The organism is Pseudomonadota bacterium, from assembly GCA_023229365.1.
Taxonomy (GTDB): Bacteria; Myxococcota_A; Polyangia; order JAAYKL01; family JAAYKL01; genus JALNZK01.
Genome location: JALNZK010000037.1, coordinates 1 through 44,612, shown reverse-complemented (window position 1 = coordinate 44,612; position 44,612 = coordinate 1). Strand labels below are relative to the sequence as shown.

General features: G+C 70.5%; 37 protein-coding genes and 1 pseudogene. 22 read left to right on the top strand and 16 right to left on the bottom strand.

The features are described from left to right. A partial coding sequence (locus M0R80_15930) for a M48 family metallopeptidase (protein ID MCK9461122.1) occupies positions 1-922 on the top strand: 922 nt, incomplete at its 5' end. A 16-nt stretch (positions 923-938) separates the two neighbouring features. On the opposite strand, the gene M0R80_15925 is transcribed toward M0R80_15930, so the two are convergent. From M0R80_15925 to M0R80_15915, 3 genes are all read right to left on the bottom strand, one after another. After that, complete coding sequence (locus M0R80_15925; GenBank protein MCK9461121.1) at positions 939-1,784, bottom strand: class I SAM-dependent methyltransferase; 846 nt, start codon at positions 1,782-1,784, stop codon at positions 939-941. Between the two features lie 103 nt (positions 1,785-1,887). After that, positions 1,888-3,057, bottom strand: a complete 1,170-nt coding sequence (locus M0R80_15920; protein ID MCK9461120.1) for a hypothetical protein — start codon at positions 3,055-3,057, stop codon at positions 1,888-1,890. Positions 3,058-3,326: 269 nt separating this feature from the next. Beyond that, a complete protein-coding gene (locus M0R80_15915) occupies positions 3,327-3,545 on the bottom strand; it encodes a hypothetical protein (protein ID MCK9461119.1) in 219 nt (72 codons plus the stop codon). A 107-nt stretch (positions 3,546-3,652) separates the two neighbouring features. Between M0R80_15915 and M0R80_15910 the strand changes: the two genes are divergently transcribed. Further along, a complete protein-coding gene (locus tag M0R80_15910) occupies positions 3,653-4,267 on the top strand; it encodes an L-threonylcarbamoyladenylate synthase (protein ID MCK9461118.1) in 615 nt (204 codons plus the stop codon). On the opposite strand, the gene M0R80_15905 is transcribed toward M0R80_15910, so the two are convergent. After that, positions 4,264-5,157: a hypothetical protein gene (locus M0R80_15905; protein ID MCK9461117.1), complete on the bottom strand. Its 894-nt coding sequence runs from the start codon at positions 5,155-5,157 to the stop codon at positions 4,264-4,266. The two genes, M0R80_15910 and M0R80_15905, sit on opposite strands and share 4 nt — an antisense overlap. A 140-nt stretch (positions 5,158-5,297) precedes the next feature. Here M0R80_15905 and M0R80_15900 point away from each other — a divergent pair, with 140 nt between their 5' ends. The 3 genes from M0R80_15900 to M0R80_15890 are packed head-to-tail and all read left to right on the top strand — an operon-like array spanning position 5,298 to position 8,253. Continuing rightward, positions 5,298-6,554, top strand: coding sequence for a hypothetical protein (locus M0R80_15900; protein MCK9461116.1), 1,257 nt, complete (start codon positions 5,298-5,300; stop codon positions 6,552-6,554). 10 nt (positions 6,555-6,564) lie between these two features. After that, complete coding sequence (locus M0R80_15895) at positions 6,565-7,350, top strand: hypothetical protein (GenBank protein ID MCK9461115.1); 786 nt, start codon at positions 6,565-6,567, stop codon at positions 7,348-7,350. A gap of 6 nt (positions 7,351-7,356) precedes the next feature. Next, the gene (locus tag M0R80_15890) at positions 7,357-8,253 is read left to right on the top strand and encodes a YihY/virulence factor BrkB family protein (GenBank protein ID MCK9461114.1); all 897 of its coding nucleotides are present in this window, start codon (positions 7,357-7,359) and stop codon (positions 8,251-8,253) included. A 7-nt stretch (positions 8,254-8,260) separates the two neighbouring features. Here M0R80_15890 and M0R80_15885 read toward each other — a convergent pair whose 3' ends face one another. Further along, positions 8,261-8,494, bottom strand: a complete 234-nt coding sequence (locus M0R80_15885; protein ID MCK9461113.1) for a hypothetical protein — start codon at positions 8,492-8,494, stop codon at positions 8,261-8,263. 84 nt (positions 8,495-8,578) lie between these two features. Next, positions 8,579-9,127 carry a zinc ribbon domain-containing protein gene (locus M0R80_15880; GenBank protein ID MCK9461112.1) on the bottom strand — a complete coding sequence of 183 codons (549 nt, stop codon included), beginning with the start codon at positions 9,125-9,127 and terminating at the stop codon, positions 8,579-8,581. Positions 9,128-9,243: 116 nt separating this feature from the next. Between M0R80_15880 and M0R80_15875 the strand changes: the two genes are divergently transcribed. Further along, positions 9,244-9,816, top strand: coding sequence for a helix-hairpin-helix domain-containing protein (locus tag M0R80_15875; protein MCK9461111.1), 573 nt, complete (start codon positions 9,244-9,246; stop codon positions 9,814-9,816). A gap of 3 nt (positions 9,817-9,819) precedes the next feature. Here M0R80_15875 and M0R80_15870 read toward each other — a convergent pair whose 3' ends face one another. Next, a complete protein-coding gene (locus M0R80_15870; protein ID MCK9461110.1) occupies positions 9,820-10,311 on the bottom strand; it encodes a cytochrome c family protein in 492 nt (163 codons plus the stop codon). Positions 10,312-10,504: 193 nt separating this feature from the next. On the opposite strand from M0R80_15870, the gene M0R80_15865 reads away from it, so the two are divergent. Beyond that, positions 10,505-10,864 carry a hypothetical protein gene (locus tag M0R80_15865; GenBank protein ID MCK9461109.1) on the top strand — a complete coding sequence of 120 codons (360 nt, stop codon included), beginning with the start codon at positions 10,505-10,507 and terminating at the stop codon, positions 10,862-10,864. A 28-nt stretch (positions 10,865-10,892) separates the two neighbouring features. Here the strand turns inward: M0R80_15865 and M0R80_15860 are convergent, their stop codons facing one another. From M0R80_15860 to fusA, 5 genes are all read right to left on the bottom strand, one after another. After that, on the bottom strand, positions 10,893-11,888 hold the full coding sequence (locus M0R80_15860; protein ID MCK9461108.1) for a hypothetical protein: 996 nt from the start codon (positions 11,886-11,888) through the stop codon (positions 10,893-10,895). A 67-nt stretch (positions 11,889-11,955) separates the two neighbouring features. Beyond that, on the bottom strand, positions 11,956-12,822 hold the full coding sequence (locus tag M0R80_15855; GenBank protein ID MCK9461107.1) for a tetratricopeptide repeat protein: 867 nt from the start codon (positions 12,820-12,822) through the stop codon (positions 11,956-11,958). After that, positions 12,819-15,683 (bottom strand): hypothetical protein, encoded by a 2,865-nt coding sequence (locus M0R80_15850; protein MCK9461106.1) that lies wholly within the window; start codon positions 15,681-15,683, stop codon positions 12,819-12,821. Before M0R80_15850 ends, M0R80_15855 begins: the two co-directional genes overlap by 4 nt. A 105-nt stretch (positions 15,684-15,788) precedes the next feature. Further along, entirely contained in the window at positions 15,789-16,790 is a 1,002-nt protein-coding gene (locus M0R80_15845; GenBank protein ID MCK9461105.1) for a serine/threonine protein kinase, read from the bottom strand. 140 nt (positions 16,791-16,930) lie between these two features. Further along, on the bottom strand, positions 16,931-19,006 hold the full coding sequence (gene fusA, locus M0R80_15840; GenBank protein MCK9461104.1) for an elongation factor G: 2,076 nt from the start codon (positions 19,004-19,006) through the stop codon (positions 16,931-16,933). A gap of 197 nt (positions 19,007-19,203) precedes the next feature. On the opposite strand from fusA, the pseudogene M0R80_15835 reads away from it, so the two are divergent. The 7 genes and pseudogenes from M0R80_15835 to M0R80_15805 all read left to right on the top strand — a co-directional run bounded on the left by M0R80_15835 (position 19,204) and on the right by M0R80_15805 (position 29,012). Next, a pseudogene (locus M0R80_15835) lies at positions 19,204-19,611 on the top strand (FKBP-type peptidyl-prolyl cis-trans isomerase). Positions 19,612-19,726: 115 nt separating this feature from the next. After that, on the top strand, positions 19,727-20,347 hold the full coding sequence (locus tag M0R80_15830; GenBank protein MCK9461103.1) for a sigma-70 family RNA polymerase sigma factor: 621 nt from the start codon (positions 19,727-19,729) through the stop codon (positions 20,345-20,347). Continuing rightward, complete coding sequence (locus M0R80_15825) at positions 20,335-21,597, top strand: FecR domain-containing protein (GenBank protein MCK9461102.1); 1,263 nt, start codon at positions 20,335-20,337, stop codon at positions 21,595-21,597. Before M0R80_15830 ends, M0R80_15825 begins: the two co-directional genes overlap by 13 nt. A gap of 54 nt (positions 21,598-21,651) precedes the next feature. Further along, a complete protein-coding gene (locus tag M0R80_15820) occupies positions 21,652-22,677 on the top strand; it encodes a hypothetical protein (protein ID MCK9461101.1) in 1,026 nt (341 codons plus the stop codon). Positions 22,678-22,783: 106 nt separating this feature from the next. Beyond that, positions 22,784-23,896 (top strand): VWA domain-containing protein, encoded by a 1,113-nt coding sequence (locus tag M0R80_15815; GenBank protein MCK9461100.1) that lies wholly within the window; start codon positions 22,784-22,786, stop codon positions 23,894-23,896. A 52-nt stretch (positions 23,897-23,948) separates the two neighbouring features. Then, complete coding sequence (locus M0R80_15810) at positions 23,949-26,531, top strand: IPT/TIG domain-containing protein (protein ID MCK9461099.1); 2,583 nt, start codon at positions 23,949-23,951, stop codon at positions 26,529-26,531. A gap of 21 nt (positions 26,532-26,552) precedes the next feature. Then, positions 26,553-29,012 (top strand): IPT/TIG domain-containing protein, encoded by a 2,460-nt coding sequence (locus M0R80_15805; GenBank protein MCK9461098.1) that lies wholly within the window; start codon positions 26,553-26,555, stop codon positions 29,010-29,012. Between the two features lie 24 nt (positions 29,013-29,036). Here the strand turns inward: M0R80_15805 and M0R80_15800 are convergent, their stop codons facing one another. From M0R80_15800 to M0R80_15785, 4 genes are read right to left on the bottom strand one after another with little or no spacing between them, the layout of a single operon-like run. After that, entirely contained in the window at positions 29,037-31,631 is a 2,595-nt protein-coding gene (locus M0R80_15800) for a TIGR03960 family B12-binding radical SAM protein (GenBank protein MCK9461097.1), read from the bottom strand. Positions 31,632-31,643: 12 nt separating this feature from the next. Continuing rightward, positions 31,644-33,653: a FecR domain-containing protein gene (locus tag M0R80_15795; GenBank protein ID MCK9461096.1), complete on the bottom strand. Its 2,010-nt coding sequence runs from the start codon at positions 33,651-33,653 to the stop codon at positions 31,644-31,646. Continuing rightward, entirely contained in the window at positions 33,650-34,312 is a 663-nt protein-coding gene (locus M0R80_15790) for an RNA polymerase sigma factor (protein ID MCK9461095.1), read from the bottom strand. Before M0R80_15790 ends, M0R80_15795 begins: the two co-directional genes overlap by 4 nt. A 46-nt stretch (positions 34,313-34,358) precedes the next feature. After that, positions 34,359-35,450 carry a hypothetical protein gene (locus M0R80_15785; protein ID MCK9461094.1) on the bottom strand — a complete coding sequence of 364 codons (1,092 nt, stop codon included), beginning with the start codon at positions 35,448-35,450 and terminating at the stop codon, positions 34,359-34,361. Positions 35,451-35,480: 30 nt separating this feature from the next. Between M0R80_15785 and M0R80_15780 the strand changes: the two genes are divergently transcribed. The 8 genes from M0R80_15780 to M0R80_15745 form a co-directional block, all read left to right on the top strand. Further along, positions 35,481-36,284: an SDR family oxidoreductase gene (locus M0R80_15780; protein ID MCK9461093.1), complete on the top strand. Its 804-nt coding sequence runs from the start codon at positions 35,481-35,483 to the stop codon at positions 36,282-36,284. A 58-nt stretch (positions 36,285-36,342) separates the two neighbouring features. Continuing rightward, positions 36,343-37,731: a Mur ligase domain-containing protein gene (locus M0R80_15775; GenBank protein ID MCK9461092.1), complete on the top strand. Its 1,389-nt coding sequence runs from the start codon at positions 36,343-36,345 to the stop codon at positions 37,729-37,731. Next, positions 37,728-38,540, top strand: coding sequence for an inositol monophosphatase (locus tag M0R80_15770; protein ID MCK9461091.1), 813 nt, complete (start codon positions 37,728-37,730; stop codon positions 38,538-38,540). The genes M0R80_15775 and M0R80_15770 overlap by 4 nt, the downstream gene beginning before the upstream one ends. 444 nt (positions 38,541-38,984) lie before the next feature. After that, positions 38,985-39,959 (top strand): tetratricopeptide repeat protein, encoded by a 975-nt coding sequence (locus tag M0R80_15765; GenBank protein MCK9461090.1) that lies wholly within the window; start codon positions 38,985-38,987, stop codon positions 39,957-39,959. Between the two features lie 123 nt (positions 39,960-40,082). Continuing rightward, positions 40,083-40,832 carry a response regulator gene (locus tag M0R80_15760; GenBank protein MCK9461089.1) on the top strand — a complete coding sequence of 250 codons (750 nt, stop codon included), beginning with the start codon at positions 40,083-40,085 and terminating at the stop codon, positions 40,830-40,832. A gap of 142 nt (positions 40,833-40,974) precedes the next feature. Then, positions 40,975-41,739, top strand: coding sequence for a hypothetical protein (locus M0R80_15755; GenBank protein ID MCK9461088.1), 765 nt, complete (start codon positions 40,975-40,977; stop codon positions 41,737-41,739). 97 nt (positions 41,740-41,836) lie between these two features. Beyond that, positions 41,837-43,429 (top strand): hypothetical protein, encoded by a 1,593-nt coding sequence (locus M0R80_15750; protein MCK9461087.1) that lies wholly within the window; start codon positions 41,837-41,839, stop codon positions 43,427-43,429. A gap of 220 nt (positions 43,430-43,649) precedes the next feature. Continuing rightward, positions 43,650-44,612, top strand: a 963-nt coding sequence (locus M0R80_15745; protein MCK9461086.1) for a hypothetical protein, incomplete at its 3' end; no start/stop codon positions are given.

Genomic DNA, 44,612 nt, shown 5'->3' with positions numbered 1-44,612 from the left:
CGACGAAGGGCTCGCGGCCGCGCTCCCGTACCGCGACGCGGCGAACTCCTTCACCGGGACCGACGATCGCTACCTCGGCTTCTCGGGCGAGGCCGACGGCAGGGAGATCCGGATCCTCGTCGCCGACAGATCGATCCTGGCGCGCCTCGAGGCGATCGGCATGACGCGGGACGTGCTCGAGCGCTTGCGCGGCGCGCGGGCGGCGGGGGGACGGCGCAGGCTCCGCCGGCTCGCGGCGCTCGGGGTGGTAGCGGCGGTGCTCGGGCTCGCGGTGCTCGCCGCGTGGCTCGGCTTCCTTTGGGCGGTCGACCGGGCCGTCGCCTCGATCCCGGCCGGCTGGGAGCAGGAGATCGGGCGCGCGACGGCCTCGGGGGTCCTCGCGCAGGAGATGGTCTGCTCGGATCCGCGCATGAACGCCGCGGTGCAGGAGGTCGGCCGCAGGCTGGTGGCGGGCCTCGGCGCCTCGCCCTACGCCTGGAGGCTGCGCGTCCTGGACTCGCCCGACGTGAACGCGTTCGCGCTGCCGGGCGGCTACATCTTCGTGAACCGGGGGCTCGTGCAGCGCGCGGCCGACGGGCACGAGGCGGCGGGCGTCCTCGCGCACGAGATGCAGCACGTGCTGCGCCGCCACGGGATCGAGAACCTGGCGCGGGAGATCGGCCTGCGGATCGTCGTGTACGCCGCGGTCGGCGACGCGTCCGCGATCGAGCAGCTCGCCGCCGCGAACGCCGCCGGCCTCGCGTCGATGTCGTTCAGCCGCGATCAGGAGCGGGAGGCGGACGCGCTGGGGCTCGCCCTCGTGCGCCGCGCCGGGATCGATCCGTCCGGCCTCGAGCGGCTCATGGGCGCGCTCGCGGCGGACTGGGCCGCGGCCAAGAGCTCGTGCGCTCCGGTCCGCGTCTCGGATCCGGACGGCGTCTGAACCGCGCGGCTCGCCGTCAGAACGCGACGCGCGCGTACGCGCCGGCGGGCACGGCGGGGCCCTCCCCCGACAAAAGCATCTCGCCGTGCTCGATCCGGCCGCGCCTCCCGAGCGCATCGAGCGCGGCGCCGAGGACCCGGGGGGTGACCCCCGGCGAGTGCGCGGTGAGCACCGCGAACAGCGGCGCCTCGGCGAGGAGCTCGGCGCACGCCGCGACGAGGGGCCACAGATCTCGCTCGATCTTCCACACCTCGCCCTGCGCGCCGCGCCCGAAGGTCGGCGGATCGACGATGATGCCGTCGTACCTGCGGCCCCGGCGCGCCTCGCGCTTGACGAACTTCGCCGCGTCCTCGGCGATGTACCGGATCGCCCCGGCGATCGGCGCGGACAGCGACGCGTTGTCGGCCGCCCAGCCGTTGACCGACCGCGCGGAGTCGACGTGCGTCACCACGGCGCCCGCGGCCGCGCACGCCAGCGAGGCGCCGCCCGTGTAGGCGAACAGGTTCAGGACGCCCGCGCCCGGTCGCCCGCGCAGGAGCTCCTGCATCCACGGCCAGTGCGCGGCGTGCTCGGGGAAGACCCCGACGTTCCCGAACCCGGTCAGCCGCACCTCGAACCGGATCCCGCCCCACGCGGCCGGCCACGCCTCGGGCGCGCCGCGGACCCGCGTCCACTCGCCCTGCCCGCCCTCGCCGCGCTGGAACTCGGCCGCCGCGTCCCGCCAGCGCTCCGGCCGCCGCTGCGGCCAGATCGCCTGGGGGCACGGCCGGTCGAGCAGGTGCGCGCCGAACCGCTCGAGCTTGCGCTCGCCGCCCGAGTCGATCAGCTCCCAGCCTTCGAAGTTTCCGATCTCGAGATCCATCGAGCCGCAGTTTACGTGCGGCGGGCCCGACCCCGCAAGCCCGGTCGCTCACCGCAGGTATCCGGTGTACATGGCTTGCGGATCGTACCGGGCGGCGGCCGTCCTACAACGGCACGTCGCCGGCCGAGGCGGGCGTCTCGTCGTCGCCGACGTTCTCCTCGTTGCCGTAACCGAGCCTACCGTCTCCGCCGCCGCCCCAGCACCGAACGCGCCCCGTGTCGAGCAGCGCGCATGTGTGAGCTCCGCCGGCCGATATCTGCGCGACGTTTCCGCCGACGTCCACGTCGCCGGCCGAGGCCGGCGTCTCGTCGTCGCCGATGTCCTGTGTGTTCCCGTAGCCGAGCTGGCCCACGTCGTCTGCGCCCCGGCAGCGGACGTTTCCGGAGCCGAGCAGGGCGCAGGTCGTGTTCTTGCCGGGGTCCAAGGCCGTGACCGGCGCGCCCACGTCCGCGTCGCCGGCCGTGTTGGGGAGCTCGTCGTCACCGATGTTCTCGGTATTCCCGTAACCGAGCTGGCCCACGTTCTCGTCGGGGTTCTCGTTACTCCCGCCCCAGCACCTGACGGCGCCGGTGTCGAGCAGCGCGCAAGTGTGATACCCGCCAGCAGCGATCTGCGCCACCGCGCCGCCCACCTCTACGGTCCCTGCCGAGGCAGGCGTCTCGTTGTCGCCGATGTCCTCGTTGTCGCCGTACCCGAGGCGACCGAGCCATCCCCTTCCCCAGCAGGCGACGTCACCGGTGTCGAGCAGGGCGCAGGTGTGGTACCAGCCCGCCGTGATCTGCATCGCGGTCCCACCCACGTCCACGTCGCCCGCCGATGCCGGCGTTTCGTTGTCGCCGATGGCGACTGTGTTGCCGTATCCGAGCTGGCCAAAGTTGAACGGATCCTCGCTGGGCACGCCTCCGCCCCAGCAGCGCACGCGCCCGCCTTCAAGCAGCGCGCAGGTGTGCCAGAGGCCCGCGGCGATCTGCACGACGGTTCCGCCGACGTCCACGTCGCCGGCGGACGCCGGCGTCTCGTCGTTGCCGATAGCTTCGGTGTTGCCGTAGCCGAGCTGGCCATGGTGGGCGCTCCCCCAGCAGCGGACCGCGCCGTTCTCCAGCAGCGCGCAGGTGTGGTATCCGCCGGCCGCGACGTGCGCGACCACGCCGCCCACGTCCACGTCACCGGCCGACGCCGGCGTCTCGTCGTCGCCGATGTTCTCCTCGTTGCCGTAGCCGAGCTGGCCAACACCGCCGCTTCCCCAGCAGCGGACGCGCCCGCCGTCCAGCACCGCGCAGTTGTGCAGGTGACCGCACGAGATCTCGATCGCCGAGTGGGGACCGGTGTCGGTGTCGGAATCGGCGTCGGAGTCGCCGTCCGTGTCGACATCGGAGTCCGAATCCCCGTCCGTGTCGGAGTCCGCGTCCGGCCCGGAGTCGCCGATCGTCACCGGCGTCGACGAGCCGCAATCGATGGTACACATGACCGATGAGAGCACGGTGCTGGCGAGGACCAGGAGCGCCCGGCGATCTCTGCGATGGCAATACAACCAGCCCATGATCACTCCATGCTCATCTTGATGAAGAAGGAGCTCTTCGTGGTGCCGTTGGGGAGCGTGTCCCACAGCCGCACGTCGCACTCCTCCCATCCCTCGTAGGTGCCGTCGCCGTCGAGATCGCACTGCGGGTCGATCGAGTACCCTTCCGGATCCAGCGCCTGCCGGCACACGACCCGCCTGCTCGCGTCCACGATCGAGCCCAGCCCGCCGGCTTTCTCCAATCCTATTCCGCCCGTGTTGCCGGGTCTCGTCCGAAATCCGGCGGGTATCCGGTAGGCGAAACCGCCGTTCTGTGGTATTTGCCGCAGCCGCGAAGGACGGAGAGAGCATGCTGCTTCCCATCAACCCGGCGCACCCGGAGCCGCGCAAGATCCGGCAGGCGGTCGACGTGCTCGAGCGCGGCGGCGTGATCGCCTACCCGACGGGGACCGTGTTCGGGTTCGGCGCGGATCTCTTCAACAAGAAGGCCGTCGAGCGGGTGTACCAGATCAAGGGCGCCAGGACCGACAAGCCGTTCTCGTTCCTCTGCGCGGATCTCTCCGAGATCGCGCGGTACGCCCGCGTGCCCGACGCGGCGTACCGGATCATGCGCCGCCTCGTCCCGGGCCCGTACACGTTCGTGCTCGAGGCCACGAAGGAGGTCCCGAAGCTCTGCCTGAGCCGCCGAAAGACGGTCGGCATCCGCGTCCCGGAGCACCCGGTCGCGCGGGCGCTGCTCGAGGTGTTCGGGCGGCCCATCATCTCGACGTCGGCGAAGCGCGACGACGACGACGAGTGGTCGCTCAACGACCCGGCCGAGCTCGCCGTGAAGTTCAAGCAGCTCGACCTGATCCTCGACGCCGGCCTCGCGGGGTTCGTCCCCTCCACGGTGATCGCGTTCCACGAGAGCGGCGAGGTGGAGGTGCTCCGCCGCGGCGCGGGCCCGGTGGACGGGATTCTCTAGGGCTTGAGGTCGCCGACGGGCAGCTCCGCGTCGCCGGCCGCGCGCAACTCGAACACGATGACGACGGTGCCGCGCTCCCCCGAGTGGCGCCAGTAGTACGCGGCGAACCCGGAGAGCAGCCGCTGCCGCTCGGGCGCCGGGCCGCCCATGCTCGACACGTGCGCGCCGAGCGGGACCGCCGCGATCGACACCGCGACCGCGCCGTCGGTCGCCGGCTCGAGCGGGATCTCCAGCGTCCGCCTCCCCTCTCCGTCGGCGGGCGGGAGCTCGGTCTCGACGGACACCGTCGCCGCGGCGATCGCCCCGGCGGGCGCCGCCCGCTTCAACGCGACGTCCAGGGTGTCGGCGCGGCCCTTCGCGAGCTCGGCCGCGAGCACCTCCGCGGACGCGCACGCCCGCCTCGGGTCGACGCGCGTCCCGCTCGGGAACGGGAACCGCATCGCATCGATCCAGCGCGTCCCCCGCTCCCTCTTCTGGAGATGTATCCGCAGCCCGTCCGCGCGGATCTCGAACACCCGCGCCTGGTGGACGAGGGAGACCTTGTCCTCCTCGAGGGGCTCGGCGCGGCCGAGCGGGATCGGGCAGACGCCCGCCCGGGTCCACTCCTCCCCGAACGCCGGCCGCGGGCTCCAGGCCGCGCCTCGGGCGAGCTGCGCTCCCATCTGGGCGGCCCAGTCGTCGGCGTCCTCGGCGCCGATGATCGGGAGGCAGCCGCCGCGCGCGCAGACGCGGCCCGCGCCGCAGTCGACGTTCCCCGAGCAGCCGGATCCGTTTTTCGCAGGTTCTTCGTCCGCGCGCCACGCGAACAACGCCGCGCCGGCTGCGGTGGCGACGGACAGAGTGACGACGACGGCGACGAACGCGCGCCTCGATCCCTTCGCGGTTCCCATGCGGACGGTCTGTTGGGGCACGGCATCTCCGCCGGCGGCCGGGCTTCGGGCCGCTTATGCTTTTCATATTTCACGACTTTCGGTACATAGAGTCAACTCGGCAGGAGACGACGAGCACGGAGCGCGAAACGAACACGCGAATGAAGAAAAGAAAACTGATTCCGCTATTCACGGTCCTGTGTTGCGCCGCGCTTCCGGCGCTCGCGAACGGCGCACCACAAGGCGCCCCGCCGCCGACGGAGTACAAGAGCGACGCCACGAAGGCGTGGGGAGAGGCCGAGGCGACGGACGCAGGCGTGCCCGAGGCGCCGGCCGCGCAGCCCGAGGCGGACACCGAACACGCGGCGCTCCGGCAGAAGTGCGACGCGGCGATCAAGAAGGGCGAGAGCCTGCCGGAGTGCAAGGCGCTCGAGCTCGACATCGTTTTTCAGGGCGGCATGGGATCCAAGCAGGCCCCGGCGGCCGCGCTCCCACAGGAGCGCGACGCGGAGTCCTCCAAGCTCGTCGAGAAGAAGCTCGCGATCGAGGAGCAGGAGGCGGAGCAGGTCGCCGAGAAGGAGATGGACCTCTGGGCCGTGGCGCGCCGCGAACGGCCCCTCCTCGAGGCGGCCCCGTCGGGGTTCCTCGCCGTCGGCGTCCGCGTCGGCTACCCGTTCCTCGTGGCGCGCGGCTCCGGCCTGGAGCAGGGGTACCGGCCGATCATCCACGCCTCGATCGAGGGCGCCTACCAGGCGCTGCGCTTCCTCCAGATCGCCCTCGTCGTGGACTTCCAGGCGCTGCGCGGCGACAGCGCGGTCGGCGAGGAGTACCTGCCCCTCGACGTGCAGTACGAGTCAGGAACCGAAGGCGTCGAGGGTGATCCTCGCCCGCTGCGGGACATCGGTTCGCTCCTGGACGACTTCTACGGCGTGGGCGTGCGCCCCACCGTGCGGCTGGGCGGCGAGTGGCGCTCGTTCCAGGCCTCGCTGGGCCTCGGGTTCGGCTGGCACTTCATGCACGCGTCGGGGCGTTGGCGGGCCAAGCTCGGCGCGTCCGACAGGGCCGTCGACAACGATCTGTACGGTGACGCGAACTGGAAAGGGACCGACTTCGCCGTCTACTCGTTCGAGGAGAACGACAACGGCGCGTACACGGTGTTCGAGCTGACGCTCGGGTATCGGTTCCTCGACGGGCACCTCGGCGCGGGCGTGATGTTCGAGTACTCGGTCCTGCTCCACGGACGTACCAGCCCAGAGGTCACGAATGAAACTCCGTACGGTGTCGAAAGCGATCCGAGCACCCCGGCAAGCTGGCTGGGATACACGGCCGAAACCGACGACTACGAGGAGACGCTCGTCCGGCACCTCGGTGCAATGAACTTCCTCACCATCGGCGCCGTCGCCGATTACAGGTTCTAGGAGGCGCGCCATGAGGACCAAACCGACGACCTGCCTCCTCCTCTCGTGCTCCGCCGCGATCGCGATCGCGGCGCTCGCCGCGCCCGAGGCCCGCGCGGCAGAATACGGCCCCGTCCTGCGGACCGGCGATCCCGCGTTCCGCACCGACCTCGGCGCGCACATCGCGATAGGCGGCTCGAGCTGCGTGGGCGGCGGCACCGACTACGCGCGCTGCTTCGGGACCGACAACCAGTGGGACACGCGCTTCGGCGTCCAGGGCGGGCTGATCGTCCGGCCGTTCAAGCGCGTGTCGTTCGGCCTCGACGTCGGGATGATGACGCTCAAGTACCACCAGGTCACCGCGAACACCTGGACCGACTTCACGCTCGGCCCGACGATCCGGTACCATCAGCCCTGGCGGGTCCGGGGGAAGCTCTACATCGAGCCCAACATCGGCCTCCAGGCCGGGTACGTGTACGGCCTCCTGAACGAGCGGAAGGACGACTCGGGCACGGAGGAGCTCGGCTACAAGCACAAGCACTACGGCCCGTTCGTCTCGATCCTGCTCGGCCTCGACTTCTTCCCGCTCCCGCGCGTCGGCGTGGGGCTGGAGTTCCGGCTGCTGCGGACGTTCTACACGGACGTCTGCTTCGAGTCCCCGGAGTCCGTGGTGTGCCGCGGCGCCCAGGAGGAGGATCTCGTGGACAGCGACGTCCGACAGCCGAGCGGGCAGACGGCGTCGTACCTCGGCGACAAGGGCGTCGCCACCTACCCCTGGAAGCTGTTCTGGGGCGTCCACGGCCTGTACTACTTCTAGCGCGCCATGCGGTGGTGGGAACGACTGCCGCTCCTCGGCCACCTACGCGACGCCGCGCGCGCCACCGTGTTCCCCGTCGACCTCGCGACCTCGAAGCGCAGCTTCGCGCTCATCTACGCCGTCCGCCTCCTGTTCCTCGTCGGGCGGCGCCTGTGGCGCGATCGCTGCCCGCGCCAGGCCGCGTCGCTCTCGTACCAGACGTTCCTGTCGCTGGTCCCGATGCTCGCGCTCGCGATCGCGTTCGGGTCGGCGCTCGGGTTCGACGCCTACGTCGACCGCGTGATCTCGTTCCTGGAGGCCCAACTCCTCCCGGAGACCGCCGCGGACATCGGCGACAGGATCCGGAGCCTCGCGACCTCGGTCCGGCCGAAGACGCTCGGCATCGTGGGCGGCGCCACGCTCGCCTTCATCGCGATGACGCTGTTCTACACGGTGGACACGTCCGTGAACGAGATCTTCCGCTGCCCCGTGACGAAACGGGTGTTGCCGCGCATCTTCACGGGGCTCGTCATCCTCCTGCTCGCGCCGCTCGCGTTCGGCCTGTCGCTCTACTACACCGGCCGCCTGTTCTCGCTGCCGCGCTTCGCGACCGCGTTCACCCCGCTCGCCTTCACGACGACGGCCCTGTTCCTGTGCTACTGGCGCCTGCCGCGGACGAAGGTGCGCATGCGCCACTCCCTCGTCGCCGCCGCGACCGCGGGCGTGATGTTCGAGGCGATCAAGATCGTCTTCGCCGTCTACGCCCAGCACGCCGGCTTGGCCCTGTCGCCCGTGTACGGCACGCTCGTCATCCTGCCGCTGTTCATGGTGTGGATCTACATCGCCTGGCTGGTCTTCCTGTTCGGCGCGGAGCTGAGCGCGGCGCTGCACGAGGTGCGCCGGCACGATCAGTTCGAGCGGTGAGGAGCTCTCAGGCGCTCAGATAGCCGAGCCCCTGCCGGACGAGCGCCCACGAGACGAAGAACGGCTTCTTCTGGATCTTCACGCGCAGCCTGTCGCCGTCGAGCAGGTAGGTCCCGTCGAACATCCCGGTGAAGTAGCCGCGGCGCACGTCGCCGCTGACGACCAGCTTGTCCTGCGCGAGCAGGCACACCCGCTCGAGCAGCGCGTTCGGATCGCGGCGGATGGTGACGTCGAACTCCATGATCGCCCTCCTGGACTGTCTGTGCCCGAGGGTACCCGGGCGCGCCGCGAAAAGGCAAATTCGAGGCGGGAGGCGGGGCGGCGGTCACTCGGTCGGGGCCGGCTGCTCCGCGAGCTGATCGAGGAGGCGCTGGAGCTCCGCCATGTCCGCGGGCGCGGTCTCCGGCGACGGGGCCGCCGGGTCGTAGCCGCCTCCCGGCGCGTACGGTTCGCCGTAGCCGCTGGGCGGCAGGAACGCGTCGTCGTACGCCGACACGCGCCGCGACTCGGACCAGAACGTGAACACCATGACGCCCCAGATGAACCCCATGTACAGCGCGGTGCCGAGCGCGGCGTACGCCACGGCGCGGTTCCCCGGCCGCCTGCGGACGCGGTTCGCCGCGCCGATCGCGGCGAAGCTCAGGAGGAACCCCAGCGGCGGGGCGAACACGGCGAGCCACAAGGACGCCCACGACAGCCCCGAGACGCGCCACCTCTTGAGCTCCCACGGCTTCATCTCGTCTCCGAGCTCCCGTTCCCGTCCCGCGCCCAGGGACGAGGGCGGCGGCGCGTACCTGTCCGCGGCGCTCGCCCCGCAGGCCTCACAGAGCGTCGCCCCGTCCCGGTTCTCGGCACCGCAGCTCGTACAGCGCATCGTTCTCCCTCGTCGTTCCCGCTCCCCGAACACTAGCGGCCGGCGGACCGGTTGGCAATTCGGGGCGCGGCGAAAGATTTCCGGCAACTTCGACGAGAAACGGCCGATAGATATGCATGGGACTTCCGCGGATCACCCTCGGCGCGACGGCGGTCGTGGCGATCCTCGCCGCGATCACGATCTCGGCCAGGCTCGGCGGGGCGCTGGAGGACGAGCGCGAAGCCGCCCTGTTCGATCCCGCCTCCCCGCTCTTCTGCGCGGGCGTGCGGACCCCTTCCACCGAGCCGCGCCTCGTCTGCGCGGCGAGCCGGGCGTCTTTCCTCGCGGAGGCCCACGCGTCGGGGCTCGCGCCGGAAGCGTGCGCGTCCGCGAGCCTGCCCGCGCGGGCCGGAGCCGGCTGCCTGGTCGTCGTCGAGGCGCGCGGCTCCGCCTGCGCCGTCGTCGAGGTCGGACGCCTCCCGGCGGCGACCGCCCTGATCTGCGGCGCGCGCCTGGACGTCAACGCCGCTACCGAGGCCGAGCTCGCGCTCCTGCCCGGGATCGGCGAGGTCCGCGCGCGGCGGATCGTCGAGTCTCGGGCGCGGGACGGCCCGTTCCCCGACGCGGAGTCGCTCGATCGGGTCCACGGCATCGGTCCGAAGACGGTCGATCTGCTGCGGCCGTGGATCGTCGCGGGCGGCGCCGAGTGAGGATCACGACGCCCTGGGCGCGTGACAGAAGTCGCATCCCGCCTGGAACCCCTTCTTCTTGTGGCACGGCCTGCACGCCGTGTGGAAGGCATCCTTGGCCGACGGCGCGTTGACCTCCGCCGCCTTGTGGCAGTCCGCGCCCCTGCCGCACGATCTGCCGCCGCTGCCGGCGTGGTGGCAGGAAACGCACTTTATCCCCTCGCGCTGGTGCGCCCAGTGCGGGAACTCGGTCGGTCCCTGCGCCCCCTTGTCGCTCCCGAGGATCGGCCGCTCCGGGCCGTTCCCCGGTTCGGCAACCGCGGCGGGCTGCGGCGCGAGCTCCGCCGGCGGCGCCGGTTCGGGTTGCGCGGCGGCCGGCGCGATCGGCTCGGGCGGCGGTTCGGGCGCGGCGGCGGGCAGGCTCGGCGCCTCGGCCACGGGCGCGTCGCCCGCGCCGCACGCGGTGGCTGCCGCGAGCGCGAGACAAACGAAAAGGACGGGCACGCATCTCCTCATCGGCTTATTCCTCCTTTGGCTTTCGATCGCGTCATTATCCGCGAAACGTGGATCGTCGGCAAACGACCGGCCAGGGCAGCGAAGCAGGCAGCGAAGTAGTGCGAAGTAGGTTGCGCCTCCGGCCGCGGTGCGGTACGTTCCGCCCATCTTGTGAGAGGTCTCAACCTCGTCACTGCCAAGGAAAATCGGACAGATGACCACTTCGACCGACGACGTCGCACTGAGGACAACGGAGCAGCTCACGGAGGAGCTCGAGAAGACGCGCGCCGAGCTCGCGATGGAGCGGCAGAAGAACGCCCGCCTGCAACGCGAGCTCGAGGAGATCCGGCACGCGATCGCCGAGGATCCGAGCCCCGCGGCCGCGCAGCAGAAGGCCGACGCGGTCGCCTCGGGCGGCCAGGCGGCCGGGTACACGCCGATGACCCTGCACGCGCTCAACGGCTCGGCGGGCGGCAACGCGCAGAACAAGCCCGGCGGGCGGTTCTGGAACGCCAAGCCCGCGGCGCCGCACCCGGAGGGCCGCCGTCGCCGCGGCCGCGGGCGCCACAAGTAGAGAGCTCGAGCTCCGGATCGCTCCCCGCTCAGTGCAGCGTGCGCGTCGCGCGATCGACCGCGGCCTCCTCGGCCGATCCGGCCGTCTCGAGCCGCTCCGCGGCGCGCACGAGCCTGTCGATCGACTCCTCCGCCGCGCCCATCTCCTCGAGTCGACGGCGCCGCCGTTGCCGCGATCTGACGTAGGCGAGCGCGAACAGCAGCGTCGCGGCCCCCCACAGCGCGCTGGAGCCGGTCGCGACGACGACCCAGTCCGAGCCGTCGGAGAGCCGGGCGCGCCAGAGGGCGTCCAGCTCGTCCGGCGTCCGGCCGAACGCCGTCTCGAACGCCTCGTCGAGATCATCGCCGTGCCGCAACCGGTTCAGCACGACGCGGATGCCGTGCCATCCGCCCTCCCGCAACAGGAAACCGACGAAGTCCGCGGCCTGGGCGTAGGAGAGCTCGACCGCGGCGGCGCCGCTCGGGTAGTCGTGGATCGCGGCCAGGGTGGCGACGTTGCCGCCGAGCGACGCTATCAGGAGCGAGCCGCGCCTGGCCATCGACGACCTCTCGGACTGTTGCACGGCGATCCCCTCCGAGAGCCAACGCGGCACCCTCGCGCCATGCAGCGCGTCGCGCAGCGCGATGTGCGACAGCTCGTGCTCGAGCTCGACGTCGAGGCGCTCGACGGGGCTCCCGTCCCTCCGCCGGAGCGCGAGGACCACGAGCCTCGAGTCGGGGTACGCGACGGCGACCGACCACGGCGGCGGCGCGGCGCCCGGGGGGCTCACCGAGCCGATCTCCGCCGGGTCCGCCACGACGCGGACCGTCAAAGGCGCGAGCGCGGCGCCCGTGGCGCGCGGAACTCCGAGCTCCGCGAAGATCTCGTCCGCGCGCGCGGTGCAGCTCTCCTCGAGCGCCTCGGCGACCGCCTCCCGATCGGCGTCGACGTCGAACCGGCACAGCCCGAGCGAAACTTCGGCGGACGCGGCGGCCGGCAGGAGGCACGCGGCCGACCGGGCGGCGGACGCCCAAACCGCGAGCATGGGGGATCGAGCCATCTCCCCAATGTGTAGGCACGGACGCCGGCGGGTCAACCGCGCGGCGCGCGGGTCAGGGAAGATCGTCGAGGAGCCCGGGCTCCGGCGCCTCGAGCGCGCGCAGGTTCTCGGTCGCGCCGTGGTGCTCGGGATCGAGCGCGAGCGCCTTGCGGAGCTCGGCGATCGCCTCCTCGGTCCGGCCCGCGCCCGAGAGGACGACGCCGAGCTGATTGCGGGCGTCGGCGCTCTGCGGATCGAGCTCGAGCGCGCGCCGAATCGTCGCCTCCGCACCCGCGAGATCTCCGCGCCGCGACTGGACGTACCCGAGGTTGACGAGGTACGTCGCGCTCGACGGCACGAGCTCCGCGGCGCGGCGCGCCTCGCGCTCCGCGCCCTCGAGATCTCCCACGACGATCAGGACGACCGCGAGGTTGTTGCGCAAGGAGGGATCGTCGGGCGCGAGCGCCGCCGCCTCGCGATAGGTGGCCGCCGACTTCGGGATGTCCCCGCAGATCTGGTGCGCCTGGGCGAGGTTCGCGAGGAGGTCCACGTTCAAAGGAGCGATCTCGGCCCCGCGGCGGATGCGCGCGATCGCCTCGTCGCACATCCCGCACTGGAGGAACGCCGTGCCGAGATCCGCGAGCACGGCCGCGTCGTCCGGCGCTTCCTCGGCCGCGCGCGTGAGGATCGTCAAGGCGCCCTGGCCGTCCCGGGCGACGATCCGCGCCTGCCCGAGCGCGTGGAGCGACTCGACGTCGCCGCCCTCGGGGACGCCCGATGGCCACGGCGCGTCGAGCCGACACAAAGGCTCCACCACCACCTCGGTCGCCGCGGCTTCCCCTCCCACGGGACCCGAGGGGGCCTCGGCCGGAGGGGCCGACGCGCCGCCGCACGCCGCGAGCGCGAGCCCGCACAAGGCGATGCCGGCGCGCGGCGTCACTGAGGCGCCTCGGCCGCGGGAGCCGCCTGCTTCGCCGCCTTCGCCGCGCGGTACTCCTCGCGCGTGACGTCCTTGGCCGGGCCCGCCTGCCCGCCGAGCAGCTCGCGCAGCACGGGCGGGATCCTGAGCGGCCGCTCCGCCGGATAGTCGTCGGGCTCGAGGTTCTCGACGGCCTGCGCGATCGCGGCCATCGCGTGGTAGTTGTAGTCGTTGCGCAGCCGCAGGTGCCCGAGGGTGTAGCGGTACGCGCCCATCGCCTCGTCCGGGACCGGGAGGAAGAACGTCGAGTCGTAGCCGTCGTACTGGAGCTGGAGGCAGTAGCGCATGCTGTGGACGACGATCTGCCGCCGCTTCTCCACGTCGCGCCCGGTGCGCTTCGCGATGTCGTAGGCCGCGGACGCGCCCTCCGCGTACTGGCACGAGTTGACCGCGGGCAGCTCCCTATGGACCTTGAACGAGGCGCCGACGTAGTCCGGGTACTGGGAGCGCGCGGGCCACCAGAAGAACTCGTCGTCGATCCAGTCCTGCGCCTCGAACCCGAGATCCGCGTACTTCTTCTCGCCCGTGTTCTTGTAGAGATCCTGCATCGCGGTCACCAGCCAGGGCACGATGCCGATGAGGTTCACGCGGTGCTCCTCGTCGTAGATGCCCTGCGGCGTCCGCTCGGCGAGCGACTTGCGCCACTGCTTCATGTAGTACTCGATCGCGCGATCGCACGCCGACTTGAACGTCTCGTCCTTGTAGTGCGTGTAGAGCCGCGCGAGCACGAAGATGAACTCGCCGGCGTGGATCGTGCTCTCGGCGCCGTAGTACGGGTGATCCGGCGGCACGTCGTACTGCCAGAGGTGGCCGTTCTTGTCCTGCATGAAGAGGATCTCCTCGGCCATGCACCGGAGGTCGTCCTCGTACTCCGAGATGTCGGCGACGTCGCCGAGCTTGAGGATCGACAGGATCGTGACGGCCACGGCGTTCAGCTTGGCGTTGTAGTACCGGGCCGGCGGATCGCGGTGGCAGATCGTGCACCTGTCGCCCGCGTGCCGCAGGAACTTGAGCGAGAAGCCGATGCCGCGCTTCGCGCTCGCGACGTACCGGGGATCCTGCTTGATCTTGTTGACCATGAGGAGCGTGTACGGGTTCAGCGCGTGCCGCACGATGTTGCCGCCCTCCGACCAGCGCTTCCCGGGCTTGTTCGTCGGCGTGTACTTGTAGGCGTACTGCCCGTCCGGCGTCTGGTTCGTCATGAGCCATTCGGCGCCGAGCTCGAGCGACCTGACGAGCGCCGAGCGCGACACGTCCCAGATCGTCTTGAACGGCACGCCGCGGTACAGCTCGACCACGTCCCCGCCGTCGGCCTGGGGCCGCTCGATCCAGCTCGTCGTCGCGAAGCGCTGGAAGACGTGCTTGTCGTCGCGCTCCCACGCCGTCTCGTTCAGCACGCGCGCGCGCTTCACGTTCTTCTTGGGATCGCGCAGGAACGCGTCGAGCCCGCTCTTCTCGAAGAGCCGCTCGAGGAACTTCACCTCGCTGTCCATCTCCATGTGCACGGCGTAGCTCGGTTCGAGGTAGAAGACGCGCTTGTCCCCCTCCTTCTGGCGGACCATCAGCCCCTCGAAACCGAGCTCGACGTACCAGAGCAGCTCGGAAGCGGTCCTGTCCGTGAGCGTGCAGATGTCGCGCACGACGTCGATCTCGATCTCCATCTGCGACATCTCCTTGCGGATGTCGGCCGTGATCTCGGCGTCGAACTCGCGCTTCGCGCTCCTGCGGATCTCGCCCCACTCGTCGCGGATCTTCTCCGCCGCCTCGTCGAGGGCGGCGACGAGATCCCTGTCGTTCGCCATGCGGCGCGTCACCTTGCGCCCCTTGAAGTCCGGATCCACGCGCTTGCGCAGCGACACGATCACCCGGTGCGCGTCGTCGCCGACGGGCGCGAGCGGGAGCTCGAAGTCGAGCTTCTCCGGCGTCCCGCCCTCGAGCACGGCCCGCACCCGCGCGGTGAGCCGCCGCATGGCGTGCCTGGGGATGTCGACAGGCGCGGCGCGCCGGTACAGGGCGTACCCCGAGCCGAGCACCACCGGGTGGAACCAGCCCAGGCTCACGGCGTCCCGCATGCGCACGCGCACGGTGTCCATCCTCTCCTCGATCCAGGGTGCGGCCCTCGGCGTGAGCCTGTCGACGAGCACGAACTCGACGCCCTCGGCCTCGAGCTTCTTCGCGACCTGCTCGTCGTCGTCGCCCCCGAACAGCGCGGCGTCGAGCCGCACGACCTTCCCCGACAAAGGCTCGAGCTCGTCCCGGATCTCGCCGTCCGACACGAACCCCAGCTTGCCCTCGCCGCGGGAGGCGGCGTCCTGGATCGCGGCGAGCATCCCCGGGTCCTCGTGATCGCGGACGGGCTTGCGATCGAGGATCACCTTCGGCGACGGCATCGCGTACGGCGACTCCTTGAACGGGGCGAACGGGTCGGGCCCCGCGTAGTCCGGGTCGGTGCCGGGCCGCGGCGGCGCGGTCCAGCCTATCGGGATCGGCTTGTCCGGCGGCTTCGACGTGCAGAAGTACGTCTTCCCGTTTCCGCAGATCTCGCCGGGGTCGGCGTCGAAACCGGGATCGACGGGGATCGACCCCGCCTTGTCCTTGAAGTGCGCCTCGACCTCGCCGTCGGTCGGCTTCGAGCACCCCTCGGTGACGGTCTCGACCGCCTTGTCGGCGCGGACGAACAGCCGCTCGAGGCCGGTGTAGCCGTCCTCGCCGCGGTACAACCCCATGTAGGCGAGCATGCCGGCCACGACCACGAGCAGGATGATGTTGCTCGGGTTCTTGTAGAACGGCCGCTTGGCCTCCTTCTTCTTGTCCTTGACCATTGTCGGTACCCTTCTTCGTCCGCCGGTGCGGAGGTGACACAGGTTACTTCGGCAGCCCGCCGCAAACAACCCCGACGTGGACAAGGACGCGAGCGCGGGCTGATTCTAGTTGGGGAGCGCCTGCGCGGAGATCGCCCGGAGCACGCTCGCGATCTCCTCCATGGACTGCGGGCGGCGGTCCGGCACTTTCTCGAGGCAGCGCATGACGAGCGCGTCGAGCGCCTTCGGGATGGCGAGGTCGGATCTCCTGTCGATCATGCGAGGGGGGACGACGCGCACGTGCTTGCGCAGGAGGAGCTGCGGATCGCGCCCCTCGAACATCCGCTGCCCCGTGCACGCCTCGTACAGGAGCACGCCGAAGCAATAGATGTCCGCGCGCCGATCGACGGGATAGCCGAGCGCCTGCTCCGGCGAGATGTACAGCGGCGTCCCGACGACCTCGGCCGTGTTCGTGATCTTGGGGAAGCCGTCGATCCGCGCGATCCCGAAGTCGACGACCTTCGCGGGCGCCCCGACCTCCGGCAGCCGCGGGATCAGGACGTTGCCGGGCTTGAGATCGCGGTGGACGACGCCGTGCGCGTGCGCCGCGCCGAGGCCTTCGGCGACCGCTATTGCGATCGGCAGGAGCTCGGCGAGCGGGACGTTCCCGCGCTCGATGATCCGCTTGAGCGACGGGCCGGCGACGTACTCCATCACGAGGTACACGCGGCCGTCCTCGAGCTCGCCGATGTCGAACATCTGCACGATGACGGGGTGCCGGATCCTGCGGATCGCCTCGATCTCGTTCACGAACCGCTGCCGGTACGGCGACCGGTCGACGAGCTCGGGCCGCAGGAACTTGATCGCGGCGTGCCGGCCGGTCTCGAGGCACCGCGCGAGGTACACGACCGACATGCCGCCGCGGCCGATGAGGAAGCTCAGGCGGTAGCGGCCGTCGACGACGAACCCCTCGTACGAAGCCCGGCCCTTCGCGCGGTTGCGCCGGGCGATCTCCTCGATCTTGCCCGTCACCCCCGGCCTCGCCGCCGGGACCTTGACGAAGGGGATGGTGTTGTCGCACCGCGGTCGCCGGATCTCGCAGGGGGTGGTCTGACCGGTTGAATCCACGTGTCACCTCCGCCTTCGGGCATCGGCCGCCTTTAAAGAGAGGAGGGACCAACGCACTTATGTCCCTATTGAAAGCGTAGGTTCGATTTGTCGAAAAGGAAGACCCGATCAGACGAATTGAAGCGTCTAAATTGGTTATCCTAGAATTCCCCGGCCATGCGGCGCCTCGCCTCTGCGATGACGGCGACCTGGAGCGCCTCGGGGAGCGGCGAGAAGCGGCGCAGCTCCATCGAGTAGTTGGCCCTGCCGGACGACAGCGAGCGCACGGTCGTCGCGTAGCCGAACATCTCCATGAGCGGGGCCTCGGCTTCGATCTTCTGCGAGCCCTTGCGGTAGCGACGCATCGCGTGCACCTTGCCGCGCCGCCGGGCGAGATCGCCGACGAGATCTCCTATGAAGTCGTCCGGCGTCGCGATCTCGACCGACATGACGGGCTCGAGCAGCCGCGGGCTCGCCTTCGCGAACGCCTCCTTGAAGCACATCCCCGCGCACATCCTGAACGCCATCTCCGAGCTGTCCACGACGTGCGACGATCCGTCGATGAGGGTGACGCGGACGTCTACGACGTTGAAGTCGGCGAGCACGCCCCGCTCGATGACGTCGACCACCCCCTTCTTCACCGCCGACACGTACTCGAGCGGCACCGCGCCGCCGACGACCGCGTTGACGAACTCGAACCCGCCGCCCGGGTTCGGCTCGAGGCGCATCACGGTGTGCGCGTACTGGCCGTGGCCGCCGGTCTGCTTGACGTGCCGGTACGAGTGCTCGCAGGCGGCCGTGATCGTCTCCTTGTACTGCACCGACGGCTGGCCGGCCTTGGCCGCAACGCCGAACTCCGTCTTGAGCCTGTCGGCGATGATCTCGAGGTGCAGCTCGCCCATGCCCGACACCACGGTCTCGCCCGTCCTGTCGTCGACGCGCACCTGGAACGACGGATCCTCGAGCGACAGCCTGCGCAGCGACTGGTGCAGCTTCTCCACCTCGCCGCGGCTGTCGCAGCCGAGCTTCACGCTGATCACCGGCTCCGGGATGGTGAGCGTCTCGAGCAGGAGCGGCTCGTCCAGGGCGCACAACGTGTGACCGGTGAACGTGTTCTTGAGGCCGATGAACGCGACGATGTCGCCAGGCCCGACCTCGTCGATCTCGATCCGGTCCTTCGCCGCGATCCGCAGGAGCCGGCTGACGCGCTCCTTCTTGCCGGTGGTCGCGTTCAGGATCGTGTCGCCGGGCCTGAGCGTGCCCGAGTACGTGCGGACGAACGTCTGCTGACCCACGTAGGGATCGTGGATGATCTTGAACGCCAGGCCCGCGAACGGATCGCCGGCTTTCGGGCGGCGGAGGTGGCTCTTCTCCGCGTCGTCGAGATCGCGGCCCACCACGGTCCCCTTGTCCAGCGGGCTCGGCAGGTACGCGACCACCGCGTCGAGGAGCGGCTCCACGCCGATGTTCTTGTACGCCGAACCGCAGAGCACCGGCGTCACGAGCGAGCGGAGGACGCACTCGCGGATCGTCTTCCTGAGGAGCTCCTCCGGGATCGCCTCGCCGTCGAGGTACTTCGCGGCGATCGCGTCGTCGAAGTCCGCGAGGCGCTCGCACAGGGCGTCCCGCCGCGCCTTCGCGGTCTCGAGGAGCGCCTCCGGGATCGGGCCCTCCACCGCGTCGCCCTGCGGGAACGTCACGCCCCGCATCTTCACGAGATCGATCACGCCGGCGAAGCCGTCCTCGGCGCCGATCGGGATCTGGATCGGCAACGCGTGCGCCTCGAGCCGCTCGTCGGGCTGGGCGACGACGTCGAGAAAGTCCGCGCCCGGGCGATCCATCTTGTTTACGAACGCGAGGCGCGGCACCCGGTACCTGTCGGCCTGGCCCCAGACCGTCTCGCTCTGCGCCTCCACGCCGCCGACAGCGCAGAAAACGGCGACGAGGCCGTCGAGCACGCGCATCGATCGCTCCACCTCGATCGTGAAGTCGACGTGACCCGGCGTATCGATGATGTTGATCGCGTGGCCGTCCCAGGCGCACGAGATCGCGGCGGACGCGATCGTGATGCCGCGCTCCTGCTCCTGCTTCATGAAGTCCATCGTCGCCTGGCCGTCGTGGACCTCGCCCATCTTGCGGGTCGTGCCCGTGTAGAACAGGATCCGCTCCGTCACCGTCGTCTTGCCCGCGTCGATGTGGGCCGCGATGCCGATGTTCCGCGATCTCTCCAAGCCCATGCGTCACCGTCCTCAACGGGGCTCGCAGCGCCCCGCTTCAAAGGCGGCCGTCTTAGCCGATGCGGGTTGGGTTGTCGAGAAAAGACGCCGCGCCGCGACGGTGCTTCCGAGTCGCGAAGGTTGAGGGTCGCGCGTTTTTCTGACATATCCTTCATTGGGGGGATGGGAGTGCGACCGTGAGGCAGGCGAGGGCCGGCGACAGAGTCAGGGTGCACTACACCGGCCGGCTGTCGGACGGCACGGTGTTCGACAGCTCCGTGAACCGCGCGCCGCTGGAGCTCGTCGTCGGCGGCGGCGACGTGATCCCGGGCTTCGAGAAGGCGCTCGTCGGGCTCGCCCCGGGTTCGTTCGTGATCGAGAACATCCCCGCCCAGCAGGCGTTCGGCCCCTACGATCACGACCGGGTCCTGAGCGTCGACAAGCGGCGCATCGCGGTCAAGGGCGTCTTGGAGGTCGGCAAGCGGATGTCGGTGGAGATCGAGCCGGGGTACGAGGTGCAGGCCAAGGTGATCGCCGTCCAGGGCCAGACCGTGACGCTCGACACGAACCACCCGCTGGCCGGCAAGGACGTCACGCTCGAGATCGAGGTGCTCGAAGTGCTGTGAGGAGGGCCCGGCTGCCCCCCTGCCCCGCGGGGAAGGCGTCGGGGGATGGTCTCCGACCGCTTTTCTCCGACCTCCTTTTGTCCGGCTTTTCGTCCTATTATTCGAAGAGGTGCGAATGGCGATGGCCGACTTCAGACCCGTTGCAGGCGACGATTCCCGGCTCGAGGGGTTGCTCGAGGCGTGCCGCGGCAAGGATCCGGCGGCGCTCGACACGCTCGCGCGCTGGTGCCTGCCGCGCGTCCGGCGGACCGTGCTGCTCGCGCGGGCCGGCGACGAGGCCGAGGACATCGTGCAGATCGCGATGGGGCGGGTCTTCGCCAAGCTCTCGACGTTCCGCGGGGAGGCGAGCTTCTTCGTCTGGGTGGATCGCATCGCCGTCAACTCCGTGCGCGACAGCTACAAGAAGAAGCGGCTCGTCCTGCTCGGCAACCCCGACGAGGTCCCCGAGCGGCTCGAGCGCGGCGGCGCGTCGCGGCCGGACGTCGAGCTGTCGCGGCAGCGGCTCTTCGACAGTCTCGCGGAGCATTTTCGAGCGATCAAGCCGTCATGGCGCTTGCCGCTCGTCCTGTCGCTGCTCCAGGGGTACAGCGTGCCCGAGATCGCGGCGATCCTCGACCTGAGCCTCGACACGGCGAAGATGCGCCTTCGGCGTGGCCGCCGCGACCTGTTGGCGCGCCTCAAGAGAGATCCGCAATGCGGCGAAGCGCTCAAGGAGCTCGCACGATGCGCAGAGTGACGTGCAGGAGCGTCGAGGCGCTCCTCTTCGAGTACGCGGACGGCGCCGTCGGCGAGCCCGAGCGATCGGCAGTCGCGGTGCACCTCGCGATCTGCGATTCGTGCCGCGCGAGCGCGGAGCTCGTCTCGGGCGTGCGGATCGCGGTGCGGGAAGCGCCGCTCGCCGAAGCGCCGAAGCGCCGCTCGGTCTCGATCGAGGTCGACCGCTTCGCTCCTTCGAGGCGCCGGCTCCTTCGGGGCGGCCTCGCCGCGTGCGCGGCCGCGGCGTGTGCGGCGGCGGTGGCGTTCGGCCTCCACCCCGGCGCAACCGCGCGCGGGGGTGATCCGATCGCCGAGGCGGCGATCGCGGGCAACGACGCGGACCGCGAAACGGACCGCGGCACGGGCTCGGCGGACCCGGCTCTCGAGATCGACGAGGCGGGACACGCCGCGTTCGAGGTCTCGCCGGGAACCGCGCTCCGGTGCGACGGCGCGGCGATCGCCGACGTCCTTTCGTCGGACGCGCGCGGTGTTCGCTTCGCCTTGACGTCGGGGCGCGCGGTGGCCGAGGTCGGCGCGGTGGAGCCGGGGTTCCGCTTCATCGTCGTCACGCCCACGGCCGAGATCGAGGCGCGCGGCACCGTTTTCTCGGTCGAGGTCACGGAGCGGGGCGCAACAAAGGTCCGCGTGGCGTCCGGGAGCGTGGAGCTCCGCGCCCGCCTCGGCGGCACCTCGGTCATGGTCGGCGCCGGAGAGGAGCTCGGCGCCTCCGACCCGGCGCCGCGCACCGCAGAGGTCGACGACATGATCCGCGATCTCGCCGTGGCGCTCGAGCTCGGCGGGGCGGGCGAGCGGCCTCGAGCCGACTCGTACGACCGGCTCGCGCCTTCGGGCGCGGAGCTGCCGGCCGCGACGCCCGCGGAGGTCTCCGCGGCGTCCGACGAGCTCGTCGCGGCGATCACGAGCGCGCGCGATCGGCTCTCGGCGCTCCGCGGCGGAACGAACCCGGCGGGGCTGCTCGAGCTCGCGCAGGCGTACCGGCGCGCCTCGCTGTTCGACGACGCGGCCCGAACGTACGAGCGCCTCGTCGCGGAGCACCCGCACAGCGAGATCGGCGTTAGCGGCCTCGTCGCCCTCGCGCAGCTCGAGTCGCTGGTCCTCTGCCGGCACGGCGCGGCGCGCACCCACTACGCGGCGTACCTCGAGGCCGCCCCGCGCGGGCCGCTCGCCGCCGTGGCCCGCCGCGGGCTCGCGCAGTCCGAGCCGGATTGAGTTTGCCCTTGAGATCTCCGCCCGATCCCTCGTATTGAGACCTCTGGGCGAACCATGCGGAACCTCGTGACGGCGGCGATCCTGGCGATCGCCATCTCGACGGCCGGGCCGACGCCCGCCCCAGCGGCGGAGCCGGATCGCCCGACCGTCGTCTTCTTCTCGCGCACCGGCGATCCCCGCGCCGACGCGATGTGGCTCGCGGTGTCGGCGCACCTCACCGGCATCCCGGCCTCGGTCCGGCGTCAGGCGATAGGCGAGGGCGCCGACCCGGCGGCGGCGGCAAAGGCGGAGCTCGCGTCCGGCCGCGCCGCTGCGGCGATCTGGATCTCCGACACGGCCGACCTCTTCTACTTCGCGACGGCCCCGCCCCCGGACGCGCCCGCGCCCGAACCGATCCCGGAGGGCTCCGAGGGCTGGTCCTCCCGCTGCGCGCTGGTCGGCTCGCTGATCGTCCCGCGAGTCGAGGCGCTGGCCGCGCGGCAGCCCGAACCCGCGCCCCGATCGGAGGCGGAGCCCCCCGAGCCTGCTCCCCAAGAATCCGAGCGCGGTGCTGTCCTCTCCGTCACGCCTCGGGTGGGGATCGCGATCCCCACGTCGCACCTGCGCCCGTTCATTGTCATCGGCTTCGGCATCGACGTCGCGCTGCCGCCTTTCGAAAGGAGCTTCTCCCTGGCGCTCGACGCGACGTACACGAGGCCGAGCCGCGAGGGAACGGTCCGCGATCCGGCGGTGGGCGCGGCGGAGATCGACTACGAGGTCCGCGCGACCGAGCTCAAGTGGGCGCTCGACGTCGTCTGGCGTTTCTACGACTCGGGCGCGCGCTTCGCGGCGTTCGTCGGCTGCGGCCCCATCCTGCAGCTCGTCGTCGCCCGCGAGAGGACATCGCTGGGCGGCGGCGACAACACGATCCGGGTGCTCGCCCCAGGCGGCGAGGTCGCTTTCGTCTTCGAGTGGCGTCTCGGGGTGGGCGGCGTCGTGCTCGACACCCGATACGCTCTCGCCCCCCTCGACGCCGAGCTCCTGGGGAGAACGAACGGGGGAAACGCGACCGCCGCGCTCGGCTACAGGTTCGAGCTCTGACCCCGCCGCCGCCGATCCACGACAGGTGACCCCTTCTTGTTGTTATAATCGTCTGAATCTCCAGGGTTCGGATTTCGGCGAACCAACATTTCGAAGGGAGCACGAAATGATGCGATTGTTCGGAAGAATCGTTTGCATGGCGACGTTGGCGTTCCTCTTCGGCGCGGCGTGCTCGAGCTCGCCGAACACCGGCATCGGTGACGGGGGTACCGACGGGGACACCGACGGCGACACCGATGGCGACACCGATGTCGACACCGACACCGACGCCGACAGCGACACCGACACCGATTGCGGCGAGTTCCCGTTCAACATCACCGGCGTCAACGTCGACATGCTCATCGTCCTCGACCGCTCGAACAGCATGTGCAACCAGGACCTCTGGCCTGAAATGACCGATGCGATCGTCGCGCTCACGGAAGCGGTGGAGACCCAGGTCAACTTCGGCCTGGCCGTCTTCCCGTCGCTCCTGTGCGAGGGCACGACGAACCAGTGCAGCGCGACCTCGGGCACGCTCGTGCCGATCGGCGTCGAGACCGCGGGCGAGATCGCGGACCAGATCACCGGCGGCGGGGACATCGGCTGCTGCGGCGGGACCCCGACGGCGCTCGCGCTCGGCGGCGCCGCGGACGCCCTCGACGCCACGGCGGACGAGCTCCAGAAGTTCGTGCTCCTCGCCACCGACGGCGCGCCCGCGTGCAACCCCGAGCTCGACGGCGACACCTGCACGTGCATCACGACCCCGCCGAACTGCGACGTCACCAACCTCAACTGCCTCGATGACGTCGAGGCGATCGCGGCGGCCGGCGCGCTCGAGGCCGCGGGGTACCCGGTGTACGTGATCGGCGTCGGCGACAGCATCGCGTGGAACGCGGTGATGAACGACATCGCAGAGGCGGGCGGTACCGGGACGTACTACCCGGCCGAGGACCCGGACGCCCTCGCCACGGCGCTCCAGGAGATCGTCGGCGAGGTGATCACCTGCGAGTTCGATATCGACTGGGCGAGCGTCCCCGAGGAGGCGGACCCCACCCAGATCAACTTCTACGGCGACGACGTCGTTATCCCCTACGACGAGGACTGCGCCGACGGCGCGGGGTGGGACTGGCTCGACAGCGACACGGTCGTGTTCTGCGACGAGGCGTGCCAGCACCTGAAGGACGGCTTCTGGACGACGGTGACGGCGAAGTTCGGCTGCGATTCGCAGGTGATCGAGTAGTTTTTCCGTCGGTCGCGGCCGCGGAACGCGCGCCGCACCGTACATGGAGGAAATGATGCGCACGGCAAGATGGATTCTCGTGACGATCGGGTTGGCGTGGGCCGCGGCGTGCAGCGACTCGCCGGATTCCCAGGACGGAGACGGCGGTACGGACACGGACACGGACACCGACACCGACACGGACACCGACACCGACACGGACACCGATTCCGACACGGACACGGACACCGACGCGGACAGCGGGCTCGGGCCGCTCGCCTGCGCCGCCGTGGAGCCGGGCGCGGTCTCGACGCTCGTCGACGTGACCTTCACGTTGATAGGAACCGGGTTCGCCGACGGCATGACCGTGAGCGTGACCGAGACGACCTCGTCCGCGACGGTCGATCTCGGCGCGGCCACCCTCTCCTCGTCCACGGGCGCCTCGGCGGACGCGGCGGCGGGCGAAGTGGCCGTCGGGACGTACTCCGTGACGCTCACCAACCCGGACAGCGAGTCCGTGACCTGCCCGGACTCGATCGACTGGCTGGCGAAGGCGCCGCCGACCGTGACCTCGGTCACGCCCGAGACCGCCTGGGAAGGGCTCGCGACCGACTCGGTGGTCTCGGACCTGCAGGTCGCCGTCGCGGGGACCGGGTTCGAGGCGACGCCGATGGTGACGTGGGTCGACGTCGACGATCCGGGCAGCCGGTTCCTCGCCGGGGTCGTGCTGTTCGCCGACGCACTGAACCTCGAGGCGATCTGCCCCTCCGAGACCGAGTCCATGCCCACGGGCATGTACTGGGTCGAGGCGACCAACCCGGACGGGCTCGGCGCCTTCTGGATGGACGGCGAAGTGCGCGGCGAGTTCGAGGTGGTCGGCACCCCGCCGCCGGTCATCACGGCGATCGATCCGTTCCGCTCGCCGGCCGCCGACACCCCCACGGTGACGATCACCGGCGACTACTTCATGGACGGCGCGACGGTCGAGCTGCTCGCCTTGGACGAGACGGTCTACCCGATGGCGGCGGGCTTCATCGATTCCGGGACGCTGACGGCGGTGTTCGACGTCGGGCAGGGGATCTACCCGGTCAAGGTGACCAACCCGGACGGCCAGTACGACATCTATTACAGCTACGAGGCGACCCCGTCCTCGGCAGGGCACCTCGAGAGCTTCGACCTCGTCACGACGGGGACGATGGCCACGGCGCGCTGGCGCCACGCCTCGTGCGCCGGCTACGACGCGTTCGGCGGCGGCTACATCTACACGGCCGGCGGGCTCGACGCTTCGGACGTGGTGCTGGGCGACGTGGAGGTGCTCCCGGTGTCGGCGTTCGGCGAGCCCGGCGCCGTCTGGACTTCGGAGCAGTGGAACGGCGCGGCGGATCCGCGGGCGGCGAACCTCCTTGCGACCGCTCGCCAGGGGCTCGCGCTCGCGCGGGCCGGATCGTGGCTGTACGCGGTCGGCGGCGCGGACGTGAACACGAACATCGCGGACTCGACGGCGCTCGCGCTCGGAACGGTGGAGCGCGCCCGCATCCTCGGCCTCGAGACGCGGCCGCAGATCACGGGCTCGACGACCGGGTCCGGCGACATCCCCGTCGGCACCTGGTACTATCAGGTCTCGGCGATAGGGGCGTGGGGCGAGTCGCTCGCGTCGGGCCGGGAGATGATCTCGGGCGGCGGCGGCTCGATCCAGATCACGTGGTCGGCGGTCACCGGGGCGACCTCGTACAACGTCTACAGGAACGTCGACGCGAGCGGCAACGGCGGCGACACGCGGCTCCTCGCGTCCGAGGTCGCGGGCACGTCGTACACGGACACGGGCGCGACCTCGCCGGTGATCGACGGCGTCGCGCCGCTGCCGTTCGGCTCTCTCTCCAAGTGGCAGCCCGTCGACGAGGAGATGCTCAGCGCGCGCGAAGGTCTCGAGGCGATCGTCGTGACCGTCCCGAGCGGCGAGGAGGACGTCGACGACAAGACCTTCCTCTTCGCGGTGGGCGGCCGCCCGGAAGCGACCGGCGCCGGGTACCTCGTGTCCGGCGAGCGCGCCGAGGTGCTCGCGGACGGCGATCTCGGGCCGTTCGTCGCGCTGTCGTACGACCTGCAGACGCCGCGCGCCTTCTACGTGCTGCTCACGAGCCAGGGGCAGAAGGACAGCGGCTTCATCCCGGATCCGGAGATCCCGCTCGAGAAGTCGATCTCGACCGAGCCGCTCTACCTGATCGCCATCCTCGGCGACGACGCGCACGCGGGCACGAACAACTCCGGGCTCATCACGTTCGAGGTCACCGAGATCGTGACCGCGGACGGCGACAACGAGGCGTGGGCCGTCCAGGACGAGACGGTGCAACCCGGCCACCCGGCGCACGCGCACGGCGCGCTCCTGTACTTCGACTTCATGTTCACGTTCACCGGCGTCGACAACGAGGACGAAGGCGGCGACCCGCTCGTCAGCGGCAACGCCGCGTCGCGCGTCGAATTCCACGCGGACGCCACGGACCCCGCGTACGTCCTCGACGGCTGGCAGTCCAACTCCGCGTCCTTCGGGACCGATCGCGCGTACTACGACATGGTGCGGGTGAACGGCTACATCTGGGCGCTCGGCGGCAACGACGAGAGCGGCCCCATCGCGACCATCGAACGGACCATGCAGTAGGTCCGAGGAAGGGAGGCCGACATGCGCGCTCGCCTCATGGCCGCGCTGATCGCGGCGATCCTTGCCGGATGCTCCGGTTCGGACGGCCCGACGCCGAAGATCACGAGCCCGAACGGCGACGCCCCCGCGGTCGTCTGCCCGGGCTGCGCGGATCCCGCGGCGCGGACGTTCGAGATCGCGGGCGGCGGCTTCTCGCCCGTCGTGGACGACTCGCTCGACGCCGCGGACGGCATGGAGCTCCCGACCGTCGTCCTCATCGATCCGGAGGGCGTCGAGGCGGAGGTGCCCGCCGACGGCGTGACGTACACGGAGAACACCGGCGACGACGTGCTCACCGTGGTGCTGCCGCTGGGCTTCGTGCCGCCGACCGAGGCGGGGCAGCCCGAGGTGCTGTACGACCTGCGCGTGGTCAACCCGAACGGGAACAAGGATCGGGTAGGCGCGGCGGTCCGCGCGATCGCGCCCGCGGATCAGTTCGCGATCACGGGCATCGATCCGCCGTTCGGCTGGACCGGCGCGCCGACGACGGTGACGATCCTCTCGACGGAGGGGTTCGCGTCCACGCCGACCGCGTTCATGAAGCTCCACGGCGCCCCGGACACGGCGGAGATCCCGTTCGAGAACGTCGCGTTCATCGATTCGAGCACGCTCACCGCGGTGGTGCCCGCGGGATCACCCATCGGCGTCTACGACGTCACCGTGACGAACCCGCCGGCCGTCGGGCCCGTGGGGTTCCTCGACAGCGGGTTCAAGGTGGTATCCCAGCCGGTCCCGACGATCATCGTGGTCGTGCCCGAGCGCGGCACGGGACAGCAAGACACGAACGTGTCGATCTTCGGCGACAACTTCCGGGATCCCGTGACCGTCGAGCTGATCGACGCCGACGGCAACACGGCGGTCACGATCGCGGAGCTCGCGCCCGTCGACGCGCACCGGATCGACACCGTGTTCCCGACGTCGACGCAGTCGGCCGATCTCCCTACCGGGGTCTACCTCGTCCGCGTCACGGACCAGGACGAGGCGACCTACTCCACGTACTCGGCGTTCCTCGTCACGAACCCGGCGGGCAACCTGAACGTCTTCGAGACGGTCGAAGGGCCGACGATCGGACGGCGCATGCCCGCCGGCGCCTTCGCGCGGGACGTGCTCGGCAACCGCTACGTCTACGCCATCGGCGGCGACACGGGCGACGGCGGCGAGGCGCTCGACACGGTGGAGCTCAGCCAGCTGTCCAAGTTCGGCGCGCTCGCCTCGTGGAACGTGCAGCGCAGCCCCCTCACGACGCCCCGCGCGGCGGCGGCCGCGGTCGCGGTGCCGGTGTACGACGAGGAGATCTCGCCGTACGTGCCGGTGAAGACGTACCTCTACGTGATCGGCGGCTTCGACGACAGCGGCATGGCGCTCGACACGGTGGAGCGCGCGGTCGTGCTCGATCCCGTGGATTCGCCCGTCGATCTCGAGGCGGAGGCGACGCCGGCCGGCGGGGATCTCGCGGCCGGGGCCTGGTACTACCGCGTCGCCGCGATCGTCCCGGCGAGCGATCCGGACAACCCGGGAGGAGAGACGCTCGCGTCCGAGGAGGTCGTCGTGACCCTGCCCGAGCCGGGGGCTGTCTCGCTCTCCTGGACGCCGACGACGATAGGCGGCGCCCCTGCCGCCGGCTATCGCGTGTACCGCACGGACGAGGCGGACGGCGTATCGAAGACCGAGCACCAGATCGCCGAGGTGACCGACACCGCGTACACCGACGCCGGCGACGCGGCCGGCACCGCGCCCCCGCAGTTCCTCGGCGCGACCGGCGTCTTCGTGGTCGACGACTCGGCGCTCGGCGCCGGGCGCCTCGGGTTGCGCGCGGTGCTCGCGCACGACGAGACCGGCGCCCGTTTCGTCTTCGCGCTCGGCGGGATGTCGTCCACCGTGGGCGGTTCGCTCGACGCGGTCGAGATCGCGGCCGTCGCCGCAGACGGACACCTGGGCGACTTCGCGACGACCGGCGCGACCCCGCTCGACGCGCCCCGCGCCTTCTTCGACGCGGTGCTCGAGGACGCGGCGAACGTCTCGGGCTACGCGCTCGGCGGCTCCCGCCTCTGGGTCATGGGCGGCCTAGACGCGGCCGGCGCGCCCACGGGATCGCTCTCGCAGTCCGACGTCGCGGCCGGCGCCAACGGCGCGTGGGTCCCGAACGACAAGACGGTCCAGAGCGCGGCCGGCGTCATGGCCGTGATCGCGAACAACAAGCTGTTCTGCCTGGGCGGCGCGGCGGCCGCGAGCTGGATGTCGTTCTCGAACGTGACGCCGAACGGCCGCGATACGGAGTTCGACGACGCCGGCGACATCACCGGCTCGATCAACTCCACGGCGAACGGGCTCCTCGCGCCGCGCGCGCTCGGCGCCGCCGTCCAGGGCGCGGGCTTCATCTACTACTTCGGCGGAACGTCGGACGGCCTCGACGCGCTCGCCACGGCCGAGCGCACCTACTGATCGCGCCGACGCTCTCCCCGAGCTTCACCGCAGGATCCAACCCAACCGCGTGATCTCGGCGGTCTCCATCGCCTCTCCGAGGAACGGGGCGAGCAGCTCCGCGGGGCGCGCGCCGCCCGAGGTGACCGCGTGCAGGACGATCCGCAGCGGGGTCCTCGCGGGATCCGGCTCGATCGCCGGGTCGCTCGGCCACGAAGGCATCACCTCGGCGCTCGCCACGAATTGCCGCACGTCGACGCGCAGCGACTCCCCCTTCCGGCACCGCTCGACGAAGATGGTCTCGGCCGCCAGCATCCCTGCGACCGCGCTCTCGGCGACCGCCCGCTCGACCTCGACCGCGACGAGGTACTCGGCGGCGGCGATCGCCTTCGCGATCTTCGCGTCGGCCGGATCGAGCCTCTGCACGCGCCGCGCCTCGAGCTCCGGCGGCAGGGCGCGGGCGAGGCGCTCGGCGATCTCCGGCTCGCTCGGCGGGCGCACGAGCCCCACGTCGTACAGCTCGCCGAGGCCCGCGGTGCCGAGCGGCAAGGGCGGCGTCGTCTCGATCCTCGGCTTGGGGTGGAACCCGCGGGAGTAGTCCACCTCGAGCCCCGCGCGGCGGAGGCTCCGCGTGAAGTGGCGCAGCGTGTCGAGGTGCCCCAGGAACGCCTGGCGGCCGAAGACCGCGATCTCGAAGCGGACACGGACGACGTCCGCCGGATCCGCCGCGTGCGATGTGTCCGGCGTCGGACGCCCTCGCGGGTGCGCGGCAACAGCGGCCGCCGCCTCGACGACGGGCCGCGGGGACCGGAGCGGCACGTCGCCGGACGCGCAACCCATCCCGCAGGCGTGGCAGACGAACGCCGGCGCCTCGCCGGGCCCCCGCGCGTAGCGCCCGCAGGGGCGCGTAACCTGCGCCGCGAGCGCGCGATCCCGCTCTTTCTCGAGGAAGGCGCGCGACACGCCGACGTCGACGTGATCCCACGGCACACGCGCGCCGTCCGGGATCGCCGCGAGGAGACGCGGCACGTCCACCTCCGCGAGCGCGAGCCGCCAGGCCTCCTCTACGAACATGTCGCCCCAGCCGTCGAACCTCGCCCCGGCGTCCACCGCCTTCTCGAGCACTCCTGCCAGCCGCGCGTCCCCTCGGCAGAACACGCCCTCGAGCCGAGAGAGGCGCGCGTCGTGGATCCGCACCTCGAGCCGCCGCTGCCACGCGAGCCGCTGCACGATCCCCTGGCGCCGCCGGACCTCGTCCGCGTCGATCATCCGTTCCCGCTCGAACGGCGTGAACGGCTTGGGGACGAACGTGGAGACCGAGATCACGACCTCGGCGCGCCGCCCGAGGCACCTGCGACCGAGCGCGCGCAGCCTTTCGGAGAGCGCGACGATCTCCGCGAGATCCTCGTCGGTCTCGGTCGGCAGCCCGAGCATGAAGTAGAGCTTGATGCGGCCGAGCCCGTGATCGAAGAACCGTCGCGCGGCCCCGAGCAGATCCGCCTCGGTCACGTTCTTGTTGACGACGTCTCGCAGCCGCTGGCTCCCGGCCTCGGGCGCGAGCGTCACGCCCGTCGCCCGCAGGCGCGCGAGCACCTCCACGAGCGCGTCCGGGACGCCGTACGCTCGCAGCGACGGCACCGACAGCGACACCCGCTTCGAGGTGAGCGAAGCGCCGAGCTGCGCCACGAGCGGGCCGAGCTGGGAGTGGTCCGCGGAGGAGAGCGACGCGAGCGACACCTCGTCGAAGCCGAGGCCGTTCACCGCGCGCTCGACCGCCGCGTCGATCTCGCCGACGTCGCGCTCCCGCACCGGCCGGTACAGGAACCCGGCCTGGCAGAAGCGGCACCCCTCGGCGCAGCCGCGCGCGATCTCGACGCTGTACCTGTCGAAGACGGCGCTCACCATCGGGACCGGCCCGAAGCCCGGCGGCCAGTCCCCGAGCCTCTTCACCGCGGCGCGGCGGACGATCGGAGTCCCGCCTTCCACGACGAGCCTCCCCGACCGCTCGTCGATCTGCCTTCGAAGCGCCCCCGGCGCGTACACCGCGTCGAGCCGCGCGAGCTCGGCGACGATCTCCCTCCTCGAAACACCCTGCTCCTTCAGCTCGGCGAGCCGCCCGAGGAAGCGCGGCAGCGCCTCCTCCCCGTCGCCGACAATCACGAGGTCGAGGAACGGCGCGAGCGGCTCGCAGAGCGCGGCCAGGGGGCCGCCGGCGATGACGAGCGGCGCCCGGTCCCCCCGCTCCGAAGAGCGTCGCGGGATCCGGCCGAGATCGAGCATCCGCAGGAGGTTCGTGTAGGTGAGCTCGTATTGCAGCGAGAAGCCGACGACGTCGAACGCGTCGAGCGGCGTGCCGGTCTCCAGGGAGACGAGCGGCAGGCCGCGGGCGCAGAGCAGAGCCTCCATGTCCGGCCACGGCATGAACACGCGTTCGGCGGCGAGCCCGGGCCGCCCGTTCACCACCTCGTAGAGCACGGAGAGGCCGATGTGGCTCATCCCGATCTCGTAGGAGTCGGGGAACGCGAGCGCGATGCGGGCGCGCACCCCCGCGCGGGAGGGCGCCGAGCCGAACTCTCCGCCGACGTACCGGCCCGGCCGCTCGACGCGTCCGAGGAACGGCGAATAGGGGTGACGGATCATGCGGAAAGGAGACTACTTCGATTCGAGGTCCAATGAGAAGTCGGGATCGAGAATGGCGCGCCGCAACCGCTCGACCCGGAGGGCGTACTGGCCGCCGGGGGTCTCGCGCTGGTACTCCTCGATCATCCGGAGCGCGCCGCGGCGATCGCCGACCTGGTAGCGTCCGAGCGCCACGCGGTAGCGCGCCTCGTCCACGCGCGGGTGCCGCGGCTTGGCCTGGATGAACGCCAGGAGATCGCGCTCCGCGTCGGCGAAGCGCCGCAGGACGTCCTGGTACAGGGCGCCGCGCCACAGGCGCGCGTTCGGCTCGTGGAACCCGCCCGGGAAGGTGCGCAGGAAGTTATTGAAGCAGTGGAGGGCGTCCTTGTGCGCGCCCTCGCGGCCGTCGATCTCGCACAGCGAGTAGTACGCCGCCTCCTTCAGCTCGCCGCCGAGCGGCGACGCGACGTACGCCGTGAACGCCGCGCGCGCGCGGCCGAAGTCGCCGAGCCGATCCATGGCCAGCCGCCCGACCTCGTACCTGGAGTTCTGCGCGACCTTCGAACCCGGCACCAACGACGCGACGCGGTCGTACGCGTCCGCGGCCTTCCGGTACTCTCCCGTGGCGGAGTAGCAATCGGCGAGCATCGACGACGCGGTCACCAGGCGCTCCCCGCCGAGATCGTGGACGGCGCGCTCGAGGAGGCTCACCGCGAACGGCACGTCGCCCGCCACCATCGCGGCCCGCGCCCGCTCCACGAGCCCCCAACGGCTCGCCTCGGAGGAGATCTTCGCGCCGTCGCCGCCTCGCTTCGCGGCGGCATCCGGACGCCTTGCCGCTGAGGCGTTCGGGAGGGCGGCGCGGTACTCCGCGGCCGGGGCGAGCCCGAACCGCACGTTCTCGCCGCTCTGCTCCCCGCCGAGGCGCGCGATGAGGGGCTCCATGCCCGGCGCGCTCAGGCGGTACTCGATCGGGCCCTCCGGTAGACGCACCGCGAGCGGCGTGTACCCGAGCACCCTCCCCTCCACCTCAACCATCACGCGATCCGGGCTCCCGTTGAACCGCACCAGCCTCCCGGACGCCGCGACGAAACCATCCTCGAGCGCGTCCACCTCGCTCGCGAGGGCGCGCTGCTCGTCGCTCAGCGGCCGGGGCGTCCCGTCGCCCGGGATCGATACCTGCTCGCCGGCGCCGCCCTCCACGAGAGCGCCGCCGCCGCGGAGCGGGACGACCTCGACCCGCCCCTCCATCACCGACACCAGCGTGCCGCCCTCGCCCGACACCTCCACCGTGAACAGCGTGCCGCGAACGCGGACCACCGAGTCGGGCGTCCGCACGTCGAGGGAGCGACCCTGCGTGCCGTCGAACTCGACGGCGATCCGGCCGCGCTCCAGCGTCACCTCGATCGCGGTGTCGCTCGCGTTCTCGACGCGCCACGCCGCATCGCCGAGGAGCGCCACTCGCGCCGTATCGCCTATCCGGAACGACAGCCGCGCGCCGTCGCCGACCCGCATCGAGGTGCCCCTCTGCAACGAGAACGTGCCGTCGCTTTCGGCCAACGAGACGCCGTCGACGCGGACGTCGCCCTCGCTCCTGTCCAGGAGGCCGGTCAACCTGCCTTCCTCGCGCGCGGCGACCGCTCGGGTGGATTTCTCGGCGCCCGCGCCGGGCTCTCCGGCGGCTGGGAACGCCCGGTACGCGACGAGCGCGAGCAGCACCACCGCAGCGGCGGCGCTCAGGCCGAACCCGAGGGCGAGCGACAAAGGATAGCGCGTGGAGCGCCGCTGGACGGGCCTGAGCTCGACGGCGATCTGGTGCACCGCCGGAATCAGGTCGTCGTAGATCCGGCGCGTGGTCTCGTCGTCGATCGTCGGGAGCTCGGCGAGCGGGGACTCCATCCGCGCGAGCCCCTCGGCCGCGACGCGACATGTCTCGCACCGGTTGAGATGGATCTGGAGCCTCCCGCGGCGGACCGCGTCGAGGTCGTCGTGCCGCAGGAGATCCTCCTGCGCGCGCCGGCACTCTCGTTCGGCTCCCCTCATCCCGCCTTCTCCCCGGCCAACGCGTCCAGGATCTCCCGCCGGCCGGCCTGCAGCCGCGAGCCGATCGTCGACACCGACGAGCCGAGCAACCGGGCGATCTCCTCGAGCGAATACCCTTCGTACATGTAGAGGATGAAAGTCTCCCTCTTCTTGGGCGAGAGCCTATCGAGGATCGCGTAGATGTGCTCCCAGTTCGCGACGCGGTGCTCCGGCGTCTGCCGCACCGACACGCTGGTCACGCGGCTGACGTCGACGACCGCCGTGCCCAGGCGCCGCTGCCGCCCGCGGACGCGGATCTCCTGGCGGGCGACGTTGATCGTGATGCGGAACAACCACGTCGAAAAGGCGGACTCACCCTTGAACCGCTTGATCGACTGGAAAACATTCAGGAACACGAGCTGGATCAGATCATCGACGTCCTCGTTCGGCCCGATCAGCAGCTTGAGATGGCGGTGGACGCCGGACACGTGTCGATCGTAGAGCTCGCGGAACGCCGCGGTATCGCCGTGCTTGCAGCGCGCGACGACGTCGGCTATCGGGTCGGCCTTCACCTTGCGCCGAACGCCTATCCCGAGCTTTTCCAGAACCCCGACCGACATCGACTTGCCTTCCCGGCCCTTGCCGCTGCCACCGCTTTTCTCTTTATTAGTCGCCGCCATGTCCCTGATATTATGAAACCGATGCGCCCAAATTTGTTAGAAATTCTCAGAACTTCAGTTGCACCCCGACCTCCACGTCCGGCGCCACCCAGCCGGCCTCGTAGATCGTCGTGCCGCGGTTCTCGAGCACGTCCCGCACGAAGAAGATCGTCGCACCCCCGCGGAGGTAGCACGCGAACGGCCCGTAGACCGTGAACGAGAGCCTGAGCGCCGCGAGGACACCGGGTTCGAAGAGCACGTCGGTCCGCGGCGACCCGCCCCCGTTGTCGGCCTCGCTCCCGTAGACCGCGAACCCCATGGAGAGCCCGGTCCAGGCCGACAGCTCGACGGCGCGGCTCACGTACATGCCGTAGCCGAGCCTGATCTGCATCGGGATGTACTGGGCGCGCCCGCTGACGATGCCCTCCGAGTACTCGGCGAACCCGCTCCACCCGATCGAGAAGGCGGCGAGGAACCTCGGCGCGAAGCGGCCCTCGACCGTGAGCACCGGCCCGACGGCGAAGTCGCCGGTCGCCACGAGGCCGACCACGACGACGCCGAGCCCGAGGAGGTGCAGCTTCGGGAACACCTGCTCCAAAGGAGCCTCCGGCTTCGCGACTCCGCCCACCGCAGGGGGCTCGATGATGGCGAGCCCGGCGCCGACCGCCGGCCAGTCCTCTTCCTTCTCGAAGTACGGGAGGACGGCCTCCTCGACCATCAAGGAGATGGTCCAGATCGTCGACTCGTCCGTCTCCCCGCGCGCCACCTCCCGCACCACGTCCTCGGCGCCGGCGCCGCCGAGGCTGTCGATCGCGACGAGCAGGAGCTCGCTCGAAAGCCGCCGCAGGTGCACCACCCAGAACAGCTCCGCGTTCCCGGGGGACGGCGCGGTGGTCCGCTCGCCGACCTGCTCGGCCACGACCCGGACACCGAAGGACGACAGCCGGATGCGCAGCGTATCCGCGAGCCGCGCCGCCTCCCGGGCCACGGGCTCCTCGTACTCGATGACGATGCATGCCTTCCCGGGACAGCGGCTCTCGGGCCCGGCACCGGCGTCCGGCGAGGCCGTGGCGACGGCGGGCGACAGCAGCGCGGCGCCGCACACGAGCATCACCACGAGCTTTTTGGTGGGACCGCGCCCGCTTCGCGTGTAGAACATCACAGTCCTTTATACCCGGTTTGGGCGGTGATGGAGACAAACAACCCCGAAGGCGGCTCCCGCGTCGCGCTCGTGACCGGCGGCGCCGTACGCGTCGGCCGCGCCGTGTCGCTCCGGCTCGCCGCGGGCGGGTACCGGCTCGCCGTCCATCACCATGCCTCGGCGGCCGAGGCGCAGGCGCTGGTCGAGGAGATCGCCTCGCTCCACGGCTCCGCGACGCCGTTTCGATTCGATCTCACGCAACCGGGCGCCCCGCGGCGGCTCGTCGAGGAGGTCGTCCGGGCGCTCGGCCGCCTCGATCTCGTCGTCAACAGCGCCGCGCTGTTCGTCGACGATGCGGCGCCGCTCGTCGAGCTCGCGCGCATGAAGGTCCTGAACACGGACGTCCCCGCGATGCTCGTCGACGCGGCGATCCCCCACCTCGCCGCGACCGGCGGGGCGATCGTGAACATCGCCGACGTCGCTGGGATCGTGCCGTTCAAAGGCTACAAGGCGTACTCCACGACCAAGAAGACCGTGCTCTCGCTGACGGCCCGCAAGGCGCTCGAGCTCGCGGGGCTGGGCATCCGCGTCAACGCCGTGTGCCCTGGCGCCGTCCTCTTCCCGGCGCGCTACCCGGAACCGCTCAAGGCGCGCGTCGCCGGGGGGATCCCGCTCGGGCGGACGGGTTCGCCCGAGGACGTCGCCGGCGCGGTGGCCTACCTCGCCGGCGCCCGGTTCGTCACCGGCCAGGTGCTCTCCGTCGACGGCGGCCGCCTGCTCTCCCTGCTCGATCGCGGCGTCCGCGAGGATCGGGATCTCGAGCACCCGCCCTCGAGCAACGACTTCAATTGACGCGTGCCCGTCGGCCGAATGTTGGACCGGCGCCGTCGCCTGCGCTACCACTCGGAGCATGAAGCGCATCCACCTCATCGGCGTCTGCGGCACGGGGATGGGCGCGCTCGCCGGCCTCCTCAAGGCGCGCGGCTACACGGTCACCGGCTCCGACGCGCACCCGTACCCGCCGATGAGCACCGAGCTCGCCGCTCTCGGGATCCCCGTGTTCGAGGGGTACGGCGCCGACAACCTCCGCGCGCGGCCCGATCTCGTCGTCGTCGGCAACGTGTGCAAGAGGGACCATCCGGAGGCCGCCGCGGCTCGGGAGATGGGCCTCGAGTGCGCCTCCATGCCGCGGACGCTGCAGGATCTCCTGTTGCGCGGGAAGCGCTGCCTCGTGATCGCCGGCACGCACGGCAAGACGACGACGACCTCACTGACCGCGTACCTGCTCCACGCGACGTCGCGCGATCCGTCGGCCCTGATAGGCGGCGTCGCGGCGGACTTCGGGGCAGGGTTTAGGCTCGGTGCGGGACCCGACTTCGTGGTCGAGGGCGACGAGTACGACAGCGCGTACTTCGAGAAGATCCCCAAGTTCCTCGCGTACACGCCGCACGCCGCGGTGATCACTTCGGTCGAGCACGATCACGTCGACATCTACCCGACCGAGGAGGCGTACGCCGCGGCGTTCGCGGCGCTCGTCCGCCTCGTCGGGCCCGGGCCGCTCGCGATCTACGCGGGGGACGCCGGGGCGCGCGCCGCCGCCCGGGGTTTCGACGGCGAGCCGATCTCGTACGCGGTCGCCGGCGATCCGACCCCGGAGCGGGCGCGGTGGATCGCGTCGCAGCGGGGTCCGGGAGAGATCGAGATCGCAATCGACGGAGCGTCGACCGGGCTGTGGCGCACCCCGCTCGCCGGGAGGCACAACGCGCGCAACACGCTCGCCGCGCTGATCATGGCCCACGTCGCGAGCGGCGTGCCCCTCGACGAGCTCAAGGAAGCGCTCCCGGGCTTCGGCGGCATCGCGCGGCGTCAGCAGCTGGTGGCCTCGCCCCGCGGGATCTCCGTGTACGACGACTTCGCCCACCACCCGACCGCGGTCCGGGAGACGCTCGCCGCGCTGTGCGAGCGGCACCCGAACGGGAGGCTGCTCGCGGCGTTCGAGCCGCGCTCGGCCACCGCGTGCCGAGGCCTGCACCAGAAGGCGTACGCCGAGGCGTTCGATCTCGCGGCGCGCGTCGTGATCGCCCCGGTCGGGCGCGATCTTCCGGCCGGTGACAGGCTCGACGTCGTCGCGCTGGCGGGGGATCTCGTCGCGCGCGGGCTCGACGCCCACGCCGCCGCGACCCTCGAAGAGGTCGTCGCGCTCGTCACCTCGTGGGCCGAGCCCGGCGACGTGATCGCGCTCCTGTCCAACGGCGCATTCGGCGGCCTGCACCGGCGCATCGCGGAGGCGCTCGCGTGACGCTCGCCGCGCCCGAGCTCGACGAGATCGTCGCGGTGGCGGAGGCCGTCGCAGCGGAGGCGGGCGCGCTGCTCCTCGCGGGGCTCGGGAAGGTGAACGACGTCGCGCACAAAGGCGAGGTCGACCTCGTCACCGAGTACGATCGCCGCTCGGAGGAGCTGATCGTCGATCGCCTCCTCTCGCGCTTTCCCGGTTTCGCCGTGCGCGCGGAGGAGAGCGGCGCCCACGGTGCCGCCGCGGCCGAGACGACCTGGCTCGTCGATCCCCTGGACGGTACCACGAACTTCTCGCGCGGCCACCCAGTGTTCGCCGTGTCGCTCGGGCTCGAACACCGCGAGGAGCTCGTCGCGGGCGTCGTCGCGGCCCCGGCGCTCGGCTTCACGGTCTCGGCGCGGCGGGGGGGCGGCGCGTTCTCGGACGGCGTCCCGGTCCGCGTGTCGCGGGCGAGAACGCTCGGGGAGGCGTTCATGGCGACGGGGTTCCCGTACGATCGGCGCACGGCGGTGGACGACAATACGCGGGAGTACGTCGCGTTCGTGAAGCACACGCTCGGCCTCAGGCGCTGCGGCGCCGCGGCGGTCGATCTCGCGCTCGTGGCGCGCGGCGTCTACGACGGCTACTTCGAGCCGCGCCTCCATCCCTGGGACGTCGCCGCGGGCGCGGTGATCGTCGCCGAGGCCGGGGGACGGGTCACCGACTACGACGGCGCGCCGCTCGATCCGGAACGCGGCTGGATCGCGGCGTCGAACGGTGCGATCCACGACGAGATGCTCGCCTTGATCCGCCGCGCGCGCTCGACCCTGCCGTAGCGCGGTCACTCGCATCGGCTCGGTCCGCATCTTTTTCAGGGCGCTCGGCGCAAAACGACATCGATGTCGCGACCCCGTGGCGCACGCGCTCCACCGCAGAGGTCCCGCGTTTTGATGGCGGCGCCATCGCTTCGCTCCATCCGCCCGAAAAGCCGAGCTTTTCGGGTGACGCCCGGCGCGCGGGCCGGCGATGGCATCCCTGATGCAACAGCCCGGGATCGAAACGCGGCGCGGGAACCACTTACTGCTTTTCGGTCGCGCCGTTGAGAATATCTTGGCTGGTTCGGTTCTCTTTACGGATGCTCCTTCTCTTGCCTCGGCCCGCCACCGACCGCCCTCGGTGGCGGGCCACTTTTTTTTCACCGTACCGGCGGCTGCGTTGCGTATCGCGCCGGCGCCTCTCGTGCTAGAGTCTCGGCAACGAGAACACGGGAGGTACCGTCGATGTTCAGGGGGCTCCATCGCACCGCGCTCTTCGCCGCAGCGGTCTCCTTCGTCTCGTGCGGGCCGTCCCGCCATACCGACAACCCGTTCGACGAGGACGCCGACCTCCCCGCCGGCCAGGCGCTCATCGAGCAGGGGGATTACGAAAAGGCGGCGACCGTGTTCGAGGCGCTCGCAAAGGAGAGCCCGGACGATCCGGCGCTGCACTACTACCTCGGCTTGGCCAAGGCGGGACTCGACGACGTGGCGGGGGCCGAGGCGGCGTACAAGCGCGCGATCGAGCTCGACGCCACGCTGCTCGAGGCTCGCAGCAACCTGGGCGTGCTGCTCCTCGCCAAGGGCGATCTCGAGGCGGCGCGCTACGAGCTCGAGGCGTGCCTCGATCTCGATCCCGAGGACGCGGACTCCCACTACAACCTGGGGCTCGCCCTCGAGGCCTCGGAGCTTCTTGCGGAGGCGGAGAAGGAGTTCGCCCGCGCCGCGGAGCTCGCCCCCGACGACCCGCTGCCCTTGATGGCGCTCGCGGAGGCCGCGCGGCGCGCGAAGAAGCTCGACGCGGCGCTCGGTTGGTACGAGAAGGCGGCGTCGGCCGCGCCGGGCGAGCCGCTCGTCTCGCTCGGCAAGGCGCAGATCCTCCTGGATCTCAAGAAGGGCGACGACGCGGCTGCCGCGCTGCGCGCGATCGAAAAGATGGAGGCCGCGGACGCGACCGCGCTCGCCTCGGCGGGGCTCCTGCTCGCCAAGGCCGGACGCGACGCGGACGCCATCGATCTCTACAGGGCCGCCATCGGGAAGGACCAGAAGTTCCCGCGCGCCCACGTCCTCCTCGCGAACGCGCTCGCCCGCGCGAAGCGGTTCGACGAGGCGGCGGCCGAATTCGAGAAGTACCTCGAGCTCGCCCCGGACGCCGAGGACGCCGACGCCGCCCGCAAGGGGATCGAGGCGTGCACGAAGCAGGCGGAGAAGAAGCCCTGAGGGTGCATGCGTTCGCCACACCGACGCCGCCCACGGCAGGCCGCTCCCGTATTTCTATTCCCGATATGGCGAGGCGAATGATCGCCGTTGACAGGACTTCACACTCGTTTCCAGAATAGCGGCATGCATCTGGTTCGTGCCGTTGGATCGGATCCATGCCCCCCCCCGAAGAGATCGGCTCCCAGGGTTCTCGCCGTCGACGATAACCCCGGAGTCCTGAACGCCATTAACCGAGCCCTCCCGGGAAAGGGGTTCGAGGCGATCGACGTCGCGGCGACCGCCGCTCAGGCGCTGGAGCTCGCGCGATCGAACCCTCGGCTCGCGCTCGTCGACGTTGGCTTAGGCGACGGCGAGCCGGACGGGATCGACCTCGTGCGGGATCTGCGCGCGGCGGGATACGAGGGGTTCGTGTGCATGCTGACCGGCTACGAAGACCCCGGGACGATGCTGCGCGCCCTGCTCGCCGGCGCGGACGAGTACCTGCTCAAGCGGTGCTGCGACCTCGGCAACGACGTCGAGGCGATGCTCGCGCGGGGCACGCGTCCCGCCGCGACGGGGCCGCTCGATCCGGAACGCCACGGGCGGTTCCTCCGGTCGGCCGGGCTCACCGGCGAGCAGATCGAGGCGCTGTGCTCGTACGCGGCGCACGGCTTCCCGGAGAACAAGGGGCTCGCGTCGCTGCTCGGCGCGTCCGAGAGCGCGGCGAGCAAGCTCGTGCGGCGCGCCGAGGAGAAGCTCGGAGTCGCGAACCGCGGGCAGCTCGTGCGGCTGCTCACGGTTCTCTCCGGGTTCGGCGAGCGGGAGCGTTGGCGCAAGGAGGCGCGGGAGGCCGAGCGCCGCGCGCAACGGGGCGGCACGGAAAAGACGACCTGACCGTTCGACGAACCGCGGCCCGCGGATCGGAGCACGTGCGGCGGGACGCGGAGAAGAGGACGGCGGAAAGCGGCGCGGCAGGGGGCCGCGTCCGCGAGAACGGCCGCGAACTGCGCGGCTACTGAAACAGGGAGGAAGCGACATGGATCGCATGAAGGTTTTCGTGTGCGCGACGGTCGTCGCGGTGGTGATGGGGTTCGTCATGAGCGCGAGCGCGCAGGAGGAGGATGACGCGTCGTTGGAGGACCAGATTGTGGTCACGTACGACGAGGCGCCGTATGTCGACGCCGAGGGAAACGTCGACTACGAGCTCGGTAAGGATTTCGCGGAGCTCGTCGAGAGCTACATCGACGAGGACGGCACCAAGTGGGAGGTGTGGCTCGACGAATTCGGCGGGCACATGTGGACCGAGTACCTGACCACCGAGGGCACCCGCGGAGACGAGGATCTTTTCGTTCCGTACTATGTGGTGGTGTATCGCTCAGGGCTTCCTTACGTGTACTACACGGTGCCCGGCACGACCTGCGGGTACATTGAGTACGCGAGCACCTGCGGGACGCACTGCTACAAGTGGAACCTCTGCCACGACAGCTCGTCCAGGAACTGCGACCCGTCTAACGTCACCGAGATCGCGGCCAGGGCGACCTCGGACTACGACTACTGCGATGCGAACTACGTCGGTTTCTACGCCGACCCCGACGATGATAACAACTACATTTGGGAAGACGCACTGGACTACGACTGCTGGACTGTGGGTGGCACTACGAGCACCTACGATTTGGACGACACGCGCCCGGACGGCAGTGAAGACTACGACCCGACTGAAAACATGGTGCAATGGCACTACCATGTCTCCGGCACCGGCTACTACACGCAAGTCCGCCACCAAGGCCCTTGCATCATCTAGTTTACCTCTCCCTCCCGGCCGTCCGCGCCGCGGATGGGTTGCGGACGCTGGCGGACGGCCAGGGCGGGAGGTATCCTGATTTCGAGGGGGATCCGCGATGATCCGTTCGACCGCAGTTCTCGGGATCACGTTGTCGACCCTGCTCTCGATCTCGTGCACCAGCTCGCCTCGATCCTTCGACGACGCAGGCGCTCCGGACGCCGGCGTTGATGACGCCATGCCAGGCTGGAACCTCGCGTGCGCGGCCCGAGCGGGAGGGCACGAGTTTCTAGACGAATCACAGGGGCGCGAAGGCGGTTGCGCGATCGCAGCGGATCCGGATGGCTCCGCCTTTCTCGCCGGACAGGTCGCGGAGGCGGCGATCTTCGGCACCGGCGAATCGAACGAGACACAGTTCCCGGCTGACGTGGGCTTTACTGATGGATTCATCGCGCGCTACACACCAAGTTGCACACTCGACTGGGTGCGTCGGATCGGCGGAACCGAGGAGGATCACGCGTTCGACGTCTCCAGGCTGGAGGACGGTTCGGTCGCCGTCGTCGGGATGATCCGTTCGGAAGCGGTCGTTTTCGGGGAGGGAGAGCCGAACGAGATCACGTTGGGCTCACCGTTCACGCGCGCCGTCGGCTTCGTCGCCAGATACCGCTTGGACGGCGGGCTGCTCTGGGCGGAGGAGATCCCGCACACGGACGAGACGAGCGCCTGGGCTTTCACCGCGCACGCCCTTCCGGACGGGCGGATTCTGGTGGGCGGAACGCTGCGTGGCACGGCGTGGCCGGGTGAGCCGTTCGAGGTCGTCTCCGAGAGCTCGGGCTCGCCCTCCGAGTGGGACGGCTACCTCGCGTGGTTCGACGCGGGCGGTGCGGTCGAGCACGCGATCCGGATCGGAGGCGGAGTACAGATCTTTCGACACTCGATCGCCACGCTCTCCGACGGCTCGGTCGTCGCCGCGCTGCCGTACGGGTACACCGAGCTGTTCGGCAAGAGCGAGCCAAATGAGACGACGCTCACCTGCGCGCTCCAGGAGGATGCCAACGATTGCATGTCGCTGGCCAGGTACGACCAGTCTGGCTCACTCGTATGGGTCAGAGATCTCGGCGTATGGAAGAGTCGCGGATGGCAGGCCGCGGAAGCGGCTGACGGGGCGATCGCCGTGACCGGCGGGTTCTCCCGCGTGCCGACCGATCCTGATCTCTCGCTCCCGGGCTTCTCGCTCGGCGATCAAGAGAACGGGGGCATCGTGGCGAAGTTCGATCCGGACGACGGCGCCCTCGAGTGGGTCCGCCTCGGCAAGGCGGCAACCGACACGTCCCACTCCGACGGCTACACTATGGTCCCGATGCCCGACGGAAGTCTGGTGGCAATTCTCTCGTTCGGACCCACTCTGGCGTTCGAAGGGAACGACGAGGCGGAGAGGATCCTGACTTCGAAAGGTGGCCGCGACATCGGCCTGGTGCGCTTCTCGGAAAACGGAGAGATCCTCTGGATGTACGGACTCGGAAACGAGGACGACGAAGGCGCGACGGCCGGGGCACAGCTCGATGGCACCTCCATATGGCTGACCGGAGTGTACATGTCGGACCCGTTCGTCGCGACCTCCGGCCACGGCGACGACGTCCCTCTCCCGGTCTCGGGGGCTCAGGATGTCTTCCTCATGCGCTTCGACAAAGTGGGCCCGCCGACGGAGTAGCCGCTTCGGAGAAGGGAGAAGGTGGAGAAGGTGTCGTAACCTTCCAATTTCCAATTTCCGGCGGCCGGGCCCTTCTTTGAATGCTCACGGTGTTTTGGCGCTTCCGTCATTGGGTGCGTCCGGCATGTGGACGGTCCGCGGATGGGCTGCGGACAGATGGGCTGCGGACGCTGGCGGACGGCCCGGGCGGGAGGTATACTGATTTCGAGGGGGATCCGCGATGATCCGTTCGACCGCAGTTCTCGGGATCACGTTGTCGACCCTGCTCTCGATCTCGTGCACCAGCTCGCCTCGATCCTTCGACGACGCCGGCTCGCCAGACGCCGGTGACGATGACGCCATTCCCGGGTGGAGGCTCGCGTGGGCCGTGCGCGCCGGAGGTGACGAGCACGAGCTGTCTCCTGCCGGCAAGGTGAGAGAAACCGGCCAATCCATTGCTGCTCTCAGTGACGGGTCTTCCTACCTGGGTGGACAGGTCGCCGAGGCCGCCGTGTTCGGCCCCGGCGAGTCGAACGAGGCTCATTTCCCGGACGAGTTCGTCGAGTGGTCGGACGGATTCGTCGCTCGATATTATCCGGACGGATCACTCGAATGGGTACGTCGAGTCGGCGGCAACGGCGAGGATCATGTGTTTGCCGTTGTTGCGCTCGAAGACGGATCGGTTCTCGTGGCGGGATGGTTTCGCTCGGATCTGATCATGCTCGGTGAGGGTGAGCCGAACGAGACAATTTTGACGACGGAATACGAACACACTACCGGCTTCGTCGCAAAGTTCGAGCCGGACGGCGCGATCGCCTGGGCGACGCAGATCCCCACGACCGAAGAAACGCGCATGGACACACGCAACGTGGACGCGCTGCCCGACGGCCGTATACTGGTGGGTGGATCGCTGCGCGGCACCGCTTGGCCGGGCGAACCGTTCGAGATCGTGTCCGAAACGTCGGACTCTCCCTTCGAGTGGGACGGCTACCTCGCGTGGTTCGATGCGAACGGCACGGTCGAGCACGCGATCCGGATCGGGAACGACTCGTATAAAACAAATCACTCAATCGCCATGTTGCCCGACGGTTCGGTCATCGCCGCGATGCCGTACGGGTACAGCGAGCTGTTCGGTAGGGGTGAGCCGAACGAGACCACCCTGTACTGCCCGCTACAGCAGGACGCCAACGATTGCTCATCCCTG

Bases quoted from the DNA above. Each gene is read 5' to 3' on its own strand.
- M0R80_15925 (MCK9461121.1), bottom strand. From the start codon at position 1,784: ATGGATCTCGAGATCGGAAACTTCGAAGGCTGGGAGCTGATCGACTCG.
- M0R80_15910 (MCK9461118.1), top strand. From the start codon at position 3,653: ATGCTGCTTCCCATCAACCCGGCGCACCCGGAGCCGCGCAAGATCCGG.
- M0R80_15905 (MCK9461117.1), bottom strand. From the start codon at position 5,157: ATGGGAACCGCGAAGGGATCGAGGCGCGCGTTCGTCGCCGTCGTCGTC.
- M0R80_15900 (MCK9461116.1), top strand. From the start codon at position 5,298: ATGAAGAAAAGAAAACTGATTCCGCTATTCACGGTCCTGTGTTGCGCC.
- M0R80_15895 (MCK9461115.1), top strand. From the start codon at position 6,565: ATGAGGACCAAACCGACGACCTGCCTCCTCCTCTCGTGCTCCGCCGCG.
- M0R80_15890 (MCK9461114.1), top strand. From the start codon at position 7,357: ATGCGGTGGTGGGAACGACTGCCGCTCCTCGGCCACCTACGCGACGCC.
- M0R80_15885 (MCK9461113.1), bottom strand. From the start codon at position 8,494: ATGGAGTTCGACGTCACCATCCGCCGCGATCCGAACGCGCTGCTCGAG.
- M0R80_15880 (MCK9461112.1), bottom strand. From the start codon at position 9,127: ATGCGCTGTACGAGCTGCGGTGCCGAGAACCGGGACGGGGCGACGCTC.
- M0R80_15875 (MCK9461111.1), top strand. From the start codon at position 9,244: ATGGGACTTCCGCGGATCACCCTCGGCGCGACGGCGGTCGTGGCGATC.
- M0R80_15870 (MCK9461110.1), bottom strand. From the start codon at position 10,311: ATGAGGAGATGCGTGCCCGTCCTTTTCGTTTGTCTCGCGCTCGCGGCA.
- M0R80_15865 (MCK9461109.1), top strand. From the start codon at position 10,505: ATGACCACTTCGACCGACGACGTCGCACTGAGGACAACGGAGCAGCTC.
- M0R80_15860 (MCK9461108.1), bottom strand. From the start codon at position 11,888: ATGCTCGCGGTTTGGGCGTCCGCCGCCCGGTCGGCCGCGTGCCTCCTG.
- M0R80_15850 (MCK9461106.1), bottom strand. From the start codon at position 15,683: ATGGTCAAGGACAAGAAGAAGGAGGCCAAGCGGCCGTTCTACAAGAAC.
- fusA (MCK9461104.1), bottom strand. From the start codon at position 19,006: ATGGGCTTGGAGAGATCGCGGAACATCGGCATCGCGGCCCACATCGAC.
- M0R80_15830 (MCK9461103.1), top strand. From the start codon at position 19,727: ATGGCGATGGCCGACTTCAGACCCGTTGCAGGCGACGATTCCCGGCTC.
- M0R80_15825 (MCK9461102.1), top strand. From the start codon at position 20,335: ATGCGCAGAGTGACGTGCAGGAGCGTCGAGGCGCTCCTCTTCGAGTAC.
- M0R80_15820 (MCK9461101.1), top strand. From the start codon at position 21,652: ATGCGGAACCTCGTGACGGCGGCGATCCTGGCGATCGCCATCTCGACG.
- M0R80_15815 (MCK9461100.1), top strand. From the start codon at position 22,784: ATGATGCGATTGTTCGGAAGAATCGTTTGCATGGCGACGTTGGCGTTC.
- M0R80_15810 (MCK9461099.1), top strand. From the start codon at position 23,949: ATGATGCGCACGGCAAGATGGATTCTCGTGACGATCGGGTTGGCGTGG.
- M0R80_15805 (MCK9461098.1), top strand. From the start codon at position 26,553: ATGCGCGCTCGCCTCATGGCCGCGCTGATCGCGGCGATCCTTGCCGGA.
- M0R80_15800 (MCK9461097.1), bottom strand. From the start codon at position 31,631: ATGATCCGTCACCCCTATTCGCCGTTCCTCGGACGCGTCGAGCGGCCG.
- M0R80_15795 (MCK9461096.1), bottom strand. From the start codon at position 33,653: ATGAGGGGAGCCGAACGAGAGTGCCGGCGCGCGCAGGAGGATCTCCTG.
- M0R80_15790 (MCK9461095.1), bottom strand. From the start codon at position 34,312: ATGGCGGCGACTAATAAAGAGAAAAGCGGTGGCAGCGGCAAGGGCCGG.
- M0R80_15785 (MCK9461094.1), bottom strand. From the start codon at position 35,450: ATGTTCTACACGCGAAGCGGGCGCGGTCCCACCAAAAAGCTCGTGGTG.
- M0R80_15780 (MCK9461093.1), top strand. From the start codon at position 35,481: ATGGAGACAAACAACCCCGAAGGCGGCTCCCGCGTCGCGCTCGTGACC.
- M0R80_15775 (MCK9461092.1), top strand. From the start codon at position 36,343: ATGAAGCGCATCCACCTCATCGGCGTCTGCGGCACGGGGATGGGCGCG.
- M0R80_15765 (MCK9461090.1), top strand. From the start codon at position 38,985: ATGTTCAGGGGGCTCCATCGCACCGCGCTCTTCGCCGCAGCGGTCTCC.
- M0R80_15760 (MCK9461089.1), top strand. From the start codon at position 40,083: ATGCATCTGGTTCGTGCCGTTGGATCGGATCCATGCCCCCCCCCGAAG.
- M0R80_15755 (MCK9461088.1), top strand. From the start codon at position 40,975: ATGGATCGCATGAAGGTTTTCGTGTGCGCGACGGTCGTCGCGGTGGTG.
- M0R80_15750 (MCK9461087.1), top strand. From the start codon at position 41,837: ATGATCCGTTCGACCGCAGTTCTCGGGATCACGTTGTCGACCCTGCTC.